This window comes from Actinophytocola algeriensis, from assembly GCF_014203735.1.
Taxonomy (GTDB): domain Bacteria; phylum Actinomycetota; class Actinomycetes; order Mycobacteriales; family Pseudonocardiaceae; genus Actinophytocola; species Actinophytocola algeriensis.
This window is the reverse complement of record NZ_JACHJQ010000011.1, coordinates 282458-340128: the sequence shown is the minus strand read 5'-3', so window position 1 is coordinate 340128 and position 57671 is coordinate 282458. Positions and strand designations below refer to the sequence as shown.

Here is a 57671-nt window from a genome sequence, read left to right as displayed (position 1 = left end):
CCGATCCACCTGCGCTGGGACGCGGCCATCGCGGTCCTCATCCTCGGGATCTTCGGCACCGGGTTCGCGTTCGCCCTCAGCTACCGGCTCATCACCGACGAAGGGCCCACCAACGCGGCCACCGTCGGCTACCTGCTGCCGGTCGTGTCCGTCCTGCTTGGCGCGTTGTTCCTCGACGAAACCCTGACACCGCACGTGATCGCGGGCATGGTCGTGGTGCTCGGCGGGGTGTCGCTGACCAGGGTGCGGCGCCGGCGGCCCATACCGGCGGCGCCGACCCCGGTCGTCGCGGTCAGCCGACCTTAGGCCACGGCACGTCCGGCAACGCGTTCAGCAGCGGCACCAGCAGCGCCTCCTCACGATCCAGGTGCGCGGTCAGTGCCACGTCCAGACGGTCGAAATCGTCCGGGGACGGGCTGTCCTGTGCCGCGAGCACCGACAGCTCACCACGCAGCCGCGCGACCTTCACGTGCTCGGCCCGCAACTGCTCCAGGACCGGGCCCAGCTCGGGGAAACGCTGCTGCAGGAACGAGAACACGGCGTAGTCCTCGCCCATGTGGTGCCGCTCCAGGCCGACGCAGAACGCGAGACAGTTGCTGCGGAGGTCGTCGGTGAACTCGACCTCGGCGCCGGACCGCAACGCGGCCAGCTCCTGGCGGAACCAGCCGTGCAGCGCGACGAGCTCGTCGCCCGCCGCCCGGACGCGCACGACGTCGGGGTCCTCCGGGTGCAGCACGACGACCGGCAGCACCCGGCTGGTCTGCCGCTGGTAGTCGGCGTAGCCGGGTGCGGTGTCGAGTACCACGTCGAACAGCCGGTCACGTTCCTCCTCGGCCGCGGCCACGGCGATCGCGGTGCGACGGCCGTCGACGGTGACGCGCGGGTTGGCCTTCAGGTTGTGGAACCAGGCCGGGTGCCGCGACGCCCCGCCCGCGGACGCGACGACGAGCAACGTGTCGCCGTCGGGCACCGCGCCGATCTCGACGGTGTGGGACCGGCCGCTGCGCGCGCCGGTCGTGGTCAACGAAATGATCAAAGTTCCTCTTCCGGGTTCGGGTGAACGAGCACAGGCGAGTGCGCGGCGTCTCCCGATCGCCAAAAGGACAGAGCTGTGCAGGGAGGAGGGGATGACCGCGCGGGCGTCAGCGGTCAGGCGGCGCCGATGTTGTGGTTGGCCACGGACATCATCCCCTTGGAAAGTTGGGTGCTCGCCCACCCTCGCCCTTGTGCTGGCGAGGCCACGCGGCACCCGGCCATTGAACCAGCCAAGACTGGAGATGGTCCAGACCGGCGACGCCACACGGGGACCCGAGGACACCGGCAAAGTCAGGGCACGGCTTTCACGCACCCGTCCGTGGCCGCCGCGCCGCCGACGATGCCCTGAAAGACGCTTTTGGGGCACTGAGCGTCACGAAAGCGTCTTTCAGGGCACAAACCGCCGCTCCGCGGCGCCCGCAGAACCGAAACCGGCCGGAACGCAACCCCCACCCTGTCCCGGGGGCGTCCCGCCTTGCCAGTCTACCAGCTGGAGGTGGCGAAATCCAGCGCGTCAGCCCAGTTGTGGACAACCGGGTCGGCTGTGGACAACTCGGGTCGCGCCGGGCCGGGATGTCGGTGCTGTGCCGTAGCGTGGTGACCGGGGGCCGGCGGCCGCCCCTACTTCAGCGGTTCCTGCAGTTCGGTGACCCATGTCGAGCAGTCGCCCATCGCCTCCAGGTACACCTCGCGGTTGTAGCCCGCCGACGTGTGGCCGTTCTCCTCGATCCACGTCGCCAGCGTCTGGATGGTCGACAGCACGTTGTCCATGTCCCCGTGGTGCACGATCGTCGCCGCGCGTTCGATGCCCGGCAGGTCCACCACGGTCGCGCCGTCCACCGCCGGGACGTTGACCGGGCACGCGGCGTGCACCAGCACCCCGCCGTCCTCGGCGTCCTCGTAGTAAGCGATCCCCGGGCCCACCGGCTCGACCCCGGCCGCCTGCAGATAGCCGTGCAGCTCGTCGTACAGCGGCCCGATCACCGGGCCGACCGACCCCGGCTCGAAGCTCGCGGCCACCCCCGTGACCTCCGCGACCCGCACCGGCGGAACCTTTTTGACCTGCACATCCTGGACCGGCATGGCGCCCTCCGTCTCAATCGAACGGAGCCTCGCCTCGATGGCCGTCAGCCTGGCCCGGTCCGCCACGATCCGGGTCTGCAGGTCGGCCTGCCGCAGCCGCAGCATGCCACGCAGCTCGTCGATCCCGACCTTGTCGTCGATGATCGTCGCGACCTGCTCCAGCGTGAAACCCAGGTCCTTCAAGGCGACTATGCGGTTCAGGCGCGACAGCTGCCCGGCCTCGTACCCGCGGTACCCCGAATGCGGGTCCACGCGTGCGGGCCGCAGCAGGCCGATCGCGTCGTAGTGCCGCAACATGCGGACCGACACGCGGCCGTGTCTGGCGAAGTCTCCGATACTGAACATGACGGGCCCAGGTCTATGACCTCACACCGTGTGAGAGTCAATGACGATGTTCGCTCCGCAAGCTCGACAATGACGATGTTCGCTCCGCAAGCTCCGCTCAGACAAGCCGTCGGTCCGAAGCCCAGCGGGACAGCTCGTACCGGTTCGACAGCTGCGTCTTGCGCAGGACGCTCGACACGTGCGTCTCCACCGTCTTCACCGAGATGAACAGCTCCGCCGCGATCTCCTTGTACGCGTACCCGCGGGCGAGCAGCCGCAGCACGTCGCGTTCGCGCGGGGTCAGCAGGTCCAGCTCCGGGTCGGAGATCGGTGCGGCGCCGGGCCGGTCGGCGAACGCGTCCAGCACGAAACCCGCCAGGCGCGGGGAGAACACCGCGTCGCCCTCGGAAACCCGCACGACCGCGCGGACCAGCTCGTGGCTGGAGATCGTCTTGGTGACGTACCCGCGCGCACCGGCCCGGATGACCGCGATGACGTCCTCGGCCGCGTCGGACACCGACAGCGCCAGGAACACGACCTCGGGGTTGTCGGGCCGCGACCGGCGCAGCACCTCGGCGCCGCCGCCGTCGGGCATGTGCACGTCGAGCAGCACCACGTCCGGTTTCTTGTGCGCGATCCCGGCGACCGCCTCACCGACCGTGCCCGCCTCACCGACGACCTCGACCTCGTCGGTGATGGAGTCCAGCTCGGCACGCACCCCGGCCCGGAACAGGCCGTGGTCGTCCACCAGGAACACCCTTACGGGCTTCTCCGCCATCGCTGACACCCCTCTACGAACCGGCAGTTACGAACCGACACTGACACGCGGCATGCGCAGCTGCACCTCTGTGCCCTCGCCGGGCGCGGTCCGCAGGCGCAGCTCACCGCCGTTGCGCTCCATCCTGCCCCGGATGGAGTCGGCGAGGCCATGCCGGTCGGCGGGAACGGTGTCCGGATCGAAGCCCTTGCCGCGGTCACGCACGAAGATCTCGACGGTTTCCGGCTCGACCTCGGCGTACACGCTGACCTCGCCGACCCCGGCGTGCTTGGCGGCGTTGACCGCCGCCTCACGGGCCGCGTACACCAGGCCGGTCAGCCGCTCGTCGAGCTGGCAGTCGCCGACGACGACGTGCTGGACCTTGACCGCGAACTGGTCCTCGACCTCACCGCAGGCCCGTTCGATCGCCTCGGACAGCGACGTGGCCTCCGGGGTGCCACCAGCGCCACCGGCCTGCGCGCCCTCGACGGGACGGCCGCGGCCGTAGCCGGACGGGCCGTACAGCCAGCTGCGCAGTTGCCGTTCCTGGCCCCGCGCCAGGCGCAGCACCTCGCGCGGCGCCTCGGACTGCTTCTGGATCAGCGCGAGCGTCTGCAGCACGGAATCGTGGAGATGCGCGGCGATCTCGGCGCGTTCCTCGGTGCGGATGCGCTGCGTGCGCTCCTCGCCGAGGTCGCGGACCAGCCGCAGCCAGAACGGGACGGTCAGCACCGCGACGCCGACCAGCGCGGCCAGCACGGCGGCCAGCGCGAACTGCATCTGGTCGAGGTTCACGCTGCGGGCCAGGAACACCACGATCCCCGTGACGACCAGCATCCCACCGGTCAGCACCCGCACCAGCGCGGACCGGCCGCCGGACCCGACGACCGCGCCGACGACACCGGACTTGGTCCAGCGGCGGCGCTGCTGCTCGTCGGCCTCCCGCCAGACCAGTGCGGCACCGACCAGGGTGACCGCGATGCCACCGGCGACCCAGCCGTTGAGCATCCCCGACAGCGCGCCGACACCGACGGCGAGGCCGATGCCCATCGCGAGCAGGCCGCGGGCCTGCTGCTTCTCCTTGACGGTGACCTCGACGGGCTTCGGCTCGTTGCGGGCCTGCGGGACGAACACCCACAGCAGGCCGTAGGCGAGCACACCGGCGCCGCCGAACGCCGCGAGCAGCGCGAACGCCATGCGGGTCCACAGGACGCCGATGCCGAGGTGGTCGGCGATCCCGCCCGCGACCCCCGCGACGGCACGACCGGTCCGCCGGCGACGCACCTTCAGGTCGTCGTCGGCCTGGTCCCGCGCCACGCGTTCGAGGTCCGCGTCCACCACCGGCTCTCGTATCTCGGCCTGCACAGTCACTGTGCCATCGTCACACGGGTCCGCGCGCGCTCCATCAGGGAAAAACCCGGACCGTGGGGTTCAGGGTGATTCCCGGATGTGCTGGACCGGGGTGCCGACGCATGCTGTCTACCGTGAGTGCGACACAGAGACCGGGCGGCGCGATGCGCGCCGAGGACGCGGTCAAGGACTTCTGGGCCACCCGACCGCGGCGACCGCGACGCGGCCGGAAGATCGCAGGCGTCTCCGCGGGCATCGCCAACCGGTACCGGATCGACCCGGTGCTGGTGCGGGTCGGGTTCGTCGTGGCCACCATCTACGGCGGTGCGGGGATCCTGTTCTACCTGCTCGGCTGGCTGTTCCTGCCCGAGGAGGACGACGAGGTGTCGCCCGCGGAGTCGCTGCTCGGCAAGGGCCGCAGCTCGACGTCGTCGGGGTTCACCATCCTGCTGGGCATCGTGCTGGTGCCGGTGCTGGGCTGGTTCTTCGGTGGCTCGCCCATCGGGACCTTCCCGACGTGGATGAGCCTCGTGGTGATCGGCGGGCTGCTGTACCTGCTGCACCAGAGCCGCGGCCACCTCGGCCCTCGGCCCTCGGCGCCGCAGGCGGAAACGGCCATGCCGACGATGCCGATGACGTCGGCGCCGATGTCGATGCCGATGTCGATGCCGCCCCCCATGCCGACGCCACCCGCCGCGGCACGGGCCGACGTGCCGTTCACGCCGCTGGCCGGTGCGCCGGTCGACGTGACACCGCCGGTGGACGACCGCACCACGCCACCCGCGTGGGACCCGCTTGGCGCGGCGCCGTTCGCGTGGGACCTGCCGGAGCCTGCCGCGCCGGAGCCGGAGGAGCCGTCGGAGCCGCCCGTCAAGAAGCGCAGGTCGCGGGTCGGCACGATGACGGTCGGGCTGGCGCTGGTGGCCGCGGCGGGCATGGCGTTCGCGATGGGCGGGTGGATCACGCCGCAGCACATCGTGGGTGTGGTCCTGGCGATCCTCGGTCTCGGCATGGTGGCCGGCGCGTTCGTCCGCGGCGGCCGCGGCCTGATCGCACTGGCGGTGCCCCTGTCGGTGGCGGGGCTGGCGCTGACGGTCGTGACGCCCGGTGAGTACCGCGGCTTCGGCGACCTGACCGCGCAGCCGATGGCGCTGTCACAGGTGGAACGCGAGTACGAGCGATCGGTCGGCAACGTGACCGTCGACCTGACGCAGCTGCCGGCGTCCTCGGCAACGGCCGATGAGGTGCTGGAGGTCAAGGCGCGCACCGACATCGGGAACGTCGAGGTGATCGTGCCCGCGGACGCGGACGTGGTCCTGACGTGCGAGACGGAGCGTGGCAACGCGAGCTGCCTCGAAGCGAGCGAGTCCGGCATCGAGTCGAAGATCGAAGACCTGGAAAGCCTGGGCAACGACGGGCCGGGCGGGCTGCGGATCGAGCTGAAGGTCGAAGCGAACACGGGGAACGTGGAGGTGCGTCGTGGCTGACCGCGACCAGAACGAGACCCGCCGGGGCTTCCCGGACCTGCTGACCGGCCTCGCGGGCATCGGGACGCTGCTGGTGTCGGCGTTCGTACTCACAGACGGCGCGTTCGAGATCCCCAACCCGACGTGGCTGCTGGCCGGCGGCGCACTGCTGGTGGGAATCCTGCTGCTGGCGTCGTCACTGCGCGGCAAGCGCTAGACACACGACGAGCGCCCCTCTTCACGAGGGGAGCTCGTCGTTGTGCTCACTCCCACTCGATGGTGCCCGGGGGCTTGGACGTCACGTCCAGCACGACCCGGTTGACCTCCGAGACCTCGTTCGTGATGCGGGTCGAGATGCGTTCCAGCACGTCGTACGGGAGACGGGTCCAGTCGGCGGTCATGGCGTCCTCCGACGACACCGGCCGCAGCACCACCGGGTGCCCGTAGGTCCGGAAGTCGCCCTGCACGCCCACGCTGTGCACGTCCGCCAGCAGCACCACCGGGCACTGCCAGATGTCGCGGTCGAGGCCGGCGGCGGTCAGCTCCTCGCGGGCGATCGAGTCGGCCGCACGCAGGATCTCCAGGCGCTCCGCCGTGACCGCGCCGATGATCCGGATGCCAAGGCCCGGCCCGGGGAACGGCTGCCGGTGCACGATCGTCTCCGGCAGGCCCAGTTCCAGGCCGACCCGGCGGACCTCGTCCTTGAACAGCTCGCGCAGCGGCTCGACCAGCTCGAACTGCAGGTCGTCCGGCAGGCCGCCGACGTTGTGGTGGCTCTTGATGTTCGCCGCGCCGGTGCCGCCGCCGGACTCGACGACGTCCGGGTACAGCGTGCCCTGCACCAGGAACCGGTAGTCGCCCTGCGCTTTCAGGTCCCGTTCTGCCTGTTCGAACACGCGGATGAACTCGCGGCCGATGATCTTGCGCTTGTGCTCGGGGTCGGTGACCCCGTCGAGTGCCGCCAGGAAGCGTTCGCGGGCGTCGATCGTCACCAGGTTCACCCCGGTCGCCGACACGAAGTCGCGTTCCACCTGGCCGCGTTCACCAGCCCGCAGCAGGCCGTGGTCCACGAAGACGCAGGTCAGCCGGTCGCCGATGGCGCGCTGCACCAGTGCCGCCGCGACCGCCGAGTCGACGCCGCCGGACAGGCCGCAGATCGCCCGCCCGTCACCGATCTGCTCGCGGATCTTCGCGACCTGCTCCTCCACTATGGACGCGATCGTCCACTGTGGCCGGATGCCCGCGACCTCGTGCAGGAAGCGGCGCAGCACCTCCTGGCCGTGCGGCGAATGCGCCACCTCGGGGTGGTACTGCACGCCCGCGAACCGCCGCGTGGTGTCCTCGAACCCCGCGACCGGCGCGCCGGAGGACGACGCGGTCACCGCGAACCCGGGCGGGGCCGCCGTCACCGAGTCGCCGTGCGACATCCACACCGGGTGCTTCGCGGGCAGGTCGGTGTGCAGCACACCACCGTCGGAGGCGAGGTCGGTGCGACCGAACTCACGTGCCCCGGTGTGCTCGACGGTGCCGCCGAGCGCCTGCGCCATCGCCTGGAAGCCGTAGCAGATGCCGAACACCGGCACCCCGGCCTCGAACAGCGCGGGGTCCACAGCGGGCGCGCCCTCTGAGTACACACTCGACGGCCCGCCCGACAGCACGATGGCCAGCGGGTCCTTCTCGAGCATCTCCGCCACCGCCGCGGTGTGCGGCACCACCTCGGAGTACACCTGCGCCTCGCGCACGCGGCGGGCGATGAGCTGCGCGTACTGCGCGCCGAAGTCGACGACGAGGACTGGCCGGTGGAAGTTGTCGGTCACGGCGACAGCATCGCACGAGGCCCAGTACCACAGCGGAACCACGGTGCCGGGAACTACGGTGGGGGTATGAACGCGACCGAGCAGCACCTGCCTACCCCGCGTCCTGCCTGGATCGCGGGCCGTGCCGAGCAGAGTGACCAGACCCTCGCCGTCCACCATCCGTTCGACGGGAACGAGATCGCGACCGTCTGTGTGCCGAACGCCGAACAGGTCGAGCGTGCGGTCGCGGCGGCCGTGGACGCGCAGCTGACCTTCCGGACCACGCCCGCGCACGTCCGTGCGGCCGCGCTGGACCACGTGTCCCGCCAGCTGGCCGCGCGTGCGGAGGAGATCGCGGAGATGATCACCGCGGAGAACGGCAAGCCACTCCGCTGGGCGGTACTCGAGGTGAACCGGGCGGTGTCGACGTTCCGGTTCGCCGCGGAGGAGGCCCGCCGCTTCTCCGGTGAGCTGCAGCGGCTGGACACCGACCCGAACGCGGAGGGGCGGCTCGCGGTGGTGCGCAGAGTGCCGCGCGGGCCGGTGCTGGGCATCGCGCCGTTCAACTTCCCGCTGAACCTGGTGGCGCACAAGATCGCGCCCGCGCTCGCGGCGGGCGCGCCGATCATCGTGAAGCCCGCGCCGCGCACGCCGCTGTCGGCGCTGCTGCTGGGTGAGCTGCTGGCCGAGACCGACCTGCCGGAAGGCTCGTGGTCGGTGCTGACGGTCGGCAACGAGGAGACGATGGCGCTGGTCAAGGACCCTCGGCTGCCGGTGGTGTCGTTCACCGGTTCCGGTCCGGTCGGCTGGTCGCTGATGGATGCCGCGCCGCGCAAGCAGGTCGTGCTGGAGCTGGGCGGCAACGGCGCGGCGGTCGTGTGCGCGGACTGGCAGGACCTGGACTTCGCGGCGAAGCGGATCGCGACGTTCTCCAACTACCAGGCCGGCCAGTCGTGCATCGCGGTGCAGCGGGTGATCGTCGAACGCCCGGTGGCGGAGGAGTTCCTGCCGAAGCTCCTGGACGCGATCGGCGCGCTGCGCACCGGCGACCCGCACGACCCGGACGTCGAGGTGGGCCCGCTGGTCGACGAGGCCGCGGCCGAACGCGTCGAGAAGTGGGTCAACGAAGCCGTTTCCTCGGGCGCGAAGCTCCTCGCGGGCGGCAAGCGCGACGGCGCGACGGTCGAGCCGACCGTGTTGTCCGAGGTGCCGTTCGACCAGAACGTGTGGGCCGAGGAGGTGTTCGGGCCGGTCCTGTCGGTGTCGGTCGTCGACAGCGTGGACGAGGCGTTCGCGCAGGTCAACGACTCGAAGTACGGGCTGCAGGCCGGTTTGTTCACCAAGGACGTGCAGGTCGCGTTCCGTGCGCGCGCCGAGCTGGAGGTGGGCGGCGTGATCGTCGGCGACGTGCCGTCGTTCCGCGCCGACCAGATGCCCTACGGCGGCGTGAAGGGCTCCGGGTTCGGCCGCGAGGGCGTGCGTTCCGCGATGGCGGACATGACCGAGGAGCGCGTCATGGTGCTCACCGGGCTGGAGCTCTAAACCGCCTGGGCGAACGTGAAGACCTTGTCCGGGTCGTACGTGGCGGCGACCTTCCGCAGGCGCGGGAGGTTGTCGCCGTAGTACGCATCAGCCCAGTTCGGCATGGTCGCGTCGATGTAGTTGACGTACCCGTGCGGCCCGGCCAGCTGCCCGAGCCCGTCCCGCACCTCGACCACGTCCTGGGCGCCGCCGGACGAGTAGATCTGCGCGGAGGCCAGGGCTTTCCGGTGCGGGAACGCGGTGTCACCTGGCTCTGTCCTGGCGACGGCGCCGCCGAGCCCGTCGAGCAGGACGTCGAGCCGGGCGCGGCCGTCCAGGAGGTGCACGAGTGCGGCCGGGTCGACGGCCGTGTTGAGCATCCGGGACGAGGCGGTGAACGAGGCGCGGCCGAGCTGCCCGCCCTCGGACTCCGGCCTGCACTGGGCGATGCTGCGCTGTGAGCAGTCGCCGAAGTAGCGCATGGCGTCGAGGAAACCCTTGCCTGCGATGAGGACCGACGACGCGCGCGGCATGGTGCGGAGCAGTTCCTTGCAGGTGGTCTCGTCGCCGACGAGCGCGCCGCTGACCCGGCAGGTGGGTGGTGAGCCCGCGGAGACGATGCAGTTCGACCACATCTCGTCGGGCTGCCGCGCGATCCACTCCTGCCAGGCGCCGACGACGTCGGCGGTGGCGCCCGAGGGGTACTTGAGCGAGAACACGGTCATGTCGGGCGCGGGCTCGGTGGCGAACATGAACGAGGTGACGACGCCGAAGTTGCCGCCCCCGCCGCCTTTGAGCGCCCAGAGGAGGTCGCCGTCGGTGACGGTGTGCTGTTCGCCGTCGGCGGTGACGACCTGCGCGGACACGAGCTTGTCGCAGGTCAGGCCGTACTTGCGGGCGGTGACGCCGATGCCGCCGCCGAGGGTGAGACCGCCGATGCCGACGGTCGGGCAGGACCCGGCCGGCAGCGCGCGACCGGCGTCGGCGAGCGCGCCGTAGACCTCCATGAGCCGGGCCCCCGCACCGATCCGCGCGGTGTCGCCGGTGACCTGGACGGAGGCCATGGGCCGCAGGTCGAGCACGAGACCCTTGTCGGGGGTGCTGTACCCGGCGTAGCTGTGCCCACCGGACCGCGCGGCGACCGGCATCCGCGCCAGGCGGGCGACGTCGATGCAACGCTGCACGTCGGCGACGCTGGTGCAGTGCGCGATGGCGGCGGGTTCGCGGTTGTCGAAGAGCGGGTTGTAGGACCGCGCCGAGATCGGGTAGCCGCTGTCACCGGGCAGGTCGAGGCCGCCGGGCAGCTGGGCGCGGAGCGCGTGCCAGTCGGGCGGGACGGGCGCCTGTGTGGTGGTGGCGGGCGGTGGCGTCGTGCTGGTGGTGCTGGTGGGCGACGCGTCACCGGGTTTGGGTGAACACGCCGCGGCCACCGCCCCCATCGCCGCGACCCCCATGAAACGCCGTCGATCGATCACCCCGACACCTCCCGTTCGATCAGACGTGTGGTGCGGAGACAGGTTGTCCGAACCACCCGATCGAGTGTCAGGTGCCGAACACGAAATGGCCCTGGCTGTACGAGTTACCAACCCGTTGCGCGGCGCAGGGCCTTCGTGATCAGCGGTGCTATGCCGCCCTGGGGTTCGGTCACCACCGCCGCTACATGTCCGTCCGGGCGTACCACCACCGCCTGCCGTGGGTTCAGGCGCAGCGCGTCCACCAGCACCGTGTCGTCCTCCTGGTCCAGTGGGATCACCTCGCCGACCACCGACCGCTCCCACTCGTCCGCAGGGCGCCAGTCACACCAGTGGGTCAGCACCACGAACGTGCCCAGCTCCCGGAACCGCTTGCCGCACATCAGCCGGGCGTCCGGGCACAGGCCGCCGCCGGTGGTCGTCAGTGGGGAGTCCGTGTACGTGAACGGCGTCGCCAGCTTGCCCGAGTCGATCTCCGGCCGGGCGGACTCGTCGTCGACCGCTCGGGTCAGCACGTCCAGGCGGCGTTCGCGGTCCTCCGGGGTTCGCGGCACCAGGAAACGCATCGTCTCGCCCGTGATGCGCAGGTTCTCCGCCGCCGCGGCTCCTCGTTCGTCGTCGTAGGAAGCCAGCAGCGCCGGGCCGGCCAGGTTCTCCCGGTCCAGGGCGATCTTCCACGCGAGGTTGTCCGCGTCCGCTATGCCGGAGTTCAGGCCGCGCGCACCGAACGGGCTCATCACGTGCGCCGCGTCGCCGGCCAGCAGGACCCGGCCCACCCGCATCCTCGGCACCCGGCGCTGGTGGAACCGGTACACCGACAGCCACACGATCTCGTAGTCCGCGTCACCGACGATCGCGCGGATCCGGGAGTCGAGATCCTCGTTCGCCAGGTCGAAATCCGCGGGCACCTGCCAGTCGATCCGCCACACCCCGCCGGGCTGTGGATGCAGCAGCACCTGCCTGCCCGGGTTCCACGGCGGGTCGAAGTAGAACCGCCGCTCCGGCTGCGCGAACCCGAGATCCGCGCGGATGTCGGCGATCAGGAACCGCTCGGCGAACGACATCCCGTCGAACGGGAGGCCCAGCAGGTCACGCACCGCGGAGCGGGGGCCGTCCGCCGCGACGCAGTGCGTGCCCCGGTACCCGGTGTCCGATGTGGACAGTGAGACGCCGTCGTCGTCCTGGCTGAGGTCGACGACCTCCTGGTCGTAGTACAGGTCGACGAGCGGCTCCTCCGCGATTCGCTGTTCCAGCAACAACTCCACGATCGTCTGCGGTGTGTTCACGAACGGCGGGAACGCGGCCTCGCCCACCTCGGGGAACGTGATCTCGCCGACGACGTGCTCGCGGTAGTAGGTGCGGCCGCGTGTCCAGGTGACCCCGACGTCGGCGACCTGCGAGCCGACCCCGGCGCGCTCCAGGACGTCGAGCACGTCGCGTTGCACGCAGATCGACCTGCTGCCGACCAGCTCACGACTCGGCGCCGCCTCCAGCACGGTGACGGGAACACCCTGCCGCGCGAGCAGCAACGCGGCCGTCATCCCGACCGGCCCGGCGCCGACGACCAGTACGCGCATCAGGAGTCCTTGAGCGCGGCCCAGACTTCCCGGTCGCGTTCGGCGGTCCAGATGCGCGGCCAGTCGATGCCGTCGAGTTCGTCCCAGTACCGCTGCACGTTGAACGGCAGGCAGTGCTCGAAGATCGGCCAGCCACCGAACTCGGGCGCGAGCGCGTCGTGTGCGGCCTGGAACGCGTCCTTTAGCGTGCCGCGCGCGGCGTGGGCGGCACCGACCGTGCGGCGCAGCTCGTCGAGGAAGTGCCTGCTCTGCGCGATGGCGGCGAACACCGCGTCCGCACCGGCCGCCACCGCCCCCCGGCCACCGACGAGCACCTCGGCACCCAGGCCCTGCACGTTGTCCAAAGTGGACGATGCCCATTCGGTGTGGAACGCGTCGCCGGTGTACAGGGCGGCCTGCGCCTCGACGAGGTCCCCGGCGAACAGGATCCGCTCGTGCGGCAGCCACGCCACGATGTCCCCCGCGGTGTGGCCGCGCCCGCAGTGCACGAGCACCAGTTCGCGGTCGCCGCCGAGCGGGATGACCATGCGGTCGGTGAAGGTGAGCGTCGGCCAGGTGAGGCCGGGAATGGAGTCGGGGTCCTCGAACAGCCGCGGCATGCGGGCGAACTCGGACGCCCAGTCCTCCCGCCCGCGCTCGGCGATGAGGCGTTTCGTCTCGGTGTGGGCGATGATCTCGGCGGCGCCGAACGCGCTGGCGCCGAGGACGCGGACGGCGTGGTAGTGACTCAGCACCAGGTAGCGCACGGGTTTGTCGGTCCGCTCCCGCAGCCTGCCGAGCCACCGCCGCGCGGCGACGGGCGTCGCGCGGGCTTCGAAGCAGACGACGAAGTCGGGGCCTTCGATGGCGCCGACGTTGGGGTCGCCCTCCGCGGTCAGCGCGTAGACCCCGGGCGCCAACTCGGCGAACGTCTCCTCCTTGGCGGCGAGATCCCCACTGGACGCGAACGCCATCTCGTACCCCACTCCGTCGTGACCACCTGCGAACGGAGCGTACCCACTGGATCAGTCGCCCGACAGCAAACGATGAGGGCGCCGTCGGGACGCCGCGGGTCTCGTCGCGCCCGGCCGGATCCCCGGCGGCCGCCCTACTTCAGCGGATCCACAGTGCGGCCGGGGCGTTCTCCGGGACCGCGGGAGCCCGCGGTGGCACCGGTGTCAGCCGCTCGTAACCAGCCGCCGGGCGCGGGTCGGGGTCGCCCTTGTTGGGCCAGAACGAGAACGCGCGCTCCGCCTGTGCGGTGATCGTCAGCGACGGGTTCACGCCCAGGTTGGCCGAGATCGCCGAGCCGTCCACGATCGACAGGCCCGGATAGCCGTGGACGCGGTGGTACGGGTCGATCACGCCGTCCTCCTCGGTGGCACCGATGGGGCAGCCGCCGATGAAGTGGGCCGTCAGCGGGATGTTGAAGATCTCGCCCCACGTGCCGCCCGCGATGCCGTCGATGTGTTTCGCGGCCAGTTGGTTCGCCTCGTAGCCCGCCGGGATGAAGGCCGGGTTCGGGTCGCCGTGGCCCTGGCGGGACGTGTACTTCCGCCTGCCGAACAGGCCGCGCAGGGTGTAGGTCGTGATCGAGTTGTCCAGGCTCTGCATCACCAGCAGGATCACGGTCCGCTCGCTCCACCGGCGCGTCCGCAGCAGCCGCGCCGTCCGCACCGGGTGCCGGACCATGAACCACGCCGCCTGCAGCCACCTGGGGGCCGCCGCGGCGCCGTCCGTCGCGATCGTCTGCAGCAGGCCCATGGCGTTGCTGCCCTTGCCGTACCGGACCGGCTCGATGTGGGTGGTCTCGTCCGGGTGGATGGACGACGTGATCGCGACACCGCGGCTGAAGTCGCGCTCCGGGTCGACCGACGTGCGGCCGGCGCCGATGATCGCTTCCGAGTTGGTGCGGGTCAGCTCGCCCAGGCGGCGGGACAGGCGAGGCAGGACACCCTGGTCCTTCATCGTGTGCAGCAGGCGCTGGGTGCCCCACGTGCCCGCCGCCAGCACCACCTGCCCGGCCGTGATCGTCGCCCTGGCCCGGCGGCCGGTGCGGCGCAGGTCCACCGCGTAGCCATCGGACAGCGGGCGGACCGCGGTCACCGTCGTCAGTGGGATGACCTTCGCGCCGTGCTGCTCCGCCAGGTACAGGTAGTTCTTCACCAGCGTGTTCTTCGCGCCCACGCGGCACCCGGTCATGCAGGAGCCGCACTCGGTGCAGCCCGTGCGGGACGGGCCCGCGCCACCGAAGAACGGGTCCGGGACCTCGAAGCCCGGCGTGCCGAAGAAGACACCAACGGGTGTCGGGTGGAACGAGTCGGCCACACCCATGTCCGCGGCGACCTTCTGCATCACCTCGTCGGCCGGGGTGATCGTCGGGTTCTCGACCACGCCGAACATCCTCGAGGCCTGGTCGTAGTGCGGCGCCAGCTCCGCCTCCCAGTCGGTGATGTGCGCCCACTGCTTGTCCGCGTAGAACTGCTTCAGCGGCCGGTACAGCGTGTTCGCGTACACCAGCGACCCACCGCCGACCCCCGACCCGGCCAGCACCATCACGTCGTTGAGCAGGTGGATCCGCTGGATGCCGAAGCACCCGAGCGCGGGCGCCCACAGGTAACGCCGCAGGTTCCACGACGTCGTGGCGAACTCGTCGTCCGCGAACCGCCTGCCCGCCTCGACGACCGCGACCCGGTAGCCCTTCTCCGTGAGCCGTAGCGCGGCGACGCTGCCGCCGAACCCGGAACCCACGATCACGACGTCGTAGTCGTGGGTGTTACCGGAAGTCCTACTCGCGAGTTCACCCATGCGTCGAGATTAGGCCTCGACGTCGCTCCGGACCAGCCCGTAGTGCACCAGGTCCCGCCGGACACCGCCGCGCAGCTGCGCGCCCCGCAGCACGCCCTCCCGCCGGAAACCGGCCTTCTCCAGGGCCCGCTGCTCGGCGACGTTGTCGATGTCGGTGCTGGCCTCGACGCGGTCCAGCTCGGTCGTGGCCAGCAGGTGCTCCACCAGCAACCGCTGCGCGGCCGTGCCGATGCCCCGGCCGCGAGCGGCCGGCAGCAAGCCGATGCCGATGTTCCACGCCGAGCACGACACGGTGCCGCCGTAGTCGACCGCGTGCCAGCTGACGCCGCCGAGCAGGTCACCGGTCCCGGCGTCGAGCACGCTGAACAGCGACGTCCGCGCAGGCCCGGCGACCCGCGGCCGGTCGTCCGGGTCGACGGCGAAGTCCCCGGCCGCCGCCACGTAGAACGCCTCGCGGTCGCCAGGGCCCGGCTCGGCCAGCACCACGCCGTCGCGTTCGATCACGACGTGCCGGTCCGCGGACTCCGCGTCCTCGATGGCGTCGGTGCGCAGCAGGCTGTAGGACAGCATGTCGCGGCGGCGCCCACCCCGCAGCTGACCACCGCGGATCAGGCCTTCCGGCCGGAACCCCGCCTTCGCCAGCACGCGCTGAGCCGGCACGTTCTCCCGGTCGGTGCTCGCCTCGATCCGGTCGATGTCGGTGGACGCGAACAGGTACTCGGCGAGCAACCGGGTCGCGGTCGTGCCCGCGCCACGACCCCGCACCTCCGGCACCAGCGCGAGCCCGATGTTCCACGCCTCGCAGGCCGCGGTCGGGCCGTAGCCGACGGCGTGCCAGCTGATGGCGCCGAGCAGCTGCTCGGTGGCCCGGTCGAGCACGACGAGCCGCTCCGAGGTCGGGTGGTGGCGCAGCGGCCGGTCGTCGGGATCGAGGTCGAAGTCGCTCGCGTACCGCTGCTCGCCCATCGCCTCGGCGTCGCCGGGCAGCGGGACGGCGAGCGCGATGCCGTCGCCGGTCGCGACGATCTCGCGGACTGCGTCCGGGTCGGGCAGGTCGGACCGCAGGATCGCGAACCCGACCATGTCGCGCCGCTCGCCGCCGCGCCGCTGCGCGCCCCGCAGCACGCCTTCGCGCCGCATGCCCGCCTTGCGCAGCGCCTTCTGCGACCGCACGTTCCCGACGTCGGCGCTGGCCTCGATCCGGTCCACCTCGGTGGTCGCGAACAGGTGCTCGATGAGCAGGCGCAATGCCGTCACGCCTGCGCCCTTGCCGCGTGCGGCGGGCAGCAGGCCGATGCCGATGTTCCACGCGGTGCAGGCGGCGGTGCGGCCGTAGCCGACGGCGTGCCAGTTGACCGAACCGAGCACGGCGCCGGTCTCGGCGGCCACGATCGCGAGCCGGTGTACCTCGAACGTGAAGTGCAGTGCCGGGCGGTCGTCCGGGTCGACGTCGTAGGCGCCGTCGCCCTGCTCGTCGAGCACCCGGCGGTCGTCGTCGGTCAGCTCGGCGAGCCCCACACCGTCCCGTGCGGCAACGATCTCTCCAGCCACGATGTTCGCTCCGCAAGCTTCGCTCATCCGCGTACCGAGAGGCCGACCTTCTGGAACTCCTTCAGGTCCGAGTAGCCGGTCTTCGCCATCGCGCGCCGCAGGGCGCCGAACAGGTTGATCACACCGTCCGGGTCCGACGACGGGCCGAACAGCAGCGTGCGGAGGTCGGTGATCTCCTCCTCGACGGCCGCCGGGATGACCCGGCTGCGCGGCAGCGACGGGTGCGCGGCGGCCGCGGTCCAGTACAGACCCCGGCCCGGGGCCTCCTTGGCGGTGGCGAGCGGGCTGCCCAGCATGACCGCGTCCGCGCCGCAGGCGATGGACTTCGCGATGTCGCCGCTGCCGTCGACCTCGCCGTCGGCGATGACGTGCACGTACCGGCCACCGGTCTCGTCGAGGTAGTCGCGGCGTGCGGCGGCCGCGTCGACGATCGCCGTCGCCATCGGCACACCGATGCCCAGCACGCTGTCCGTGGTCGTCGCGACACCCGTGCCGTAGCCGACGATGACACCGGCCGCGCCGGTGCGCATGAGGTGCATGGCCGTGCGGTAGTCGTGCACGCCACCGGCGATCACCGGCACGTCCAGCTCGGCGATGAACGACTTCAGGTTCAGCGGCTCACCGTCGCGCGACACGTGCTCCGCGGACACGATCGTGCCCTGCACGACCAGGATCTCCACCCCGGCGGCCAGCAGCGCGGGTGTCAGCTCCGCGGCCCGCTGCGGGCTCACCCGCGCGGCGGCCGTCACCCCGGCCTCGGCGACCCGCTTGACCGCCTCGGTGATCAGCTCCGGCTTGATCGGCGCCGCGTGCAGCTCCTGCAGCAGCCGGGTCAGCGCGGTGTGGTCCAGGTCGTCGAGGGTGGCGACGATCCGCTCGAGCACCTGCTCGACGTTCGCGTGCCGGGCCCACAGGCCCTCGGCGTTGAGCACGCCGAGACCACCGAGCTTGCCGACCTCCACCGCCACCGACGGCGACACGACCGCGTCGGTCGGGTGCGTCAGCAGCGGGATGTCGAAGCGGTACGCGTCGATCTTCCACTCGGTCGACACGTCCTGCGACGACCGGGTCCTGCGGGACGGGACGATCTCCACCTCGTGCAGCGCGTAGCCGCGGCGGGCGGTTCGCCCCATGCCGATCTCGACAAGATCCGGCACGGGAGTTCCTTTCTGGCGGAGCTTGCGGAGCGAACCTGCGGCTCGGCTCAGCGAGTCGTGTAGTTCGGGGCCTCGACGGTCATCGTCACGTCGTGCGGGTGGCTCTCCTTGAGCCCCGCGGCGGTGATCCGGACGAGCTGGGCGCGCTGCAGGTCGGCGATGCTGTGCGAGCCGGTGTAGCCCATGCCGGACCGCAGGCCGCCGACCAGCTGGTGCACGACCTGCGACAGCGGGCCGCGGAAGGGGATCCGCCCTTCGATGCCCTCCGGCACCAGCTTGTCCTCGCTCAGCACGTCGTCCTGGAAGTAGCGGTCCTTCGAGTACGACTTGGCAGCGCCACGCGACTGCATGGCGGCGAGGCTGCCCATGCCCCGGTAGGTCTTGAACTGCTTGCCGTTGACCAGGATCACATCACCGGGTGCCTCGGCGGTGCCCGCGAGCAGGCTGCCCAGCATGACCGCGGACGCGCCCGAGGCGATGGCCTTGGCGATGTCACCGGAGTACTGGATGCCGCCGTCGCCGATCACCGGGATGCCGGCCGGGCGGCACGCGAGATCCGCGTTGTAGATCGCCGTGATCTGCGGCACACCGACGCCGGCGACGACGCGGGTGGTGCAGATCGAGCCGGGCCCGACGCCGACCTTCACGCCGTCCGCGCCCGCGTCGACCAGGGCCTGCGCCCCGGCGGTCGTGGCGACGTTGCCGCCGACCACGTCCACCGTGTCGCCCAGCTCCTTCTTCAGCTTCGCGACCATCTCGATCACGCCGCGGGAGTGGCCGTGGGCGGTGTCGACCATCAGCACGTCCACACCCGCCTCGACGAGCGTCATGGCGCGCTTCCACGAGTCGTCGCCGACGCCGACCGCGGCACCGCACACCAGGCGGCCGTCCGGGTCCTTGGTGGCGTTCGGGAACTGCTCGGTCTTGACGAAGTCCTTGACCGTGATCAGGCCGCGGATCTTGCCCTCGCCGTCCACGATCGGCAGCTTCTCCACCTTGTGGCGGCGCAGCAGCCCGAGCGCGGCGTCGGCCGACACGCCCACCTGGGCGGTGATCAGCGGGCCCTTGGTCATGACCTCGCTGACCGGCTTCGTGTGGTCGACCTCGAAGCGCATGTCGCGGTTGGTGATGATGCCCACGAGCGTGCCCGCGGCGTCGGTGACGGGGACGCCGGAGATGCGGTAGCGGGCGCAGAGCGCGTCGACCTCGGCGAGCGTGTCGGTCGGCGAGCACGTGACCGGGTCGGTGACCATGCCCGCCTCGGACCGCTTGACGGTCTCGGCCTGCCGCGCCTGCTCCTCGATGGAGAGGTTGCGCTGCAGGATGCCGATGCCGCCCTGGCGGGCCATGGCGATGGCCATGCGCGACTCGGTGACGGTGTCCATCGCCGCCGACACCAGCGGGATACGCAGGGTGACGTTGCGGGTCAGGCGGGTGCTCGTGTCGACCTCGCTGGGGACGACGTCGGACTCCGACGGCTGGAGCAGCACGTCGTCGAAGGTGAGGCCGAGCGTGGCGAACTTGGCCGGGATCCCCTCAGCGGTGGTCATCGTGGCCCTTCTTGGTACGGGGTTTCCGCAGTTGACCCATGGTATCTGCCCATGGGCGGGCCCTTCCCGGTACCGTGCGGTGCGTGAGGGACGACGCACTGCCCCCGGACCCGTTCGCCGGCGACCCGAACGATCCCGTGTGGGCCTTCTCCGACGAGGACCCGGCCAGCCCGGAACCGGTATCGGCCCAGGAGCGCGACGAGCTGCTGGCCGACCTGCGGGATCTGGCCGTCTACCAGGCGCTGCTGGAACAGCGCTCCGTGCGCGGCGTGGTGGTGGACTGCGCCGAGTGCCAGGAGCCGCACTACCACGACTGGGCGCTGCTGCGGGCGTCGCTGGAGCAGCTGCTGGCCGACGGCAGGATGCGCCCGCACGAGCCCGCGTTCGACCCGAACCCGGCCGCGTACGTGAGCTGGGAGTACTGCCGCGGCTTCATCGACGGCATCACGGCGACGGCGAAACAGACCGCCACGGCCAGTCCGCCTCCCCGGACTTGAAAGTTCTGGTCCTGACCCAGCGACACCGGCGGACCGCAGGTGGCTGGTGGCTGAGTGCGGTCACGTTCCCCTGAGGTAACTGCTGGTCAGGACAGACTCTGCACGAAGATCCACAGGACACGCGCTACTCGGCGTCCTGTGGCGGGGCGTACAGGTGCCAGCCGTCCTCGGCGGGGCACGACGCGACCGTCAGCCTGCCCAGTGACTCGTCGGCGAGGGCCTGCGCTGCTTCCTTGGTCAGCAAGGCCCGTCCCTCGCAGCGGGAGCAGCGAGGGGCCTGGCTGTACACGTGGCCCGCTGTCATGGCGTGGCAGCGTACCCGGGCGTCAGTTCACCGCGCCGGTGCCCGCGTCGGCCACCGCGCCCTCGACGTTCGCGGGTTCACCACCCGCGGGTTCACCGCCCGCGGGCTCGCCGCCCGCGGGTTCGCCGCCGGTCTCACCGCTCGGCGTACCGGTGTCGCTGCGCGGCGGTTCGCTGGTGGTGCTCGTCGGCGGCGGCGAGGTCTGGCTCTCGTCCGGCGGAGTGCTCGGCGACGTGGTGCCCGTCGGGTCGGTCGCCGACGGGTCGCTCGAGCCGCTGTCCCCGCCGCTGGAGCTGCCGGTGCCGGGGTCCGGCTGTGTCGACGGCTCCGGGCTGGGTGGCGCGCCCGGGTCACCGGAGGGGGTGCCGGGCAGCTGTGCGACGAGCGAGCGGTGCTGCTGGAGCAGCTCGTCCTTGCCGTCCTCGCTCATGACGGTCGGCAGCGCGGTGCTGGCGTCCTCGAGCTTGGACTTGGCGACCTCGACGTTGCCTTCGGTCAGCGCGGCACGTGCCTGCGCGAGGTCCTGCTTGACGGTCTCGGCGGCCTCGACCGAGCGGGCGCGCTCCGCGTAGAGGACCTTCGAGAGGGCCCAGAGTGTGTCGCCGGGCTGGGCGTCCCTGGCCGCGAGGCCGACGCCTGCGAACGCGATCGCCAGGACGGCAGCGGCGGCGGCGACCGGCACGAGCAGCCGCGGTCTGCGCTTCCTGCGCATCTTCGCCGCCTGCACGGTCACGGTCGCGAGCTTGGTGTCGACGAGGTCGCCGATGGGCTCGGCGTCCACGTCCCGGCGCCACGACATGAGCAGCTCGGTGAGCCGTTCGTCGCCGAACTCGCCGAGGGGGTCGTCGTCGTCGGCCATCCGGGCACCGCCGAGCAGGTCGAGGAATTCGTCGTCGGCATGTACCAGCGCGAGGTCGATGGCCTCGGTGTCCGCGTTCTCGTCGAAGTCCGTGAACTCGGGCTGATCTCTTCGATCACTCACTCAGACCACCTCCTCCGCTGACAGAGTCTTCCGCAACCGGGCGAGGGCCCGGTGTTGAGCCACCCGTACCGCACCCGGGGTGGAGCCGATCGCCTCCGCTGTCTCTTCGGCCGAGAGCCCGACCACCACTCGCAGCAGCACGATGTCACGCTGCTTGTCGGGTAGTACGTCGAGCAGGTCCCGCATCCGGCGGCTCAGGTCCTGTTGCATGGCACGCTGCTCGGGCCCGGCGTCGGTCTCGGGCTCATCCGGTACGTCGGCAACGGGCTCGGATCGGTTACGCCCTGCCGCACGGTGCGCGTCAGCCACCTTGTGCGCGGCGATGCCGTACACGAAGGCCAGGAACGGTCGTCCCTGGTCGCGGTAGCTGGGCAATGCCGTTAGCACCGCGAGACACACCTCCTGTGCGACGTCGTCCGCCGAAGCGAAGGATCGCTCCTGCCTGCCTACCCGCGCGCGGCAATACCGCACGACAAGGGGCCGGATTGACGCAAGCACACGGTCAATGGCACGTGGATCACCGTCGACGGCAGCGCCTACAGAAGCGTCCAGTCCGTCCCCCAATGTGGTCATCGCAGCGAGCAGCCTCAACGTTACGTGCAGGTACGGTCAGTTCCATGTCACACCCCGAGGGGACTGTGCCGTCACTCACGGAGGTGTCACCCACCGTACCGCGCAACACAATCGGCGCCCTTGCGGCCGGAAGGGACACGTCAGAGTTCCCCCGCCTGGTCTAACCGCCACACACCGTCGTCCCGGACCAGGGTGAGCTCCATCCTGCTCCGCTCCACCCTGGGCTCTGGCGACTTCGTGTTGGTGACGGTCTGGTCGACGAACACCATGACCACGGCTTTCGCGGTGTCGGCGCGTACCACCCCGGCCGACCGGGCGGTGGCTGTCGCGACCGCGCGGGTCTGCTGCAGCTCGGGGCCCAGCTCTTCGGTCAGCGTGCTGAGCTGGCCCGCGAACCGGTCGGTGGCGCGTGCCGCGACGTGGCGGAAATTACCCCCGAGGTCGCGGTAGTCGTAGGTGGCGAGGTCCTCCGCGAGGAGGATCGCGTCCTGCCGGGCGGACTCGGCCGCAAACGTTTGCGCTTCGAGGGTGTCGACCTGTTCTCGCAGGTCGGAGATCCGCAACCACGCGGTGACTGCCCCGGACACGACGAACAGGACTACGACGGCGACGACGAGCGTCGACGTCCTGGCCCACCACGGCCGCACGACGTACTCGCCGTACTCGTCCTGGTCGTACTCGCCCCTCGCGACGTCCGCTGACCCCTCATCAGCGGAAGAGGGCCTGGCAGACCCATCCCTGTCGCCAGACCCGTTTCCACGCACTCCGGTCCCACCTGGCCCGGTCGCACCGGACCCACCGACTGACGTCACACAGCAGAGCCTAGGAGACGAGCCCCCGGCGGAAGCCGTGCGCCACGGCCTGCGCCCGGTCCCGCACGCCGAGCTTGCGGAACAGGCGACGCGCGTGCGTCTTCACCGTGTCCTCGGACAGGTACAGCTCCCGCCCGATCTGACCGTTGCTCTTGCCCATCGCCATGCCGCGCAGCACCTGCAGCTCCCGGTCGGTGAGCTGGACACCGGGGTCGGACGGCTGCCGGGGTGCGGGCACCGACGTGCTCGCCAGCGTGTGCGCGAGCGCGGCGACCAGCTCGGGACGGGAGGCGTCCCACCGGAGGTAACCACGCGCACCGCCCGCGATGGCGGCCGCGATGCTGCCCGCGTCGTCCGGTGCACCGAACACGATGACGTTCGCCGCCGGGTTCGCCGAGACCAGGCGCCGGGTTGCCTCCACACCTGTGGGGACCGCACGCTGGGTGCCGACGAGCACGACGTCGACCGGCGCACGGGAGAAGCGGGCGAGCAGCTCGTCACCGTGCGCTACGCAGTCGATGCGACTAACCCCTGGAACCGCGGACATGACACGGGTCAATCCTTCCCGCACGCCGCGGCGGTCGTCGCAAATCAAGACCGTCGTCACGGGGACTCCTTCCTGCAGCCGAGTGACGTACTACTCCCTATCGGACGCTTCGGGGCGAACCTTGACACGATCTGGTGGTAAATCTGCTGACCAGTTCGCCCAGATGTCCGAGCGACCGCCGTCACCCGGTTGGGCCAGCGGGGTCGGGTACCCACGGAGAGCGTTCGGCGAGCTCACGCCCACGTGGATCGGTCCTCAGTAACAGACCGTGCAAGACGAGTGCCGCGTTACGGGTGTGCCGGGATGACTCGGACGGGTCTACCTCGGCCAGGAGCAGTGACGCGGGCCAGACCAGCGACGACAGGTGCAGATCCGTAGCGTCGTCCCGCGCGCGGGTGACCAGCTTTCGGGCCATGACCGGTTCAGTACCGGACAGCGCGGCGGCGAGCACGATCTCGGACTTGACGCGGTGCCGGATGGCCTTCGACTCACCGAGCGCCCGCTCCGCGTGGGGCAGCGCCGCTCCACCGGCGCTCAAGCAGATCTCGGCCGAGACCCAGCCGTGGCGGACCCTGGCGCGCCAGGTCGTCAGCGGGACGCGGTCGGCGAGCTTCCGCGCTTCACCGAGCCTTCCCGTGCCCACGGCGTCGGCGGCGAGGCCCAGCAGCGCGTCGGCTCTGGCCTCGTCGGTGGTCGCGGTCGCGATGGCCCGCGCGTCGTGCCTTCTGGCGGCCGCGTGGCCACCCAGCTGGCGGCGGTGGGAGGCGAGGGTCGCCGAGGCCAGCGCGCCGAGGTCGTCGGGGCGGCGGGTGAGGTCGTGCAGGAGGGTCGCGGCGCGCGCGTAGTGGCCCTGCGCGCCGAGCACCACCGCGGCCAGCCACCGGTCGCGGGGCAGTGCCGGCGTGGCGGTCACGACGAGGTCGGGCCGGTCGCCGAACGCCGCCTGCTCGAGCGTGGTCACGAAGCTCCCCAGTCTTGTGGTGGGCGGGCTTGTGGTGGGCACCGTGGTGGGCGCCGCCTGCCCAGGAATCCAGCGTATCGGGCAGCACCGACAATTCCGGGCGTCCGGCTCCGGCCAGGGACCACGCGACTGGTCAGGAGCTGTGGGGACCCGCCGGACGCCTTGAAAGCGCGTCTGGAACGCGCCCTTCACGACACCCCCAGCGGGTGACCGGACGCTAACCGGACGGCCCCGGGACCGGTCCTGATCTTCAGCCGGCGCCAACGAGCGACTCGATCCGGCCCACCGCGTCCGCGAGGTCCTCCAGCCGGTCGACCCGGTCCGGCAGATCCGTCGTGAACCAGCCCGGCCCGCACGCGAACAGCCGCACCCGCTGTCGTGTCCTCGGCACCTCGTCGAACAGCGACGCCCGCGCCAGCCCCGGCAGCTGCGCCCACACCGCCACCGCGGCCGGACCGGTCCGGCGCACCGCCGCGGCCAGGGCCGAGGCCGGCAGCGCCGCGCCCAGCATCTGCGTGCCGATCCCCTCGCGGGCGAGCGCCGCGCGCAGTACATAGAGGGGAAGGCTGTGCTGCTCGTCCGGCGCGCAGCACAGCAGCACCGGCCGCGGGTTGCGCGGGGCGGTCACCATCGGGGTCGCGCCGATCACCGCGGCCAGCGTGCACTCGTGGACGAGATGCTCGACCTCGACGCACTCCCCCGACTGCTCCCACCGGCTCGCCAGCGCCGCCAGCACGGGTCTGAGCACGTCGTTCCACACCGCCACGACCCCGAGCGCGTCGATGCTGTCGGCGATGAGCTGCTGGGTGGCGACCGTGTCCATGGCCATCGCGGCGCGGGACAGGCCGAGCACCGACGCCGACCGGGTGCTGAACTCGCGCAGCAGCGACGTGCCGCCCTCCCTGGGCGCCACGACCTCCGGCGGGTCGGGTGGCGCGGTCGCACGCAGTGCGTAGGACGCGGCCTCGGCCGGCGTGGCGCCGCGCAGCAGCGCCTGCTGCATCAGCTCCAGCCTGCCGATGTCCGCGTGGGTGTACCTGCGGTGCCTGCCCGTCGTGTGTGCGCGCGGCCCGATGCCGTAGCGGCGGTCCCAGGTGCGCAGGGTCGCGGGTGCCACCCCGAGCCTGCGGGCGACGGCCGCGACAGGAAGCGTCTCCTCCTCCTGCTGTGCCGTCGACCCGATGACCGCGTCAAGGACTCGGCCATGATCGCCCACGGACGCCTCCTTCGTCGCCAACCCTCCCATCGTCGGGTGATCACGGGTGTCCGGCAACTGGATCGACGAATACGCAGCGTGGAGGTGGTGCACCGATCGGCTGAAATGCCTGATCAATGAGTCGATCACCCTTGAACAAGCTTTGGCGCGGTTCTAGCGTTGGTCCCGCTGCACCGAATGGAGTAGCCGGTAGTGCGAACATCCGGCGAGGGAGGCGGTCACCATGGCAGACACTCGGAGGCTCCCGGGTCCCAACGCAGACGTGTGGGACTGGCAGCTCGAGGGTTCTTGCCGCGGCATGGACAGTGCGTTCTTTTTCCACCCGGACGGTGAACGCGGCCCGGCACGGGCCCGGCGCGAAGCCAGAGCGAAGGCGGTCTGCCAGGCCTGCCCCGTGCTGGAGTTGTGCCGGCGCCACGCGCTGGCGGTGCACGAGCCGTACGGGATCTGGGGTGGCCTCTCCGAGGGTGAGCGGGAAGCCATCATCAAGTTGGAGAAGCGCACGTTGGCTGTGGCGAACTAGCAGGGACTGCGGAACACACGAAGAACGCCGCGTCCGGTCGGGGGAAAGCGACCGGGACGCGGCGTTCTTCGTGTTCTGCCAGGTACTACGGGATCAGAAGCCCGGGCCGTGCCCGTGACCGTGACCGTGGCCATGACCAGCGGCCTCCGGCTCTTCTTCCTTCTTCTCCACGACAGATGCCTCGGTGGTGAGCACCATCCGCGCGATCGACGCCGCGTTGGTGACTGCCGATCGGGTGACCTTCACCGGGTCGACCACACCGTCGGCGACGAGGTCGCCGTAGGTCAGGCTGGCCGCGTTGAGGCCGTGGCCCCAGTCCATCTCCTTGACCTTCGACACGACGACCGCGCCCTCGAGGCCCGCGTTGTTCGCGATCCACAGGAGCGGTGCGGCGAGCGCCTCACGCACGAGCCGCACACCGGTGGCCACGTCGCCGGACTGGGCGGCGGCGAGCGCCTCCAGTTCCTTGGCCACGTGCACCAGCGTGACGCCGCCGCCGGGGACGATGCCCTCCTCGACCGCGGCCTTCGTCGCGGCCACCGCGTCCTCGATGCGGTGCTTGCGCTCGGACAGCTCGGTCTCGGTCGCGGCGCCGACCTTGATCACCGCGACGCCGCCGGACAGCTTCGCCAGCCGCTCCTGCAGCTTCTCGCGGTCCCAGTCGGAGTCGGTGGCCTCGATCTCGCGGCGGATCTGCTCGGCGCGGCCCGCCACGGCCTCCTTGGTGCCGCCGCCCTCGACGAGGGTGGTCTCGTCCTTGGTGACGACCACGCGCCGGGCGGTGCCCAGCACGTCGAGGTCGGCCTCGGACAGCTTCATGCCGACGTCGGTGGAGACCACGGTGCCGCCGGTGACGACCGCCAGGTCGTCCAGGAACGCCTTGCGGCGGTCACCGAAGTACGGCGCCTTGACGGCGACCGCGCGGATCGTCTTGCGGACCGAGTTCACGACGAGCGTGGACAGGGCCTCGCCGTCGACGTCCTCGGCGACGATCAGCACCGGCTTGGAGGCCTGCGCGACCTTCTCGAGGATCGGCAGCAGGTCGTTCAGGGACGAGATCTTGTCCCGGTACAGCAGGACGTAGGTGTCCTCGAGGACCGCCTGCTGGGTCTCCGGGTCCGTCGCGAAGTACGCGGACACGTAGCCCTTGTCGAACTGCACGCCCTCGGTGATGACGAGCTCGGTGGCCATCGTGGAGGACTCCTCCACGGTGATCACGCCGTCCTCGCCGACCTTCTCGATGGCCTCGCCGAGCAGCGCGCCGATCGACGCGTCGCGGGACGCGACGGTGCCGACCTGGGCGATGTTGTCGCGGCCCTTGACCGGGGTGGCCTTGGCCTTCAGCGCGTCGACGACGGCGTCGGCGGCGAGCTGGATGCCCTGGCCGAGCGCCATCGGGTTGGCGCCCGCGGCGACGTTGCGGACGCCGACCCGCACCATGGCCTGCGCCAGGACGGTGGCCGTGGTGGTGCCGTCACCGGCGATGTCGTTGGTCTTCGTGGCAACGTTCTTCGCGAACTGGGCGCCGAGGTTCTCGAAGGAGTCGTCGAGCTCGATCTCGCGGGCGATGGTGACGCCGTCGTTGGTCACGGTCGGCCCGCCGAACTTCTTGGCGAGCACCACGTGCCGGCCACGCGGGCCAAGCGTGACCTTGACCGCGTCGGCGAGCTTGTTCACCCCGCGCTCGAGCGCACGACGAGCGTCCTCGTCGTAGCTGATCTGCTTGGGCATGTCCTACCTTTCTCGGACACACAACGCCCCGGGACCCCCGGAAGGGGGCCACCGGGGCGCAGTGTGTGACTAACGCCAGGCGTCAGTTGACGACGGCCAGCACGTCGCGGGCGGAGAGGATCAGGTAGTCCTCACCGTTGTACTTGACCTCGGTGCCGCCGTACTTGGAGTAGATGACGACGTCACCGACTGCCACGTCCAGGGGGACGCGGTTGCCGTTGTCGTCGATTCGGCCCGGGCCAACAGCCAGGACCTTGCCCTCCTGGGGCTTCTCCTTGGCAGTGTCCGGAATGACGAGGCCCGAGGCAGTCGTGGCCTCGGCCTCGCTCGCCTGGACAACAATCTTGTCCTCGAGCGGCTTGATGTTCACGCTCACCGCGATGACCTCCACGGGTCTTTTCGAAAGCGTTGGCAGTTACCAGTTGTGCTATCGGCTCCTGCCACCCCGCCGTCGCGGGTGCCGGGGCGGTGTCGGCGCCGTACGTTTGGCACTCTACCCATGCGACTGCTAACCGTGCAACGAGGGTGCTCGCGTGACAATCAGTCCACCCAGATCGGCCGCCCCGCGACCGTCGTCCCCCGCGCGGTGAGCAACGCGTCCGCCGTGGCGTCCAGCCCAGCGGGCGCGACCACGGTTCCGGCGTGCGACTCGACCGCGTCGGCCAGCCGCGTGCTGAGTATCAGCGGCGCTATGTACTCGGTGAACACCGGCCGCAGGTGAGCTGTTCCCCTGGCCCGCTCCTCGACGAACCGCAGCTGCGCGCCGCAGCCCAGCCCGAGCGCGATCAGCGCGGACGCCTGGGTGAGCTTCAACTCGATCGAGTTGTGCGGGCTGTGCACGGCCTCGTCGTCGTCGAACGGCTCCAGCAGCCGGAGCGCCTGTTCTGGGCGTGCGTGCGCGAGGTGCCACCAGCCTTGCGAGATGGCGAGGGAGACGGCCAGGTCGGCGCTGGTCTCGTAGTCGCCGACACGGCGGAAGTCACGTTCCATCGCCTGGTGGGTCGCGCCGCGGAAGATCCGCCCCACCGCCCGCCGCCGGATCGCCGCCACCTGCATGAACGGCGCCGGCTTGTGCGCGAGCACCTGGTCGTACAGCTCCTCAGCGGTGGCCCACTTGCCGAGGTCCTGGTAGAGGTTCGCGACGGCCAGCAGCAGCGCTGCCCGGCCGGCGTCGGGACAGTTGCTGTTGATGGCGAGCCGCTTGCGGATGCGCTGGAGGGTGGCGTCGAGCAGCGCTTTGTTCTGCCGGTAGGGCAGGTAGAACAGGGACTGGGCGAGGAAGGCCCACTCGTCCCCTTCGTGCGCTTCGAACGCGTACGGGTAATGGGACGCGAGCACGTCACCCAGGCGTGCGCACCCGAACGCGAGCGCGGGCACGCCGGCGTGGAAGTGCTTGCGGGCACTGTGGAACAGGTTCTCGGCGATGAGGTCGATCCCGAACCGGAAGTGCGCGCGCCGCGGCCCGTCCGACCGCGCCCGGTGGCGGCGGTTCAGCGGGACGAGGTTGTCGAACCGCGTGTCGTCGACGTCCTCGTTGAGCGGCACCCATTCGACGTCGGCGACCGGCCCGTCCACGACGCAATTGCCGGTGCCGTAGTAGGCGTGCGGTTCGCGACCGAGGGTCGTCCGCGGTTCGTCGGTGCGCTGGGCCGGGAAGGACACGCGGCCGCGGGAGATGTCGTCGACGGCCTGGCGGATGCCGCGCGCCACCTGCAGCCAGGCCTCGTCGGGGTCCGGCCACGCGCTGACGGGCCGCAGGTCGAGCGGCAACGCCTGGAACTTCGCGAACGGCATGGTGGCGAGGTCGACCGGCTTCACCAGCACCGGGAGGATCAGCACCCCGTCCTCCTCGTGGCGGCGCAGCACCTCGGCCAGCTCCTTCTCGAAGCAGTACACGGACGCGACGAAATCCGGCGTGACCAACAGCAGGACGATGTCCGCGACGGCCACCTCACGCTCGATGTCCCGCTCCCAGTCGGATCCGGGCGCGATGGCCCGGTCGCTCCAGAGGTCGATGAGCCCTTCCCGCACCAACGGTGCGAGGTGCACGTTCAACCGGACCCGGTGCGGCTCGTCGACCCGTGCGTAGGAAACAAAGACGCGACAGAGGTCGTTCCTGACCGTGGACGCATCATTCCTGGACGCAACATGGATTCCGTGTTCGTTGTCGCCACTTACCATCATCGATCCGCCCTCCAGACAAATACTCCCGGAACGATGTCCCACTTTTGTCAATCAAGCTCAGCGGGCGGCGGCGACTGACAATTGCCACCCATCCCTGGTGGACCCTGTAGTTTGGCTTGCCTGCTGGTTTATATTAGGCCAGATAACGTCAATGTCCAGCGTGGCCGTGCAGCTCTACTACAGCCTTGTAAAGCTCACCTAAATAACGAACCGAACAAGGCGTGAGTTAAGCGGTCCTCCTCCTAGGGGGATCAAGTGGACCACAGGGAAGTCAAGCTGGCGGAGATGCTCAACAGCCTCATCGAGCGCGGCGGGTACACGCGAAATCGAGGACCGATTCTCGAAGCCGTCGGCGTGACCGCGGCCGCCCTGTCGCAGTACACCCGCGGCCGGACCCGGCCCAGCTTCGAGAAACTGACCGCGTTGGCGGACTTCTTCAACGTGAGCCTGGACTACCTCGTCTACGGCGAACCGATGCGCGCCCCTGACGACCACAGCTCGATCGCGCGCTACGTCGAGCACGCCTTCACCGACATCAAGAGCCGCACCAGCAGGCACTCCGAGCTGGTGGCGCGCATCGGGCGCCTGCTCGTGGACCGGATCGACGAGGTGGCCACCGAGATCCTGGATTCGAGGACGGCAGGCATCGAAGGGCTCATCGGCCAGGACGAGATCCTGCGGATGGAGCGGTACTGCAGGCAGGCGGACATCATCGCCACGGACCTGAGCCCGAATGTCATCACGCTGGCCAGCGGTGAAGCACTGCCGGGGCAGTTCTTCAACGCGGTGACGACCAACCTCGCGCGCGGCTGCGGTTATCGGTTCCTGCTCGCGGGCGAAATGACCATCCACTCGGACGAGGTGCGCGACTTCCGCAACCTGATCGCGAACGCGGTCGGCGGCGACCGCCTCAACGAGAGCTGCGCCTTCCGCACCTCGGCCATGCCGGTACAGACCGGCATGGGGCTGTACCACCTCGACGCGGTGACCTTCGCCGTGGAAGAGCCGTGGTTGTTCGCACAGTTCAGCAAGTTCCTGCTCAACGGGGCCTGGTTGGGATATCTCAACAGCCCCAATGATCACTCGAGCGCTGACATGCTCATGAGTCCTGACTACACCGAGCGCGCGCACGAGGCGTTCGAAAAGTTATGGAACTCGACCGGAGTTCACTCTATTGTGGGATCGCGCCAGTCCTAACCAGACATTCGGTCCATATCTATTTATAGTCTCCCGGTGATCATTGGCACCACTGGGGCCGTTGTGGGTGAAATTTCGGAAATCTGGGTGCACCCCAACGCGGAAAAAATCTGGCTGTCACACGTTCGCGTTGATGACACGCACGATGTCGTCCAGATCGTGTTCGGCGGCGTCCGCATGTTGTCCCCTGGCGACCTGGTGCCGGTGGCCCTGCCCGGCGCCCGTGTCCTCGTCGAGGGCCGGGAGAAGCCGAAGAAGATGCGCAACCGCGCCTACCGGGGTGAGCGCTCGCACGGGATGTTGTGCAGCCTGAGGGAACTCGGCTGGGTCGAGGCCTGTGTGGACGAAGTGGCCGTGCTGTGCGGTCTGCGGCCCGGTCAGTCCCTGGACGAGGTCCCGGTACCGGACCGTCGCGGCCATGTGGAGAACTGGCCGGAGGTGCCCGAATCACCGCACTCGTTGTTCATCCACGTGTAGGTACTGGTTCATCGAAGATCGACGGTTGTTGACACCACCGGATTGTGGGGTTTGAGAGTCACCCGAACAGGGAGGTTCTCTTGCCCGGCTCATCCATTTCTCGTCGGTCTGTCCTGGTTGGCGGGGTTGCTGCCGTCGGGGTTGGCGCGGTTGCCGTCGCCGCGCCTTCCTGGGCTTCCGCCGCGCCCGCCGCCGGCAGCAAGCCCTTGCCCGCCAACCCGTTCACGCTCGGGGTCGCTTCCGGGGATCCGTGGAGCGACTCCGTGGTGCTGTGGACCCGGTTGGCGCTCGACCCGCTGGCTGACACCGGCCTGGGTGGGATGCCCGGCCGTCGCTACGAGGTGCAGTGGCAGGTCGCCAAGGACGAGCGGTTCCGGCGTGTTGTGCGGGCCGGGTCCGCCACCGCCGATCCGCGGGGCGCGCACTCCGTGCACGTCGAGGTCGGTGGGCTTCGGGCCGGGACCGAGTACTTCTACCGGTTTCGGGTTCAGGGGCACCTCTCGCCGGTCGGGCGGACCACCACCACCCCCGCGCGTGGGCTTTCCCAGGGCCTGACGATGTGTTTCGCCTCGTGTGCGCACTTCGGTGAGGGGTTCTTCACCGCCTACCGCCGCCTCGCGCAGGACCAGCCCGATCTCGTGCTGCACCTCGGCGACTACCAGTACGAGTACGCCGCCAAGGCCGCCGACGTGCGGACCGTCGTGGGGCCGGAAACCCGGACGCTCGCCGGCTACCGGCAGCGGCACGCCCAGTACAAGACCGACCCGGACCTGCAGCTCGCGCACGCCACCGCGCCCTGGCTCGTCGTCTGGGACGACCACGAGACCGAGAACAACTGGGCCGACGACGTTCCCGAGGCGCCCGACCCCGCCTTCCTCGATCGGCGGGCCGCTGCTTTCCAGGCCTACTACGAGAACATGCCGTTGCGGCGGTCGGCGCGGCCGCAGGGCATCGACATGCGGCTGTACCGGCGCTTCAACTGGGGTGACCTCGCCACGTTCCACATGCTCGACACCCGGCAGTACCGCGACGACCAGGCCTGCGGGGACGGCACGAAGATCGACTGCGCCGACCGGCTCGACCCCTCGCGGACGATCCTGGGTGACCAGCAGGAAGCGTGGCTCCTCGACGGGTTCCGGCGTTCGCGCGCACGCTGGGACGTGCTCGGCCAGCAGGTGTTCTTCGCCCAGCGCGACCTCACCGCCGGGCCCCAGCAGGGCTTCTCCATGGACGGCTGGGACGGGTACCGCGCCAACCGCGACCGCATCGCCGCCGCGCTCGGGCAGGTGCGCAACGGGGTCGTGCTGACCGGTGACGTGCACCGGCACTGGGCCGGTGAGATCAAGGAGAACGCCGACCGGCCCGACTCGCGCGGGGTCGGTGTCGAGCTGGTGGCCACCTCGGTCACCAGCAGCGGTGACGGCAACGAGGGCACGAACTCGACGCAGCTGGCCGAGAACCCGCACCTGAAGTTCTACAAGAACCGCCGGGGTTACGTGCGGACGACGTTCACGGCGGGTGAGCTGCGGTCGGACTTCCGGATCCTGCCGTACGTGCGCACACCGGACGCCCCGGTCTCGACCGCGGCGAGCTTCGTGACCCCGGACCGGGATCCGTCGCTGCATCCCGCGTAGCCGCCGTGCGACGCGGGGACCACCGGTTACGCTCCCGAGGTCAGAACTTTCCACAAGGGGGCTAATCCAGTGACATACCCGCAACAGGGGGGACACGGGCCGCCTCAGGGCGGCGGGTACGGGCCACCACCACCGCCACAAGGGGGCGGCTACGGGCCACCACCGCCACAACAGGGCGGCGGCTACGGCTATCCGCCGCCCGGGCCCGGTGGCTACGGCCAGTACCCGCCGCCCAAGAAGAGCAACACGGGTCTCATCGTCGGGGTCGCCGGGGTCGTGGTGGTCGCCGTCGTGGCGCTCGTGCTCGTGCTCGTCCTGACTGGCGATGACGACGACTCGCCGCCGAAGGCAGGCGGGGGCGACACGTCCGAGGACTCCGGTCTGCCGGGCGGCATCCCGGGGCCGGGCGGCGGCGGCTCGGGCAGCGACTCCGGTGACGGCGAGTCCAGTGGCAGCGGCGGCAGCAGCAGCTCGGGCGGTGACTCGTCGTCGCCGGAGGCGCTCGCCGACGTCGTCGTCGAGGTCATCGAGACGCAGGACGAGGACCTGATCGACGAGTACGCGTGCTCGTCGAGCGTCGCGTCGCAGCTGAAGTCCGAACTGTCCCAGTTGGCCGGTATGGACGTGTCCGCGACCGTCGAGGACGTCCAGGAGTCCGGCGACACCGCACAGGCGTCGATCGAGATCTCGCTGGGCGGCGAGACGGAGAGCTTCACGGCCGAGATGGAGCAGGACGTCGACGCCTGGTGCGTCACCGGGATCTAGTAACCAACTGATCCGTTCGGTCGCAAACTATTGACCGCCGGGGCGGGCGGCACCAGAGTTGTGCACTGCTGGAGTCGCCCGTCCAGGAGGCCGTCATGTCGAGATCGACGTCCCGCACGATCCTCATCGCCGCCGTCGCGGCCGGTCTAGCCACCGGCATGTCGACCGCGGCGGCCACGCCGGGGACCGCGCCACCCACCACGAGGCAGGAGGCCTACGCGGCCGCCGCCGAGGAGTTCGGGGTGCCGGAGAGCGTGCTGCTCGGCGTGTCCTACCTGGAGTCCCGCTGGGACACCAACGCAGGCCTGCCCAGCACCAGCGCCGGCTACGGCCCGATGCACCTCACCGACGTCGGCACCGCCAACTCCGGCGGGACACACCACGACGAGGGCACCGAGGACCCCCGTGGTGACACGGCCCGCCCCATGCTCCCGCCCGACCCGGGCGAACAGGACTTCTCCGCGCCGTCGCTGCGGACCGTCGACGTCGCCGCCGACCTGACCGGTGTGGACATCGCCACGCTGCGGTCGGACCCGGTGCAGAACATCCGGGGTGGCGCCGCCCTGCTGGCCGACTACCAGCGTGGGCTCGGCGTCGACAGCGACGCGCCCGGCGACTGGTACGGCGCGGTCGCCAAGTACAGCGGCGCCACCGACACCGGGTCGGCGCGGACCTTCGCCGACGAGGTGTTCAAGACCATCAGCGAGGGCGTCTCGCGCGTGACCGACGACGGGCAGCGGGTGTCGCTGCCCGCCACGCCGGTCGACGCGGACGCCTCGCAGCTCGGCGACCTCGGACTCCGGCAGACCGGTGCGGGCGAGGTGGAGTGCCCTGCGGACCTCGGGTGCGAGTGGATCCCGGCCCCGTACGAGGCGTTCGGTGACGGCGACTACGGCAACCACGACAAGGCGAACCGGCCGCAGAGCCAGAAGATCGACTACATCATCATCCACGACACCGAGGGCAGCTACCAGACCACGCTGAACCTGGTGCAGGACCCGACGTACGTGAGCTGGCAGTACACGCTGCGGTCGGCCGACGGGCACATCGCGCAGCACGTGAAGGCCAAGGACGTCGCGTGGCAGGCGGGCAACTGGTACATCAACTCGAAGTCCATCGGCCTGGAGCACGAGGGCTTCGCGGCGAACGGCGCCTGGTACACCGAGGCGATGTACCGGTCGTCGTCGAAGCTCGTGCGGTACCTGGCCGGCAAGTACGGGATTCCGCTTGACCGGCAACACATCCTGGGCCACGACAACGTGCCGGGCACGATCCCGTCGACGGTGCGCGGGATGCACTGGGACCCGGGCCCGTACTGGGACTGGGCGCACTACTTCGAGCTGCTGCGCGCGCCGTTCCGCTCGACGGGCACGTCGCTGACCGGGCTCGCGACGATCAGGCCGGACTACGCGACGAACAAGCCGGCGTTCACCGGGTGCAAGACGGCCGGGGTGCCGTGCGAGCCGCACGGGTCGGGCTCGGTCGTGCTGCGGACCGCGCCCGCCGACGACGCGCCGCTGCTGACCGACATCGCGCTGCACCCGGACGGTTCCCCGGGCACGATGCACATCTCCGACCACTCGGCGCGCGCCGAGACGGGTCAGACGTTCGCGATCGCCGAGCGGCGCGGTGCGTGGGTGGCGGTGTGGTACCTGGGCCAGAAGGGCTGGTTCAAGGCGTCGGACGCCGCGTGGTCGGCCGGTTTCGTTGCCACGCCGAAGAAGGGGCTTGCGTCCGTGCCGGTCTACGGTCGCGCCTACCCGGAGGCGGCCGCGTATCCGTCGGGGATCCCGCCGCAGGCGGTGACGCCGCTGCAGTACACGCTGTCCGCGGGACAGAAGTACGCGGTGGGCCTGGTGACGCCGTCGGAGTACTACTGGGCGGTCACCTATGACGCGACGAACCACACGGTGGTGCGCGGGAAGACGAAGTACCTGCAGATCCAGTTCGGACACCGGGTGGCGTTCGTGAACGTCGACGACGTGGACGTGCGGTTGTCGTTCCTGTGATGTCGTTCCTGTGATGCGGCTGGCCTCCGGCCCCCGTTTTCCAGGCTACGGCACGGGACCGACGGTTCCCTCGCGGTGAGGGGCGGTTGTCCACAGGGCGGTTGGTTGTCCACAGAGTTGGGCGCCGGCTGTCGCTGGCGGACTTCCGCGTCGGTGCTGTCCGGTAGCGTGGAATCCGGGGGCCGGAGGCCAACGCCCCTCGGCCGCCCAGCGCGCGATTTCGGTTGGGACGCTTGGGGTTGCACACGGGCCGCTGTCGCGTGGAGCCAGCGGCAGAGGCCAGCCGGGTCAACAGCCCGCCGGCAGGTCCTCCAACGTCACCGGGACCTCGAACGGCGGGCGGCTCGTACCGCTGATGCGGTACCGGCCCCACGGGTCCGGATCCGACAGCACACCCTCCGCCACCCCGAACGGCGTCCGCAGCGACGCGGTCGGCTTGCGGCTCCCGGCCTTCTCCGTCACCTCGTCGTGCGCCTGGATCCGGCCGTACCAGTGGTACCGGCCGTCCACCGGCTCGAAGTTGCCCCTCAGCGTGACCGTCACCGACAACTCGGCACCGTCCAGCACCAGGGTGGCCTCGCCGGCGTAGCCGTCCTCGTCGTCGCTCACGGGCGTCATGTTACCCGAAGTAACAGGTTTTGCAGAGTCTCTCGGAGTGTGGGGTGCTCGAAGGCGAAACCGCTGGTCAGCAAGCGTGCCGGCACCACTCGGGTGCTTGCCAGCAGCACCTCGTCCGCCAGGCCGGCGCCGAAGAACCTGCGCACCAGGCCCGGGGGCAGGGCCAGCAGCCGGGGACGGCTCAGCACCGACGCCAGCGTGTCCGCGTACTCCCGGTTCGTCACCGGGTTCGGGGCCACGACGTTCACCGGGCCCGACAGCGAACCACCCAGTACGTGGAGCACCGCACTGACCGCGTCCGCGAGGTCGATCCAGCTCACCCACTGGGTGCCCGCACCTGCCCGGATGCCCATGCCTCGCCGGAACATCGGCAGGAGAATCGCCAGACCGCCCGCTTCCGCCGACTGCAGCACTCCCACCCGCAGCTGCACCACGCGCAGCCCCGCGGCCTCCGCCGGAGCGGCCGCCTTCTCCGCCGCCTCGTACACCGACGGCAGGAAGCCGACGCCAGCCGGGCTTTCCTCCGTCAGCAGCGCAACGCCGCGGTCGCCGTAGTAGCCCGTCGCCGAGGCGCACAGCAGCACTCCGGGGCCGTCCCGCATGTCGGCCAACGCGGTGGCCAGCAGGCGGGTTCCGTGCACTCTGGACTCGCGGATCGCCTCGCGTTGGTGGGTGGACCACTTGCCCACCAGCGGCTCGCCCACCAGGTGGACGACGGCGTCGACGCCGCGCAGGCTGCCGGTGTCGACCTCCGGGAACCACAGCGCCTCGTCGTGGGCCGCCGGCCTCCTGCGCACCAGCCTGAGCACCTCATGCCCCTGCGCCTGCAGCTCGCGCACCAGTGCGCCACCCAGCAGACCGCTGGTTCCCGTGACCGCGACCCTCACCCGGATGAGCGTACGGGTCAGACCGTCACGGTGCCGACAGGAAGGCCGGGATTCGCCGACAGGTCCAAAGACGACGGCCGCACTTGCGCCTTCACGAGGTGTGCGCCGAGCGCCGCGATCATGGCGCCGTTGTCCGTGCACAGCCGTGGGCGGGGCACGCGGAGCGTGATCCCCGCTTCGGCGCAGCGCGCCGCCGCGAGTGTGGACAGACGCGAGTTCGCCGCGACGCCGCCGGAGACGACCATCGTGTCGATGCCCAGTTCGGTCGCGGCGCGGACGGCCTTCGCGGTGAGCACGTCCGCCACCGCCTCCTGGAAGGACGCCGCCACGTCGTCGACCGGGATCTCCTGGCCCTCGCGGGCCTCGACCCACCTCGCCACCGCCGTCTTCAGGCCCGAGAACGAGAAGTCGTACTTCGCGTCCCGGGGACCGGTGAGACCGCGCGGGAAGCGGATGGCGTCCGGGTTGCCCCGGCGGGCGGCCTTGTCGATCGGCGGGCCGCCGGGGTAGGGCAGGCCGAGGATCCTGGCCACCTTGTCGTACGCCTCGCCCGCCGCGTCGTCGATGGTCGAGCCCACCTCGGTGATCTTCGTGGCGAGGTCGTCGACGCGCAGCAGCTGGGTGTGCCCGCCGGAGACGAGCAGCGCAAGGCACGGCGACGGCAGCGGGCCGTGCTCCAACGTGTCGGCGGCCACGTGACCGGGCAGGTGGTTCGCGCCGTACAGCGGCACGTTCAGCGCCGCCGCGTACGCCTTCGCCGCCGACACCCCCACGAGCAGCGCGCCCGCGAGACCGGGGCCGCACGTGACCGCGATGGCGTCCACATCCGACAGCTCGAGCGCCGCCGCCTCGAACGCCCGCGTCACCGACGGCACCAGCGCCTCGAGGTGTGCGCGGGACGCCACCTCCGGCACGACGCCGCCGAAGCGGGCGTGCTGGTCCACGCTGGACGCGACCTCGTCGGCGAGCAGCGTCAGCGCACCGTCGGACTCGATGCGGACGATGCCGATGCCGGTCTCGTCGCAGGAGCTCTCGATGCCGAGCACGATGGTCATGGGGCCTCCTCGGCGGCCTGTGCGGGGCGCGCCATGGTGTACGCGTCGGCGCCGGACGGCCAGTAGTACCGGCGCCGCATGCCGATCCGGGTGAAACCGTGCGCCTCGTACAGGCCGATCGCGGCCTCGTTGTCGGTGCGCACCTCGAGGTAGACGGGGGCCGCGACCTCGTCGGCACGGGCGAGCAGCGCACGCAGCAGCGCCCTGCCGATGCCCTTGCCCTGCCACGCCGGGTCGACGGCGATGTTGTGCACGCTGGCCTCCGCATTCCCCTTCACGCCGAGCACGGAGACACCCGCGTACCCGACGAGCCCGGCCTCGTCGGTGTAGGCGCCGAAGTACTCGTAGCCCGCGTCCAGTTCGGACTGGAACGCCGACTCCCGCCACGGGTCGTCGTCGGGGAACACGAGGGTCTCCAGCTCCGCGCAGCGAGCCAGGTCCCCGCGCTGGAGCGGAGCGAGCCGGAACGTCACCGCGTGGTCACCCGTTTGCGTGCGCCCGGCTCGGTGGCGTCCGGGCGGCGGAGGTACAGCGGCACGAACGGCCGCGGCTTGGCGCCGGCCAGCACGTCGTCGCGCGCGACCATGGCGATGCCCAGCGGGTTCGGGTACTCCTGCCCGGTGTGCGGCAGGCCCAGGTCGTACAGGGTGGCGCCGTTGCCCGCGACGCGCTCGACCGAGAGCGACGGGATCCGCTCGACCACGTCCGCGGGCTTGTCCACCGCCGGGTTCGTGACGCGCCTGCCCGTGGCGTCGTAGGTGGCCCAGTAGATCTCCTTGCGGCGGGCGTCGGAGGCGACCAGCAGCGGGCTGTCGGCGACGTTCTCGGCGGCGATCGCGTCGAGCGTGCACACCGGGTACACGGGCTTGCCGAGTGCCTGTCCCAGCGCGGCCGCGGTGGCCATGCCGGCACGCAGGCCGGTGAACGGGCCGGGACCGATGCCGCAGACGATCGCGGCGATGTCGGCGAACGTGCGGTCCGCCTCCTTCAGCGCCGTGAGGATGTGCGGCGTCAGCAGCTCGCCGTGGGCCTTGGCGTCGACCGTGACGCACTCGGCCAGGACGAGCATCTCCTCGACGTTGACGACCCCGGCGGTGACCGCGGGGGTCGCGGTGTCCACCGCGATGACCAGCACGGCGGTTAAGCCTAGTTCCGCCAGCGCTCCACCACGTCGGGGAGGTCGGTCAAGCGCTGGATGACCGCGTCGGGCTCCACGTCGACCGGCACGCGCTGGTACTCCGGGATGTCGCTGTGCGGCACGAGCACGGCCCGCATGCCGACGGACTTGGCGCCGGAGATGTCGTCGTAGAGCCGGTCGCCGACGTACACGCAGTCGGCCGGGTCGTCCACCCCGACCGCGCGCATCGCGGCGAGGAACGCCTCCGCGTGCGGCTTCGTGTACATCAGGTCCGAGCTCCACACGAGCGCGTCGAACATGTGGAGGACGCCGTCGCGGCGCAGGACCTCCTCGTGCCACTCCCTCGGCCACGGCGTCGACGACAGCACGCCGAGCCGCAGGCCCTTCTCCCTGAGCGCGGACACCGTCGGCGCCACGTCGGGGTCCGTGTAGGTCGACGGGTCCCAGAACGTGCGGTACGCGGCCATCCCGTCGTCGTGGTGGGGGGCGCCCGCCGCGTCGAGGACCTGCGCCAGCGTGAAGGCCTTGTGGTGGTCGCGCGCGACCGTCCAGTGCCGTTCCTCGGCGGCCACGATGGCCTGCGCGACCCGGGCGGCCTGCGCCGCGTCTTCCGGGTGTAAATGGTCTGCGTAGCTGCGCCACGCGGCGACGTAGTCGACGGGATACCAGGGGGTGAGCGTGCCACCCCAGTCGAAGATCACCGCACGCATACCCTCCAGACTACGTCGACCAGCGCTTTTCCCAAGAGCCTGACGGAGTCACCTCTGCCAGTCTTGAATCGTCCGCCCGGCGGATCAAGTTCACGAGAAGGTGGTCTTCGGACAGCCTCGTGCCCGGTTCGCCCCATTCGATGACGACCGCGGCCTCGACCAGCTCGGTGTCCAGGTCCAGGTCGTCGAGCTGCGCGAAGTCGTCGCCGAGGCGGTAGGCGTCCACGTGCACGAGCGGGATGCCGCGGCCCCCCTCTGCCGGGCGGTGCTCGCGGGCGATGATGAACGTGGGGGAACTCACGCGGCCCTCCACGCCGAGCCCTTCGGCGATGCCCTTCGCCAGCACCGTCTTGCCCGCGCCGAGCGGGCCGGTCAGCAGCACCAGGTCACCGGGTTCGAGCAGCTCCGCGATCCGCCTGCCGAACCGCAGGGTGTCGGTCTCCGTGAGAAGTTCCACGCCGCTCGTCCTCTGTGTCGTCCCCTGCTGTGTCATCCGCTGCTGTGTCGTCCGCTGCTGTGTCATCCGCGCCGCCACCACTTCCGCCTGCCGCCGTCCTGTCCGAACGCGCACTGCTGCAGCAGCAGCGCCAGGTGGTCGGTGACGGCCTGCGCCTGCTCGAGCATCACCATGTGCCCCGCCCCGCGCACCCGCACCAGCTCGGCGTCCGGCAGCTCGAACGCGATCCGCTCCGCGTGCGAGAACTGCGTCATCCGGTCCGCGTCGCCGGACAGCACCAGCACGTGCGTGTGCTTGAGACCGGCGAGCGCGGCGTAGCGGTTGTGGGTGCCGAGGGTGTCGATGAAGTCGGCGAGCACCCGGACGGGGTTGGCGTCGATCAGCTCCATCGTGAGGTCCACCAGCTCCGGGTCGACGTCCTTGTCACCGAACGCGAGCGACCGCACGGCCCTGCGCGTGAGCTGCCCGCCCGCGGCACGGACGAACTCGACCATGCCGGGCTGCCAGTCGGCGAGCCTGCCGAGGTTGCGGGTCAGCGGGTTGTAGCGGGACAGCAACGGCCGCGGCAGCCCGCGTTTGCCGACCTCGCCCGCGGACGTGCCGATGAACGCGACCCCGTACACCTGCTCCTCGAACAGCTCCGGCCGCTGCTCGGCGAGCGCCATGATCGTCATGCCGCCCATGGAGTGGCCGACGAGCACCATCGGGCCGTCGAGCTTGTCGAGGACCTCGCCGAGGTCGCTGCCGAGCCGGTCGATCGTGCTGGACGCCTCGTTGGCGCGGCCGGAGCGGCCGTGGCTGCGCTGGTCGTACAGGACCTGCCGGACCCGCGGCTCGGTGAGGCGGGCGAGGGCCTTGCGCTGGAAGTGCCACGAGCGGCGGTCGAGCGCGAAGCCGTGCACGAACACCACGGTCAGCGCGGGCTTGCCGCCGTCGGCCGGGTCGACCTCCTCGACGGACAGGGAGATGCCGTCCTCGGTGATCACCGTGTACTCGCGGTCGGGCCGCAGGCCGCCGACCTTCTCCGGACTCGGCGGCTGGTCGTGTCTGCGGCGCGCGAGGCTCACGGCGATCGCGGTGCCCGCGGCGGCCATCCCGACGGCGCCGCCGATGAGGGTGAACACTTTGCGGGACACGTGGTCCGACTTCGTCACCGGTAGCTCCGCGCGACGCGGGGCCGGTACATGCCGGTGACGATCTCGTAGTCGATGGTGCCGAGGGTGTCCGCCCACTCGGTGGCGGTCGGTTCGCCGTGGGAGCCCGCGCCGAACAGGACGACCTCCTCGCCCGGTGCGACCACGTCGTCTCCGCAGTCGACGACGATCTGGTCCATGCAGACGCGGCCGACGATCGGGCGCCGCCTGCCCGCGAGCCACACGTCCATCCGGCCGGACAGCGCGCGGGACACGCCGTCGGCGTACCCGACGGGCACGAGCGCGAGCGTGGTGTCGCGGCCGGTCGTCCACGTCTGCCCGTAGGACACGGACTCACCGGCGTCGATGCGTTTGGTGAGCGCGACCGACGACCGGAACGTCATGGCGGGCAGCAGGTTCTCCTCGTACGGCAGGGGATTCAGCCCGTACATGGCGATGCCGACGCGGACCATGTCGAAGTGCAGGTCCGGCCGGTCGAGGGTGGCGGCCGAGTTCGCGAGGTGGCGCAAGGGACGCAGGCCCGCCTGTGTCGCGATCTCGTAGGCGTCCGCGAACCGGGCGGCCTGCCGGTCGTTCGCGGGGTGGCCGGGTTCGTCGGCGCACGCGAGGTGCGACCAGACGGCGACGACCTCGACGTGCCCGTCCGACTGCGCTTTCGCCGCGTCGTCGACGAGATCGGGCCAGTCGCGGGGCTGGCAGCCGTTGCGGGACAGGCCGGTGTCGATCTTGAGGTGCACACGGGCGGGCCTGCCCGCGCGCCGCGCACCGTCGACGATCGCGGCGAGTTCCCTGGTGCTCGACGCGGACAGGTCGATGTCGGCGGCGACGCCGGGCGCGAGGTCGGTCTCGGGGACGTCGAGCCAGCTGAGAATGCGCGTGGTGATGCCGCCGTCGCGCAGGTCCAGCGCCTCGGCGAGCGAGCAGGAACCGAGCCAGGTGGCACCCGCGTCGAGCGCGGCGCGGGCGACGGGCAGCGCGCCGTGGCCGTAGCCGTCGGCCTTGACCACGGCCATCGTCGCCGCACCGGGCGCACGGGCGGCCAGGAGCGCGACGTTGTGCCGGATGGCGCCGAGGTCGACGACCACCTCGGCGCGGGGCAGCGGCTGATCAGGCATTTCAGTGTTCATGGTCGCCGCTCATGGTTTCACAGGGCCGTCGGCCACCAGGTTCCGCGCCGCGCGGATCGCGGCCGGGATCGCTTGCTGGATCAGTGAGGCCGGGACCGGGGCGTCGTGCGCCGCCAGTTCGGCGGACCGGACGTGGAGCCAGGCCGCGCAGCCCGCGGCCAGCCACGGGTCGAGGCCGCTTGCCAGAAGCGCGCCGATCAGGCCCGTCAGCACGTCGCCGGAACCCGCGGTGGCCAGCCAGGACGACGTGGCCGCGTTCACCAGGGTGCGGCCGTCCGGGGCGGCGACCACGGTCGCGTTGCCCTTCAGCAGCACCACCGCGTCCAGGCGTTTCGCCAGTGCGCGGGCCGCTGCCACGCGGTCGGCGCCCAGGGTGATGCCGAGTGGTTCCGCGATGCGGGCGAACTCCCCGGCGTGCGGGGTCAGCACCACCGGCGCGTCCGGGTCGCGGGCGTCCCACAGTGCCGGGGTGGCCGCCAGCAGGGTGATGCCGTCCGCGTCGACGCAGGTCGGGACGCCGTCGGAGAACACCGCGGTCAGGACGTCCCTGCCGGTCTGGCCCGTGCCGAGGCCGGGGCCGACCACCCACGCCTGCACCCGGCCCGCGTCCTCCACCGTGCCGGTCGCGACCACCTCCGGCCAGCGGTCACGCACGTGGTCGGCCGCCCAGCCCGCGTACCGGACCATGCCCGAGGTCGCCAAAACCGCGGCGCCCGTGGACAGGACCGCCGCGCCAGGGTAGGTCGACGAGCCGGCCGCTATGCCCGTGACGCCCTGTGTGTACTTGTCGTCCGACGGGCCGGGGACGCGCCACGCGAAGCCGACATCGTCGGCTTCGAGGGTGATCAGGTCGGGGTCCGGCAGTTCCGGCGCCAGCCCGAGGTCGACCAACCGGACCTCGCCGCAGTGCGCCGTGTTGAGCACGTGCACCGGCTTGCGGGCGCCGAACGTCACCGTCACGTCCGCCCGCACGGCGGGGCCGTCGACCGCGCCCGTGTCCGGGTCGACGCCGCTCGGCAGGTCCACCGCGAGGATCGGCACCTCGACGCGTTCGACGAGCGCGGCCGCCGCCGGGCGCAGCGGGCCGCGGGCGGACAGACCGACGATGCCGTCGATCACCAGGTCCGGGTCGCCCAGGTCGGCCGCGACCCGGCCGCCCGCCTTGCGGAACGCCGCCAGGCCTTCGACGTGCGCGCGGTCCGGGGACAGCAGCACCGCCGTCACCGCCACCGCACGCCGCGCCAGGGTCGCACCGGCCCACAGCGCGTCACCGCCGTTGTTGCCCGCGCCGACCAGCAGCGTCACCCGGCGGCCCGCCGTGCCGCCCGTCAGGTCCCGCAGCATCGCCGCGGCCACGGTCGCGACGCCGAACGCGGCCTTCCGCATCAGCGCGCCATCGGGGGTACGCGCCAGCAGCCGGTCCTCCGCGGCCCTGACCTGCTCGGTCGTCCACACCCCGAGCAACGGTCTACTCCACCGTGACGGACTTGGCGAGGTTACGCGGCTTGTCCACGTCGTAGCCGCGGGCGCGCGCGATCTCCGCCGACAGCACCTGCAGCGGCACCGTCGCCACGAGCGGCTGCAGCAGCGTCGGCACCGCCGGGATCTCGATCAGCTCGTCCGCGAACGGCCGGACCGTCTCGTCGCCCTCCTCGGCCAGCACGATCGTGCGGGCGCCGCGGGCCTGGATCTCGGAGATGTTCGACACCATCTTCGCGTGCAGCACGGCCCGGCCCTTGGGCGACGGCATCACGATGACCACCGGCAGGCCCTCCTCGATCAGCGCGATCGGCCCGTGCTTCAGCTCGCCCGCCGCGAAGCCCTCGGCGTGCATGTACGCCAGCTCCTTGAGCTTCAGCGCACCCTCGAGGGCCACCGGGTAGCCGACGTGGCGGCCGAGGAACAGCACCGCCTTCGAGTCGGCCAGCGACCGGCCGAGCTCACGGACCCGCTCGACCGTGCCCAGCACCTTCGCGACGGCCGCCGGCATCGCGGCCAGCTCGGCGAACTCGCGGGCCACCTCGTCGGAGTACTTGGTGCCGCGGGCCTGCGCGAGCGCGAGGCCGACCATCAGGTTCGCGGCGATCTGCGCGAGGAACGCCTTGGTAGACGCGACCCCGATCTCCGGGCCCGCGTGCGTGTACAGCACGGCGTCGGACTCCCGCGGGATCTGGGCGCCGTTGGTGTTGCAGACGGCCAGCACGCGGGCCTTCTGGTCGCGCGCGTGCCGCACGGCCTCGAGGGTGTCGGCGGTCTCACCGGACTGCGACACCGCGACGACCAGCGTCGCGCGGTCCAGCACGGGGTCGCGGTAGCGGAACTCGGACGCCAGCTCCACCTCCACCGGCAGGCGGGTCCAGTGCTCGATGGCGTACTTCGCGACCAGGCCGGAGTGGTAGGCACTGCCGCAGGCGACCACGAAGACCTTGTCGACGTCGCGGAGGTCCTGGTCGGTCATGCGCTGCTCGTCGAGGACGATGCGGCCGTCGACGAAGTGCCCGCGCAGCGTGTCGGCCAGCGCCGTCGGCTGCTCCTCGATCTCCTTGAGCATGAAGTACTCGTGGCCGCCCTTCTCGGCGGCCGACAGGTCCCAGTCGACGTGGAACGGGCGGGTCTGCGCCTCCTCGCCGTCGAAGTCGGTCACGAGGTAGCCGTCGCGGTCGATCGTGATGACCTGGTCCTGGCCCAGCTCGACCGCGTCGCGGGTGTACTCGATGAACGCGGCCACGTCGGACGCGACGAACGTCTCACCCTCGCCGACCCCGACCACCAGCGGCGACGACCGGCGCGCCGCGACGATCATGTCCGGCTCGTCGACGTGCGTGACGACCAGCGTGAACGCGCCGGACAGGCGGTGGCAGACGGCACGCAGGCTGGCGGGCAGGTCGCCCTTGGTCGGCCCCTCGGCGTAGGCGCGGCCGACGAGGTGGGCGACGGTCTCGGTGTCGGTGTCGCTGGTCAGCTCGACGCCGTCGGCCTCCAGCTCGGCGCGCAGCGCGGCGAAGTTCTCGATGATGCCGTTGTGCACGACGGCGACCCGCCCGGTCGCGTCCCGGTGCGGGTGGGCGTTGCGGTCCACGGGCGGCCCGTGCGTCGCCCAGCGCGTGTGGCCCATGCCCGCGGTGCCCGCGAACTCACCCCTGCCGACCTCGTCGAGGCGGTTCTCGAGGTTGGCGAGCCGGCCGGCCTTCCGCTCCACCGCGAGGGTGCCCGGACCGGTCACCACGGCGACGCCTGCCGAGTCGTACCCGCGGTACTCCAGGCGTCGAAGCCCGTCGACCACGACGTCGAGGGCCTGCCGGTGACCCACGTATCCCACGATTCCGCACATGCCGAAGAGGCTATCTCGCCGCGCCGACAAGCCCGCCGGGTCCCGTGGACGCTATGGTCTGCGCCATGGCGGCCAAGCCCAAGCACCTGCTGGAGGAACTGACCCACCGCGGCCCGCACCAGGTGCTGCGCGGGGACCTCGCGTTGGTCGGGCTGCCCGGGCTGGTGCTCACGCCCCGGTCCGGACTCGGGCTGCCCGCGGTCGCGTTCGGGCACGGGTGGCTGCAGCCGCCCGCCCGGTACCTGGGACTGTTCCGGCACCTCGCGTCATGGGGTTTCGTCGTCGCGGCGCCCGGCACGCAGCGCGGCCCGCTGGGGTCCGCGCGCCTGTTCGCCGCCGACCTGCGTACCGCGCTGGACGTGTGCGTCGGCGTGCGGCTCGGCGAGGGTGACATCAGCGTCGACCAGTCGAAACTCGCGCTCGCGGGGCACTCGACCGGCGCGGGCGCCGCGGTGCTGGCCGCGGCCGACGACACGCGGGTGCGTGCGGTCGCGACCATGGCGGCATCGCAGGTCAAGCCGTTCGCCACGGACGCCGCCGCCCGCTGCTCGATGCCGTCGCTGCACCTCGCGGGTGCCGCCGACCTGGTGGCGCCGCCGGTGGGGCACGCACGGCTGATCGCGGCCAACTGGGGTGGGCAGGCGCAGCTGCGGCTGCTGCCGAAGGTGGACCACATGGGGTTCGCCGAGGGCAAGCACTGGACCGGGCTGCTGGTGCCGGGCTCGTCGAGCCACGGCGCACTGCGGTTGTCGCGGGCGCTGCTGACCGCGTTCTTCCTGGTCCACCTGGCCGGCGAGGACCGGTTCCGGCCACTGCTCGAGGCGGACGTCAAGGGCGCGCCGATCGAGGACACCTCGGAACTGGTGGCCTGACCCCGGGCGGCCTCCGGCCCCCGGTTCCACGCGTGAAGGCGCCTCACGGACATCGGCGATGCCGCGAAAGCGTCTTTCGGGACATCGCCCCGGGCCTCCTCGCCGGAGGGGCAGATCTCCGGGATGGCTACCCGGTTGGCATCTTCGGTTCTCTGGCAAAGGTCGGTCTGGAGCTTGCGCCCCTCCGCGCGCGCCTTTGCGCCTTTGCGGTTCTGGTGGTGTCCTGAAAGGCGCTTTCGGGGCGTTCAGTGTCCTGAAGCGCCTTTCAGGGCATCGAACTAGCGCTTCGGGGCCTTCGGGGTCTCCGCTGGGTCACGGCCGACGACTCCGCTGAAGTTCGACGCCGGGTCCTGGTCGTCGAAGATCGAGCCCGTCGTGCGCCACTTGCTCTGCCGGGCCTGGTCGCCGCCGCCCTGGCCGCCGCCGCCCATGCCACCCATCGGCATGCCGCCCATGGGGGCACCGCCACCGCCCTGCTGGCCGCCGCCGCCGGCGCCGGCGGCACCGGCACCGGCAGCAGCGGCGGCCGCGCCAGCGCGGTCACCCGAGTCGGGGGCCTGTGCGCCCACCATGGCGCCCGGGCCGCCCGGCGCGGACGTGCCGGGGGTCTCGGCGCCGCCGAAGCTGCCGCCGCCACCTCCGCCACCGCCACCGACTCCGCCGCCTGCGCCGCCACCACCGCCGCCGATGCCGCCACCGTCGGGGCCGCCGCCCAGGCTGGACGGGGTCGCCACGTCGGGCAGCCCGCCACCGGACGAGCCGGGCACGTCGGTGCCTGCCTCGAAGTCGAAGTCGTAGGTGGCCGGGGTGCCGTCGTCGACGGTCATCTTCACCTGGCCGCTCTGGCCCGGCGGCTGCTCCAGGGTGATGGTCGCGTCGCCGTCCGGGATCACGACCTTGCCGTCGGGGCCGGCCTTGATGACGCCGTCCTCCTCGTAGGTCTCGCCCGGCTGGTCCGGCGTGAAGTCCACGTCGTACTCACGCGGCTCGCCGGTGCCGTCGTCGACGGTCACCTTGCTGCGGCCGCGCGCGTCCGGCTGCCCCACGGTGATCGTGCGGTTGCCGTCCTTGATGGTCGCTTCCTTCGGCGCGCCACCCGCGCCGGGCAGGCCCGTCGAGGAGCCGGGGGTGGTACCCGTGATGGGCAGGCCGGTGACCGGGTCGATGCCGGGGGTGATGGTGCTGCCCGGGGTGTTCACGCCCGGCATCGCCGACGATGGGTTCGCCGAGGACGGGTTCGTCGAGGACGGGTCCGTCGGCAGGTTGCCCAGGCTCGGGATGCTGCTCGGCGTGGTCGGCGACGACGACCCCGGCGTGTTCACCGACGGCGGCGTCGACGACCCGGGCGGGGTGCTCGACGACGGCGGGGTGCTCGAGGACGGCGTCGGCGTGCTCGTCGATGGCGGCGGAGTGGTCGAGGACGGCGGCGGGGTCGTTCCTGGCGGCTGCGTGCCAGGCGGCTGCCCAGCCGGCCCGGCCGCCGCGAACTTGTTCTCGTACTCCTTGAGGACCCCGTTCAACGCCTCGTAGTGCAGGTTCACCGACTCGAGGGTGTCCGTGCAGATCTGGTCGAAGCTCACCCACAACGTCTCGTGCAGGTCCTCGTTGAACGACTCGCGAATCCACTTCTTGCACTCGCGGATCACGTAGTCCTTGTTCTCGTCGTTCAGGCCGCAGTTGTCGTTGCGGATGGTCTGCTCGAGGTTGGACCCGGTGACCGAGTCGACCCACGCGGCGACCTCCAGGACCTGGTCCTGGTCGTCGAAGTCGCCCGCGGCGAGCGTCACGACCTTGTCCGCGATGTCCGGGGTGGCGGACCCCATGGTCCCGTTCATGCCCTGGTACAGCGCGATGACGTCGTTCGCCTTGTTCTTGCAGGCGGTGAAGATGTTCGTGACCGCGGTGTCGATCAAGTCCGGCGCGGTCTCCAGGTAGCCGAGCAGCTCCGTCACGTTCGGGGCGATCTTCTCGGAATAGTGCTGGTAGGACGCGTTCGCGGCCTGACCGGTCCACTCGCGGTAGAGGTTGTTCAGCTCGGTCTCGGTGGTGGTGTTCAGGTCACTCAGCGTCGCGTACGCGCTGCGCAGCCGCGACGCGTCGTCGAGGAAGTTCTTGAACGAGATGCCGACCTGCTCGTCCCAGCGCTTCTTGATGTCGGTCTCGAACTTCAGCTTGCCCTGGCGGCCGAGCGAGTCCGACGGCACCTTGTCGTTGACCGGCAGGAAGTCCTGGAAGATCCGCAGGGCGTCCTGCGCGGCGGTGAAGATCTCGTCCGACTTCTCGACGCTCGTGGACGAGCCCTCCGTCGGGGGCTGCATGTCCTCGATGGTGGTGCGGCCGTCCTCGACGCTCTCGTCGTTCAGGCCCGCGCTGTAGCCGCGTTCGTCGGACTCGGCCTTGGCGTCGTTGTAGACGTCGTCGAGCGAGCCCTGCTGGTAGTCACCGGGCTGGAGCTTGTACTGGTCGTAGTACTCCCGCACGTCGTCGGGCAGCCGGTCCGGGTCGTAGACCCCGCCCTGGGTGCCGAGCCCGTCGCCGTAGGGGCTGGAGTAGCCCTCCTGGTTCAGGTACGACGCGAGCAGGTGCTCCTTGGTGTCGGCGTCCACGTACGGATCGTCGAGGAGCCTCTGGACTTCCTCCCACGACCTGCTCATCCCTCACCCCTCAATTCGTGCGGCGATCCCGTCAAGCGAAGCACGACCGCGCCGGCCGTGCCGTCCCGGTCGACCGACGTGGCCACCGCGAGCCGGCCACGCGCAGCGGTGTCGGCCTCCGCCGCGGCCAGCAGCGCGGCGACACCGAGGACGCCGCTCGCGGCACCCGTGTCCCCGACCAGCAGACCAGGGCGGACCACCGTCTCGACCCGCGGGCCCAACACCTCACCCGTCGCTTCCCGTTCCACTTCGGACAACTCCGGATCCGCGGCCGTCGAGGCGATTCCCCACACCTCGTCCACCGCGAGCCCCGACAGCACGTGCTCGAGACACCCGGCGAGCGCACGGCGTGGCTCGCCGAGCCGCGTGTCCAACGCTACGACCTCCGCTAGCGCCGGTCGGTTCCCCGGCTCCCCGGTTTGCATAAACAACAGGACGCTCGCCTCACCCAGCACACCACCCGGTTCCAGCAGCTCCCGAGCGCCGCTGTGCTCCTCGACGGCACCCGCGAACACGCCGCTCGCCCGCCCGGTGCGCAGGAGCCTGCTCGCGTACCGCAGCACCGAGGGTCCCGCGTTCCTGCCCGCGGCCACCGTGCTGTTCGGGCCGGTCAGGCCGTGCCACATGGCGCACTGCGCGGCGGCCGAGTTCATCAGCGCGAACGGCATCTGCGCCGGGTTGACGAGGTAGGGCTTGCGGCGGGTCAGCGAGTCCCGCGTGAACTCGAACTGGGTGCGGTTGCTGCCGCTGGTGGTGCCGAGCACGACACCGGTGCGCGCGTCGATCTCCACCGCACCGCCCGCGTCGGCCACCAGCTCGCGGAGGGTGGCGATCGCGAGCGCGCTGGTGCGGTCCATGGAGCTGGTGCCCTTGCGGCCCAGCTGCTCGACGATGTCGAAGTCCGGCACCACCCTGGCGTCCGCCTCGGCCCAGTCGTCCTTCGTGGACACGGGCTTCGCGGGTACGCCGCGCAGCACGCCGTCGGCGAACGCGGCCCTGCCGTGGCCGAACGGGGTGAGCGCCGACCACGCGGTGATGAGCACACCGGTCATGTCGGCCGTCCGAAGAGGACGACCGCGTTGTCGCCGCCGAACGCGAGCGCGTTGTTCTGCACGACCCGCAGGTCCGCCTCGACCGCCACGTTGGGCACGCAGTCGATGCCGCACGCCGGGTCGGTCTCGGTGTGGTTGATGGTGGGCGGGATGAAGCCCTCGCGGATGGCGACCGCGCACGCGATCGCCGACAGCGCGCTCGCCGCGCCCATGGTGTGACCGAGCATGGACTTCACCGACACGGTTCTGGGCGGTGCCGCCCCGAACACGTCGCGGATCGCGCCGCACTCGGTGGTGTCGTTGGCTTTCGTGCCGGTGCCGTGCGCGGAGATCAGGTCGACCTGGTCCGGCGTGACCCCCGCGTCGTCGAGCGCGAGCCACATGCAGGCGGCGACGCTGTCCTGGTCGGGGGCGACGGGGTGCCTGGCGTCGCAGTTCAGGCCGTAGCCCAGCACCTCGGCGTAGATCCGGGCGCCGCGCGCGACGGCCTTCTCCAGTGGTTCCAGCACGAGCACGCCCGCGCCCTCACCGGTGAGGATGCCCTGCCTGCCGACGTCGAACGGCCTGCAGCGCTCCGGGTCGACCGCGCCGAGCCGGTAGAAACCGGTGAACGTCATGCGGCACATGGCATCCGCGCCACCGCACAACGCGAAGTCGACGTCGCCGGACGCGATCGCGTCGTAGGCGTTGCCGAGCGCGTAGTTCCCGGCGGCACAGGCGGTCGCGACCGTCGATATGTCCACATCGGACAGTCCGAGTTCGCGGGCGACGGCCACCGGGATCGACGCGGCGGGCACCCGGCGCGGCAGGTGGGCGGGGATCCCGGTGCCGCGCACGACGTGCTCGGCGATCCGCTCACCCGCGTCGCCGCCGCCGTCGGTGGTGCCGAGGCACACCATGCCCCGGCCAGATCGCAGGCCGTCCTGGTCGAGCCCCGCGTCGTCGACGGCCATCCGCGCGGCGGCCACCGAGAACCGCGCGGCCCGGCCAAGGTCCTCGACGGGCTGCGCGGTGATCCAGCGCGCCGGGTCGAAGTCCGTGACCTCGCAACCGATGTCGTTGGCGAAGCCGTCGGTGTCGAACACGCTGATGGGCCGGGCGCCGCTGCGCCCGGCCCGCAACCCGGCCGTGTACCGGTCGATGCCCGTCCCGATGCTGGACACCACACCGAGCCCGGTCACCGCGACCCGGTTCACTTCTCCAGAGCCTCGCTCAGCACCGCGTAGACGCCGTCCAGGCTGACCAGGCGCTCGAACTCGGCCGGGTCCACCTCGACGTCGAACTCGATCTCCAGGTTGGCGAGCAGCTCGATCAGCTTCATGGAGTCCGCGCCGAGGTCGTCGACGAAGTGGTCGGCGGGCCCGACCTGGTCGTCGTCGACCTCCAGCACCCGGCACACGACCGCCCTGATCTCGTCCGCCCGCTCCGCGACCCGCCTGTTCACCGGTTCTGCATCCAGCTGGACTGGTTCGAGAAGTCGTCCTCGTCGTCCAGCACCTGCGGCTCCGGCCTGCGCGGGCCACGTGGGGCGCGCGGCGGGGCCGGGGGTGCTGGCGCGGGCGGGGCCTCCGGCGCGGGCGGCGGCATGGGCGGGGCCTCGTTGTCGATCGTGCCGATCCCGCCGGGCGGGGTGTCGGGACCCGACGGCCGCTGCGGCGGGCGGTAGCCGTACGGGTCCTTCTGCTCCTCGTCCTCGAAGCCGAAGCCCATGACGAAGTCCTTGTCCTGCTCCGTCTTCTCGGTGGCCCAGCCACCGGCCTGCGCACGGCGGCGGCCCAGCTCGCCCATGTGCTTGGCGACCTGGGCCATCACCGGACCCTGCTTCTTGAACGCCTCGAGCGACTGCTCACGCTTCTGCGTGAAGTTGCGGTCGCGGAGCGCACGGCGGTCCGACATCTCCCGCTGCACCTGCGCCATCTTGGCCGCCGCGGCCGCGGCCTGGTCGTAAGCGCCCATCAGATTCCCCTCTTAACGGTCCTCGCCACCGAACGCGCCCCGCAGGCTCTGCGGGTCGTTCGGCTCGTCGAACAGGTCGCCGGTGGTGCGCCACTGGCTGCCGGCACGTTCGGTGTCGCCACCACCGCCACCGCCACCACCGCCGCCCATCATCGGCATGCCGCCACCGGCCATCCCAGGATGCGCCTGGTCCTGCCCGGACGGCGAGTCGGAGGTGGCGCCCGCCACGCTGTCCGGCGCGGTCGGCAGCCCCGCCTCCCCGCTGGACCCGTGCATGTACGGCGACTGCGACTGCTCCTGGCCGCCGCCGAACCACCCGGAGCCCGCCTCACCGGACGCCGCGTGCCCGCCGTTGAACCCGGACATGCCCGGGTCGTTGGCGGCCGACGCGGACGTGGCGAACGCGTGCTGTTCGGGCTGCAGCTGCTGTGGCATCTCGCCGAACGCGGGCTGGGCACTGAACTGCTGGCCCTGTGACGGCGGCCCGTCACCGAACGCGGGCTGGGTACTGATCTGCTCACCCTGCAACGACTGCGGCATCTCGCCATACGCGGGCTGGGTGCTGATCTGCTCACCCTGCAACGAGTCCGGCATCTCACCGAACGCGGGCTGCGTGCTGACCTGCTCACCCTGCAACGACTGCGGCATCTCACCGAACGCGGGGCCGGTGGTCACGCCGTCCGGCGTGAAGTCGGCCTGGTCGACCTGCCGGTTGGCGTCGACCAGCTCCTGCGGCATCGCACCCGGGGCGGGCATCGTGGTGACGCCGCCCGGCTGGGTGTTCGCCTCGGAGTAGTCGAGGTTGTAGGTCGTCGGTTCGCCGGTGCCGTCGTCGACGGTCACGACCACCGTGTCGGGCTGGCCCTCCGGCCGCTCCGCGGTGATGGTCAGGTCCCCGTCGGTGATCACGCACTTGCCGTCCGGACCGGGCTCGATCGGCGCGTCCGGTCCCGGCACGGTCGGCGGCCGGCCGTCCGGGCCGAAGCCCTGCGGGCCGCCACCCGTCGCTCCCGGGGTGCCGGGCTGACCAGGCGCGCCCGGTCCCCCGGGGGTACCGGGCGCATCGGGGCCGCCGAAGTCGAGTGTGTACGTCTTCGGCTGTCCGCTGCCGTCGTCGACCGTCACCTGGACCATGCCCTGGCCGTCCGGGCTGGTGACCGAGATCTCGTGGTCACCGTCGGAGATGGTGACCGTCTCTTCCTGGTTCTCCGTCGGCGTGGTGGGCACGTCGGGGTTGTTCGGATCGTTCGGGTCGTTCGGGCCACCCGGCCCGTTCGGATCGTTGGGGTCGGCCCCGTTCGGGTCCGTCGTCGAGGGCGGTGTCGGGATCTCGGGCATCTCGGGCACCGGCGGCGTCGAAGGAGTCGACGGGCCACCTCCACCACCACCGCCTCCGCCTCCGCCACCGCCGCCTGGCTGCTCGGGCGGCGGCTGGTTCGGGGGCGGCGGCTGGTTGGGAGGAGGCTGGTTCGGCGGCGGCGCCTGGGCCGCGGTGAACTTGTTCTCGTACTCCTTGAGAACCCCGTTCAACGCCTCGTAGTGCAGGTTGACCGCTTCGAGCGCGTCCGTGCAGGCCTGGTCGAAGCTCACCCACAACGTCTCGTGCAGGTCCTCGTTGAACGACTCCCGGATCCACTTCTTGCACTCGCGGATCACGTAGTCCTTGTTCTCGTCGTTCAACCCGCAGTTGTCGTTGCGGATCGTCTCCTCGAGGTTGGACCCGGTCACCGAGTCAACCCACGCGGCGACCTCCAGCACCTGGTCCTGGTCGTCGAAGTCACCCGCGGCGAGCGTCACCACCTTGTCGGCGATCGCGGGCGTCGCGCTGCCGAGTGTGCCGCCCATGCTCTGGTACAGGCCGATGACGTCGTTCGCCTTGTCCTTGCAGGCGGAGAAGATGTTGGTGACCGCGGTGGAGATCAGCTCCGGCGCGGTCTCCAGGTAGCCGAGCAGGTCGGTGACGTTCGGGGCGATCTTCTCCGAGTAGTGCTGGTAGGACGCGTTCGCCGCCTGCCCCGTCCACTCCCGGTAGAGGTTGTTCAGCTCGGTCTCGGTGGTGGTGTTCAGCTCGGAGAGCGTCCCGTACGCCGCGCGGATGCGGTCGGCATCGTCCAGGAAGTTCTTGAACGAGATGCCCATCTGCTCTTCGTACCGCTTGACGATGTCCGTCTCGAACTTCAGCTTGCCCTGGCGGCCAAGGGAGTCGGCGGGCACCTTGTCGTTGACCGGCAGGAAGTCCTGGAAGATCCGCAGCGCGTCCCGTGCGGCCTCGAAGATCTCGTCCGAGTTCTGGACCCCGACGCTCGACCCCTCGGAGGGGAGCCGCATGTCCTCGATCTCGGTGCGGCCGTCCTCGACGCTCTCGTCGTTGAGGCCCGCGCTGTACCCGGCCTCGTCCGACTCGTCCTGCGCCGTGTCGTACAGGTCGTCGGTGCCGATGACCTGCCCGGCGAACGCGTCGCCACCGTCGATGTTGTAGCTGGCCTTGGTGCCGTCGGTGTAGTCCTCGACCTCGTCGGGCAGGTCGTTGTAGCCGAACGGCCCCTGGTTCTCCCGGACGTACGCCGCGAGCAACGCCTCCTTGGTGTCCGCGGAGACGTACGGGTCGTCGAGGACGCCCTTGACCTCTTCCCAGGTCTTGGCCACGGTCAGACCTGCACCGAGTTGACGTTGGTCTCGGCGCTGCTGTCACTGTCGCTGTAGGTGGCGCCCGCGGCGTCCAGCTGCCCGGCGAACGCGACGAGGTTGTCGCACATGGCCGCGGCGCCCGCCCCGAACTGCTCGATGGCGGCGGCGTAGTCGCCGTGCCAGGCCTGGTGTTCCTCGTGCTGGCCGAACTCGGCGGCCTGCACCTTGGCCGGCTGGACCTCGGCGACCTCACCCTTGGCGTCCTCGGCCTGGGTGCCGATGGTCCGGCCGACCCCCGACATCTGCTCGGTGTCGGTCTTGTACCCGTCCGGTGCCTGGACACCACCCGGGTTGGCGGGCGGTCCACTCGGCGGTGGCGTGTTCACGTTCGGAGTCCCCCTCCAGTGTCCCTAGCGCGGTTGCCCTCGTTCGACGCGCGCCGATGGCGACCGGTGCCGTCGCATCTGCACAGAATGTACCTATGCACAGGTGACGGTGAGGCCGGGCGGGGGATTTGCTTCCGCTACCGCAACCAGGTCCGCCCGGACATGTCGTCGTCCCCCTCCGGCCGCGGTGGCCTGGGACGACGTGGCTGGCGTTGCTCCCGCTGCGGTTCCTCGTCGTCGCGGGCGCCGAGCTTCGTCGTCCTGTTCGGCTGGGGCGCCTCGTCCTCGGCGTCGTCACGGGCGCCGAGCTTGAGCGTCCTCGCCGGGTTCGGGGCCTCGTCCCTGGGCTCCGGCTCGGGAGCCGGAGGCGGCGGCACGGTCGACTGCGGCGGCACCGCGGGTTTCGGCGGCAGGGCGGGTTTCGGCGCCTCGGCCTGGTTGGTCTCGCGTGCCTGGTGGAACTCGTCGCCGCCGAGGGAGAGCGTGCGCTTCGGCTTCGGCCGGTCCTCGTCCGCCTTCTCCTCGGGCTTGTCACCCTCGGCGGCGGCCTGCCTGACCTGCTCGTCCAGCTCCCGCCGGGTGCGTTCCTGGCGCTCGAACATCTCGTCGACGGCCTCGTCGACCTCCGAGGAGCGCTCCCGCACCGCACCCAGCGCACGCAGCCCTTCGGCCGCGATCCCCTCGACGCGGTGCGGCGCGGCGAGGTCGACGTCCAGCAGGCTCACTGTGCCTCCCGCGTCTCGAGGTCGTCGTCGCCCAGCACGCCGTGCATGCTGTAGACCGGCTCACCGGAGTCGAAGAGGTCACCGTGCACGCTCCAGCCCGAGCCTGCCCGGCCGGGTTCGCCCCCGCCGCTGCCGGTGGCCCCGCCCATCATCGGCAGGCCGGCGCCCGCCATGCCAGTGGCCTCGGACGACTCCGTCGCCGCGTCGTCCGGCACGCTCGCGAGCCCGGCCTCTCCCTCGGGCTGGTCCGCCTCCAGCACACCGGACAGCGAACCGCCCTGGTCGCTGGTCCACGCCTGGGCGTGGGTCTCCTGCCCGGTCGCGGCCGGCTGCGCGGCCGGGCCCGCCGTGGCGGAGGTCGCGGGTTGAGCCGGTTCCTGCGTGGCGGCGGGCTGTGCTGCTGGTTCCCGGGCGGCTGGTTCCCGCGTGCCCGGCTCGGTGTGCCGTGTGTCCGGCACGGGAGCCGCCGTCGCGTCCTGCGACGGGGAGACCGCGCCAGGCACGGCCCCGTTCGTGGCTTGCCGCGCGGCGGCCTGGTCGGGCTGTGCGTCCGCCGCCGAGGTGTCAGGTTCCTCGGGGAAGTCGAGCGTGTAGGACTTCGGCGCGCCGGTGCCGTCGTCGACCGTGATCGAGATCGAGTCCGGCGAGAACAGCGGCCGCTCGGCGGTGATCGTCACGTCACCGTCCTTGATGACGCACTTGCCGTCCGACCGGGCGGGCACCTGCTCCACGCCCTCTTCCGGCTCGGCCTGCTGCCCTTCGGTACCCGGCTTCGGGCCCATGCCGCTGGCCGCGTCGAAGTCGAGCGCGTACGACTTGGGCGTGCCGCTCCCGTCGTCCACGGTCACCTTCACGTGGCCCTGACCGTCGGGGCTGCTGACCGAGATCGTCCGGTCGCCGTCCTTGATCGAGACGGTCTCGGCGGCGGCCGGGTCGGTGGCCTGCGCGGTGTCGGGCTCGGCGGCGGCCGCCGCGACCGGCTCGGGTTCCGGCATCGGCTCGGGCTCGGGCGCTGGGCCAGGTGGCGGCATCGCGACCTCGCCGCCACCACCACCGGGCCCCGGGTAACCGGCGCCGGGGCCG

54 protein-coding genes (2 of these 54 running past the window's edge) are annotated in these 57671 nt (G+C 71.1%); 12 read left to right on the top strand and 42 right to left on the bottom strand.

Annotated features, from left to right (window positions below):
- Window positions 1-306 carry the 3' end of a DMT family transporter gene (locus tag FHR82_RS41080; RefSeq protein WP_184816059.1) on the top strand. Its footprint begins 585 nt before the window's first position, so the window shows 306 of its 891 coding nt (coding positions 586-891); the start codon falls outside the window, past its left edge; it ends in the stop codon at window positions 304-306.
- Here FHR82_RS41080 and FHR82_RS41075 read toward each other — a convergent pair.
- The 4 genes from FHR82_RS41075 to FHR82_RS41060 form a co-directional block, all read right to left on the bottom strand.
- A complete protein-coding gene (locus tag FHR82_RS41075) occupies window positions 293-1099 on the bottom strand; it encodes a nitroreductase/quinone reductase family protein (RefSeq protein ID WP_225943991.1) in 807 nt (268 codons plus the stop codon). The two genes, FHR82_RS41080 and FHR82_RS41075, sit on opposite strands and share 14 nt — an antisense overlap.
- Before the next feature lie 557 nt (window positions 1100-1656).
- Window positions 1657-2463 carry a MerR family transcriptional regulator gene (locus tag FHR82_RS41070; protein ID WP_184816057.1) on the bottom strand — a complete coding sequence of 269 codons (807 nt, stop codon included), beginning with the start codon at window positions 2461-2463 and terminating at the stop codon, window positions 1657-1659.
- Window positions 2464-2560: 97 nt separating this feature from the next.
- The gene (locus tag FHR82_RS41065) at window positions 2561-3220 is read right to left on the bottom strand and encodes a response regulator (RefSeq protein ID WP_184816056.1); all 660 of its coding nucleotides are present in this window, start codon (window positions 3218-3220) and stop codon (window positions 2561-2563) included.
- A 27-nt stretch (window positions 3221-3247) separates the two neighbouring features.
- On the bottom strand, window positions 3248-4540 hold the full coding sequence (locus FHR82_RS41060; protein WP_184816154.1) for an ATP-binding protein: 1293 nt from the start codon (window positions 4538-4540) through the stop codon (window positions 3248-3250).
- 143 nt (window positions 4541-4683) lie between these two features.
- Between FHR82_RS41060 and FHR82_RS41055 the strand changes: the two genes are divergently transcribed.
- On the top strand, window positions 4684-6036 hold the full coding sequence (locus FHR82_RS41055; protein WP_311771521.1) for a PspC domain-containing protein: 1353 nt from the start codon (window positions 4684-4686) through the stop codon (window positions 6034-6036).
- Window positions 6029-6232, top strand: a complete 204-nt coding sequence (locus tag FHR82_RS41050) for a hypothetical protein (protein WP_184816054.1) — start codon at window positions 6029-6031, stop codon at window positions 6230-6232. The genes FHR82_RS41055 and FHR82_RS41050 overlap by 8 nt, the downstream gene beginning before the upstream one ends.
- 46 nt (window positions 6233-6278) lie before the next feature.
- Here FHR82_RS41050 and guaA read toward each other — a convergent pair whose 3' ends face one another.
- On the bottom strand, window positions 6279-7832 hold the full coding sequence (gene guaA, locus FHR82_RS41045) for a glutamine-hydrolyzing GMP synthase (protein ID WP_311771520.1): 1554 nt from the start codon (window positions 7830-7832) through the stop codon (window positions 6279-6281).
- A gap of 66 nt (window positions 7833-7898) precedes the next feature.
- Here guaA and FHR82_RS41040 point away from each other — a divergent pair, with 66 nt between their 5' ends.
- Window positions 7899-9353: an aldehyde dehydrogenase family protein gene (locus tag FHR82_RS41040; RefSeq protein ID WP_184816052.1), complete on the top strand. Its 1455-nt coding sequence runs from the start codon at window positions 7899-7901 to the stop codon at window positions 9351-9353.
- Here FHR82_RS41040 and FHR82_RS41035 read toward each other — a convergent pair.
- The 7 genes from FHR82_RS41035 to guaB form a co-directional block, all read right to left on the bottom strand.
- Entirely contained in the window at window positions 9350-10807 is a 1458-nt protein-coding gene (locus FHR82_RS41035; RefSeq protein WP_311771519.1) for an FAD-binding oxidoreductase, read from the bottom strand. The two genes, FHR82_RS41040 and FHR82_RS41035, sit on opposite strands and share 4 nt — an antisense overlap.
- A 104-nt stretch (window positions 10808-10911) precedes the next feature.
- A complete protein-coding gene (locus FHR82_RS41030; RefSeq protein ID WP_184816051.1) occupies window positions 10912-12381 on the bottom strand; it encodes an FAD-dependent monooxygenase in 1470 nt (489 codons plus the stop codon).
- On the bottom strand, window positions 12381-13334 hold the full coding sequence (locus FHR82_RS41025) for an MBL fold metallo-hydrolase (protein WP_184816152.1): 954 nt from the start codon (window positions 13332-13334) through the stop codon (window positions 12381-12383). Before FHR82_RS41025 ends, FHR82_RS41030 begins: the two co-directional genes overlap by 1 nt.
- 139 nt (window positions 13335-13473) lie before the next feature.
- Window positions 13474-15168, bottom strand: coding sequence for an FAD-dependent oxidoreductase (locus tag FHR82_RS41020; protein WP_184816050.1), 1695 nt, complete (start codon window positions 15166-15168; stop codon window positions 13474-13476).
- 9 nt (window positions 15169-15177) lie between these two features.
- The gene (locus FHR82_RS41015; protein WP_184816049.1) at window positions 15178-16719 is read right to left on the bottom strand and encodes a GNAT family N-acetyltransferase; all 1542 of its coding nucleotides are present in this window, start codon (window positions 16717-16719) and stop codon (window positions 15178-15180) included.
- A gap of 23 nt (window positions 16720-16742) precedes the next feature.
- The gene (locus FHR82_RS41010; RefSeq protein ID WP_184816048.1) at window positions 16743-17876 is read right to left on the bottom strand and encodes a GuaB3 family IMP dehydrogenase-related protein; all 1134 of its coding nucleotides are present in this window, start codon (window positions 17874-17876) and stop codon (window positions 16743-16745) included.
- A gap of 47 nt (window positions 17877-17923) precedes the next feature.
- Window positions 17924-19426, bottom strand: coding sequence for an IMP dehydrogenase (gene guaB / locus FHR82_RS41005; protein ID WP_184816047.1), 1503 nt, complete (start codon window positions 19424-19426; stop codon window positions 17924-17926).
- Between the two features lie 38 nt (window positions 19427-19464).
- Between guaB and FHR82_RS41000 the strand changes: the two genes are divergently transcribed.
- On the top strand, window positions 19465-19923 hold the full coding sequence (locus FHR82_RS41000; protein ID WP_184816046.1) for a DUF5319 domain-containing protein: 459 nt from the start codon (window positions 19465-19467) through the stop codon (window positions 19921-19923).
- 124 nt (window positions 19924-20047) lie between these two features.
- On the opposite strand, the gene FHR82_RS40995 is transcribed toward FHR82_RS41000, so the two are convergent.
- The 7 genes from FHR82_RS40995 to FHR82_RS40965 all read right to left on the bottom strand — a co-directional run bounded on the left by FHR82_RS40995 (window position 20048) and on the right by FHR82_RS40965 (window position 25318).
- The gene (locus tag FHR82_RS40995) at window positions 20048-20227 is read right to left on the bottom strand and encodes a hypothetical protein (protein WP_184816045.1); all 180 of its coding nucleotides are present in this window, start codon (window positions 20225-20227) and stop codon (window positions 20048-20050) included.
- A gap of 22 nt (window positions 20228-20249) precedes the next feature.
- Window positions 20250-21209: an anti-sigma-D factor RsdA gene (locus FHR82_RS40990; RefSeq protein ID WP_184816044.1), complete on the bottom strand. Its 960-nt coding sequence runs from the start codon at window positions 21207-21209 to the stop codon at window positions 20250-20252.
- On the bottom strand, window positions 21210-21782 hold the full coding sequence (locus tag FHR82_RS40985; RefSeq protein WP_184816043.1) for a sigma-70 family RNA polymerase sigma factor: 573 nt from the start codon (window positions 21780-21782) through the stop codon (window positions 21210-21212).
- A 140-nt stretch (window positions 21783-21922) separates the two neighbouring features.
- On the bottom strand, window positions 21923-22429 hold the full coding sequence (locus FHR82_RS40980; RefSeq protein ID WP_184816042.1) for a hypothetical protein: 507 nt from the start codon (window positions 22427-22429) through the stop codon (window positions 21923-21925).
- Window positions 22430-22604: 175 nt separating this feature from the next.
- Window positions 22605-23201 (bottom strand): response regulator transcription factor, encoded by a 597-nt coding sequence (locus tag FHR82_RS40975; RefSeq protein WP_184816041.1) that lies wholly within the window; start codon window positions 23199-23201, stop codon window positions 22605-22607.
- Window positions 23202-23322: 121 nt separating this feature from the next.
- Window positions 23323-24102 (bottom strand): hypothetical protein, encoded by a 780-nt coding sequence (locus tag FHR82_RS40970; protein WP_184816040.1) that lies wholly within the window; start codon window positions 24100-24102, stop codon window positions 23323-23325.
- Window positions 24103-24352: 250 nt separating this feature from the next.
- On the bottom strand, window positions 24353-25318 hold the full coding sequence (locus FHR82_RS40965; RefSeq protein WP_311771518.1) for a MerR family transcriptional regulator: 966 nt from the start codon (window positions 25316-25318) through the stop codon (window positions 24353-24355).
- A 223-nt stretch (window positions 25319-25541) separates the two neighbouring features.
- On the opposite strand from FHR82_RS40965, the gene FHR82_RS40960 reads away from it, so the two are divergent.
- A complete protein-coding gene (locus FHR82_RS40960) occupies window positions 25542-25841 on the top strand; it encodes a WhiB family transcriptional regulator (protein WP_184816038.1) in 300 nt (99 codons plus the stop codon).
- Window positions 25842-25934: 93 nt separating this feature from the next.
- On the opposite strand, the gene groL is transcribed toward FHR82_RS40960, so the two are convergent.
- The 3 genes from groL to FHR82_RS40945 all read right to left on the bottom strand — a co-directional run bounded on the left by groL (window position 25935) and on the right by FHR82_RS40945 (window position 29753).
- Entirely contained in the window at window positions 25935-27572 is a 1638-nt protein-coding gene (groL, locus tag FHR82_RS40955; RefSeq protein ID WP_184816037.1) for a chaperonin GroEL, read from the bottom strand.
- A gap of 82 nt (window positions 27573-27654) precedes the next feature.
- The gene (groES, locus tag FHR82_RS40950; RefSeq protein ID WP_184816151.1) at window positions 27655-27948 is read right to left on the bottom strand and encodes a co-chaperone GroES; all 294 of its coding nucleotides are present in this window, start codon (window positions 27946-27948) and stop codon (window positions 27655-27657) included.
- 164 nt (window positions 27949-28112) lie between these two features.
- The gene (locus tag FHR82_RS40945) at window positions 28113-29753 is read right to left on the bottom strand and encodes a toll/interleukin-1 receptor domain-containing protein (protein WP_225944858.1); all 1641 of its coding nucleotides are present in this window, start codon (window positions 29751-29753) and stop codon (window positions 28113-28115) included.
- Between the two features lie 288 nt (window positions 29754-30041).
- On the opposite strand from FHR82_RS40945, the gene FHR82_RS40940 reads away from it, so the two are divergent.
- The 5 genes from FHR82_RS40940 to FHR82_RS40920 all read left to right on the top strand — a co-directional run bounded on the left by FHR82_RS40940 (window position 30042) and on the right by FHR82_RS40920 (window position 35838).
- Complete coding sequence (locus FHR82_RS40940; protein ID WP_221464890.1) at window positions 30042-30953, top strand: helix-turn-helix domain-containing protein; 912 nt, start codon at window positions 30042-30044, stop codon at window positions 30951-30953.
- Window positions 30954-30989: 36 nt separating this feature from the next.
- A complete protein-coding gene (locus FHR82_RS40935; RefSeq protein ID WP_184816034.1) occupies window positions 30990-31430 on the top strand; it encodes a hypothetical protein in 441 nt (146 codons plus the stop codon).
- 80 nt (window positions 31431-31510) lie between these two features.
- The gene (locus FHR82_RS40930) at window positions 31511-33064 is read left to right on the top strand and encodes an alkaline phosphatase D family protein (protein WP_184816033.1); all 1554 of its coding nucleotides are present in this window, start codon (window positions 31511-31513) and stop codon (window positions 33062-33064) included.
- 69 nt (window positions 33065-33133) lie between these two features.
- Window positions 33134-33829, top strand: a complete 696-nt coding sequence (locus FHR82_RS40925) for a hypothetical protein (RefSeq protein WP_184816032.1) — start codon at window positions 33134-33136, stop codon at window positions 33827-33829.
- A 95-nt stretch (window positions 33830-33924) separates the two neighbouring features.
- Window positions 33925-35838, top strand: coding sequence for a peptidoglycan recognition protein family protein (locus FHR82_RS40920; protein WP_184816031.1), 1914 nt, complete (start codon window positions 33925-33927; stop codon window positions 35836-35838).
- A 288-nt stretch (window positions 35839-36126) separates the two neighbouring features.
- Here FHR82_RS40920 and FHR82_RS40915 read toward each other — a convergent pair whose 3' ends face one another.
- Genes FHR82_RS40915 through glmS form a run of 11 tightly spaced genes read right to left on the bottom strand, consistent with a single transcriptional unit; the run spans window position 36127 to window position 46315 of the window.
- Complete coding sequence (locus tag FHR82_RS40915) at window positions 36127-36456, bottom strand: DUF4873 domain-containing protein (RefSeq protein WP_184816030.1); 330 nt, start codon at window positions 36454-36456, stop codon at window positions 36127-36129.
- Window positions 36453-37343, bottom strand: coding sequence for a TIGR01777 family oxidoreductase (locus tag FHR82_RS40910; protein ID WP_184816029.1), 891 nt, complete (start codon window positions 37341-37343; stop codon window positions 36453-36455). The genes FHR82_RS40915 and FHR82_RS40910 overlap by 4 nt, the downstream gene beginning before the upstream one ends.
- Window positions 37344-37360: 17 nt before the next feature.
- Window positions 37361-38398, bottom strand: coding sequence for a tRNA (adenosine(37)-N6)-threonylcarbamoyltransferase complex transferase subunit TsaD (gene tsaD, locus FHR82_RS40905; protein WP_184816028.1), 1038 nt, complete (start codon window positions 38396-38398; stop codon window positions 37361-37363).
- Entirely contained in the window at window positions 38395-38871 is a 477-nt protein-coding gene (gene rimI, locus FHR82_RS40900; protein WP_184816027.1) for a ribosomal protein S18-alanine N-acetyltransferase, read from the bottom strand. The genes tsaD and rimI overlap by 4 nt, the downstream gene beginning before the upstream one ends.
- Entirely contained in the window at window positions 38868-39533 is a 666-nt protein-coding gene (gene tsaB / locus FHR82_RS40895) for a tRNA (adenosine(37)-N6)-threonylcarbamoyltransferase complex dimerization subunit type 1 TsaB (RefSeq protein ID WP_184816026.1), read from the bottom strand. The genes rimI and tsaB overlap by 4 nt, the downstream gene beginning before the upstream one ends.
- Before the next feature lie 11 nt (window positions 39534-39544).
- Window positions 39545-40246 carry an HAD family hydrolase gene (locus FHR82_RS40890; RefSeq protein WP_184816025.1) on the bottom strand — a complete coding sequence of 234 codons (702 nt, stop codon included), beginning with the start codon at window positions 40244-40246 and terminating at the stop codon, window positions 39545-39547.
- A 10-nt stretch (window positions 40247-40256) separates the two neighbouring features.
- On the bottom strand, window positions 40257-40739 hold the full coding sequence (gene tsaE, locus FHR82_RS40885) for a tRNA (adenosine(37)-N6)-threonylcarbamoyltransferase complex ATPase subunit type 1 TsaE (protein WP_184816150.1): 483 nt from the start codon (window positions 40737-40739) through the stop codon (window positions 40257-40259).
- A gap of 26 nt (window positions 40740-40765) precedes the next feature.
- Window positions 40766-41797, bottom strand: coding sequence for an alpha/beta fold hydrolase (locus FHR82_RS40880; RefSeq protein ID WP_184816149.1), 1032 nt, complete (start codon window positions 41795-41797; stop codon window positions 40766-40768).
- Between the two features lie 56 nt (window positions 41798-41853).
- A complete protein-coding gene (gene alr, locus FHR82_RS40875; RefSeq protein ID WP_184816024.1) occupies window positions 41854-42972 on the bottom strand; it encodes an alanine racemase in 1119 nt (372 codons plus the stop codon).
- Between the two features lie 21 nt (window positions 42973-42993).
- Complete coding sequence (locus FHR82_RS40870; RefSeq protein ID WP_184816023.1) at window positions 42994-44448, bottom strand: NAD(P)H-hydrate dehydratase; 1455 nt, start codon at window positions 44446-44448, stop codon at window positions 42994-42996.
- Window positions 44449-44452: 4 nt separating this feature from the next.
- Entirely contained in the window at window positions 44453-46315 is a 1863-nt protein-coding gene (glmS, locus tag FHR82_RS40865; protein ID WP_184816022.1) for a glutamine--fructose-6-phosphate transaminase (isomerizing), read from the bottom strand.
- A gap of 65 nt (window positions 46316-46380) precedes the next feature.
- Here glmS and FHR82_RS40860 point away from each other — a divergent pair, with 65 nt between their 5' ends.
- Complete coding sequence (locus FHR82_RS40860) at window positions 46381-47187, top strand: dienelactone hydrolase family protein (protein WP_184816021.1); 807 nt, start codon at window positions 46381-46383, stop codon at window positions 47185-47187.
- A gap of 278 nt (window positions 47188-47465) precedes the next feature.
- Here the strand turns inward: FHR82_RS40860 and FHR82_RS40855 are convergent, their stop codons facing one another.
- The 9 genes from FHR82_RS40855 to FHR82_RS40815 form a co-directional block, all read right to left on the bottom strand.
- On the bottom strand, window positions 47466-49841 hold the full coding sequence (locus FHR82_RS40855; RefSeq protein ID WP_184816020.1) for a WXG100 family type VII secretion target: 2376 nt from the start codon (window positions 49839-49841) through the stop codon (window positions 47466-47468).
- Window positions 49838-50893: a beta-ketoacyl synthase N-terminal-like domain-containing protein gene (locus FHR82_RS40850; RefSeq protein ID WP_184816019.1), complete on the bottom strand. Its 1056-nt coding sequence runs from the start codon at window positions 50891-50893 to the stop codon at window positions 49838-49840. Before FHR82_RS40850 ends, FHR82_RS40855 begins: the two co-directional genes overlap by 4 nt.
- Window positions 50890-52089 (bottom strand): beta-ketoacyl-[acyl-carrier-protein] synthase family protein, encoded by a 1200-nt coding sequence (locus FHR82_RS40845; protein ID WP_184816018.1) that lies wholly within the window; start codon window positions 52087-52089, stop codon window positions 50890-50892. The genes FHR82_RS40850 and FHR82_RS40845 overlap by 4 nt, the downstream gene beginning before the upstream one ends.
- Window positions 52086-52337, bottom strand: coding sequence for an acyl carrier protein (locus FHR82_RS40840; protein ID WP_184816017.1), 252 nt, complete (start codon window positions 52335-52337; stop codon window positions 52086-52088). Before FHR82_RS40840 ends, FHR82_RS40845 begins: the two co-directional genes overlap by 4 nt.
- On the bottom strand, window positions 52334-52849 hold the full coding sequence (locus tag FHR82_RS40835) for a hypothetical protein (protein WP_184816016.1): 516 nt from the start codon (window positions 52847-52849) through the stop codon (window positions 52334-52336). Before FHR82_RS40835 ends, FHR82_RS40840 begins: the two co-directional genes overlap by 4 nt.
- 12 nt (window positions 52850-52861) lie before the next feature.
- The gene (locus tag FHR82_RS40830) at window positions 52862-55495 is read right to left on the bottom strand and encodes a hypothetical protein (RefSeq protein ID WP_184816015.1); all 2634 of its coding nucleotides are present in this window, start codon (window positions 55493-55495) and stop codon (window positions 52862-52864) included.
- Window positions 55496-55497: 2 nt separating this feature from the next.
- Window positions 55498-55863, bottom strand: a complete 366-nt coding sequence (locus FHR82_RS40825) for a hypothetical protein (RefSeq protein WP_184816014.1) — start codon at window positions 55861-55863, stop codon at window positions 55498-55500.
- Between the two features lie 137 nt (window positions 55864-56000).
- Window positions 56001-56588 (bottom strand): hypothetical protein, encoded by a 588-nt coding sequence (locus tag FHR82_RS40820; RefSeq protein WP_184816013.1) that lies wholly within the window; start codon window positions 56586-56588, stop codon window positions 56001-56003.
- A protein-coding gene (locus FHR82_RS40815; protein ID WP_184816012.1) for a hypothetical protein crosses the window boundary here: on the bottom strand, window positions 56585-57671 show its 3' portion. It continues 947 nt past the right edge of the window; the window shows 1087 of its 2034 coding nt (coding positions 948-2034); the start codon falls outside the window, past its right edge; its stop codon occupies window positions 56585-56587. The genes FHR82_RS40820 and FHR82_RS40815 overlap by 4 nt, the downstream gene beginning before the upstream one ends.

Coding starts and splice junctions, on each gene's coding strand:
- FHR82_RS41070 (WP_184816057.1), bottom strand. CDS start 2,463: ATGTTCAGTATCGGAGACTTCGCCAGACACGGCCGCGTGTCGGTCCGC.
- FHR82_RS41065 (WP_184816056.1), bottom strand. CDS start 3,220: ATGGCGGAGAAGCCCGTAAGGGTGTTCCTGGTGGACGACCACGGCCTG.
- FHR82_RS41040 (WP_184816052.1), top strand. CDS start 7,899: ATGAACGCGACCGAGCAGCACCTGCCTACCCCGCGTCCTGCCTGGATC.
- FHR82_RS41030 (WP_184816051.1), bottom strand. CDS start 12,381: ATGCGCGTACTGGTCGTCGGCGCCGGGCCGGTCGGGATGACGGCCGCG.
- FHR82_RS41025 (WP_184816152.1), bottom strand. CDS start 13,334: ATGGCGTTCGCGTCCAGTGGGGATCTCGCCGCCAAGGAGGAGACGTTC.
- FHR82_RS41020 (WP_184816050.1), bottom strand. CDS start 15,168: ATGGGTGAACTCGCGAGTAGGACTTCCGGTAACACCCACGACTACGAC.
- guaB (WP_184816047.1), bottom strand. CDS start 19,426: ATGACCACCGCTGAGGGGATCCCGGCCAAGTTCGCCACGCTCGGCCTC.
- FHR82_RS41000 (WP_184816046.1), top strand. CDS start 19,465: ATGGTATCTGCCCATGGGCGGGCCCTTCCCGGTACCGTGCGGTGCGTG.
- FHR82_RS40995 (WP_184816045.1), bottom strand. CDS start 20,227: ATGACAGCGGGCCACGTGTACAGCCAGGCCCCTCGCTGCTCCCGCTGC.
- FHR82_RS40985 (WP_184816043.1), bottom strand. CDS start 21,782: ATGACCACATTGGGGGACGGACTGGACGCTTCTGTAGGCGCTGCCGTC.
- FHR82_RS40960 (WP_184816038.1), top strand. CDS start 25,542: ATGGCAGACACTCGGAGGCTCCCGGGTCCCAACGCAGACGTGTGGGAC.
- groL (WP_184816037.1), bottom strand. CDS start 27,572: ATGCCCAAGCAGATCAGCTACGACGAGGACGCTCGTCGTGCGCTCGAG.
- FHR82_RS40945 (WP_225944858.1), bottom strand. CDS start 29,753: ATGGTAAGTGGCGACAACGAACACGGAATCCATGTTGCGTCCAGGAAT.
- FHR82_RS40940 (WP_221464890.1), top strand. CDS start 30,042: ATGCTCAACAGCCTCATCGAGCGCGGCGGGTACACGCGAAATCGAGGA.
- FHR82_RS40920 (WP_184816031.1), top strand. CDS start 33,925: ATGTCGAGATCGACGTCCCGCACGATCCTCATCGCCGCCGTCGCGGCC.
- FHR82_RS40915 (WP_184816030.1), bottom strand. CDS start 36,456: ATGACGCCCGTGAGCGACGACGAGGACGGCTACGCCGGCGAGGCCACC.
- tsaD (WP_184816028.1), bottom strand. CDS start 38,398: ATGACCATCGTGCTCGGCATCGAGAGCTCCTGCGACGAGACCGGCATC.
- FHR82_RS40890 (WP_184816025.1), bottom strand. CDS start 40,246: ATGCGTGCGGTGATCTTCGACTGGGGTGGCACGCTCACCCCCTGGTAT.
- tsaE (WP_184816150.1), bottom strand. CDS start 40,739: ATGACACAGCAGGGGACGACACAGAGGACGAGCGGCGTGGAACTTCTC.
- FHR82_RS40880 (WP_184816149.1), bottom strand. CDS start 41,797: ATGGCCGCCGCGGGCACCGCGATCGCCGTGAGCCTCGCGCGCCGCAGA.
- alr (WP_184816024.1), bottom strand. CDS start 42,972: ATGCCTGATCAGCCGCTGCCCCGCGCCGAGGTGGTCGTCGACCTCGGC.
- glmS (WP_184816022.1), bottom strand. CDS start 46,315: ATGTGCGGAATCGTGGGATACGTGGGTCACCGGCAGGCCCTCGACGTC.
- FHR82_RS40860 (WP_184816021.1), top strand. CDS start 46,381: ATGGCGGCCAAGCCCAAGCACCTGCTGGAGGAACTGACCCACCGCGGC.
- FHR82_RS40855 (WP_184816020.1), bottom strand. CDS start 49,841: ATGAGCAGGTCGTGGGAGGAAGTCCAGAGGCTCCTCGACGATCCGTAC.
- FHR82_RS40850 (WP_184816019.1), bottom strand. CDS start 50,893: ATGACCGGTGTGCTCATCACCGCGTGGTCGGCGCTCACCCCGTTCGGC.
- FHR82_RS40835 (WP_184816016.1), bottom strand. CDS start 52,849: ATGGGCGCTTACGACCAGGCCGCGGCCGCGGCGGCCAAGATGGCGCAG.